Consider the following 57,671-nt stretch of genomic DNA (forward strand, 5'->3'; position numbering starts at 1 on the left):
GCCATAACTGGTATTAGATTTTAATAGCTGCAAGTTTTTGAAAATCCCTCTCAGTTCAAAACCCCTATGTCCGTTTTGGCCGCTTTTGACCGATTTGACCGGTAATGACCGCTTTTGGCCGCTGGAAAATATGGTTGAAAAGTTGACAGGTTAACAAGTTGAAAAGAAAACAGCCAAAGGCTTCTTGTTTTATCAGGAAATCCTTCGCGATTCTTTGAGCCTTTGCGGCTTTGTGGCCCTTCTCTACCTTCGTCTGCCGAAGCTTGAGCGAAGGCAGAGCTTCATCATTCAACATTCCTTGTTCATCTGTTCGATATTCCCCTCCTTCTCCCTATCTACAGTGTACCAACGCCCTGGCTGCAGTATAGCTAAGGTATAGATACTGCGTGATCACCACGCAGTATCTATACTGCAGGTAGGGAGAAGATAGGGGGCTGCTATACTCCAGGTAGGTAGTAGCCAGGTAGTTAATTGGGAGCATGCCGGGAGTAGCCTTGAGAACAAGCTATTATAAATTCAGCTTCTTCATTTCTTTCACCGCATAATCACAGGCCCGGGCAGTCAATGCCATATAGGTCAGTGAGGGATTCAGGCAGGAAGAAGAGGTCATGCAGGAGCCATCGGTAATAAACACATTGGGCACTTCGTGCATCTGGTTCCAGGCATTTAATACCGAAGTTTTGGGATCTTGACCCATTCGGGCGATGCCCATTTCATGGTTGGCATTTCCAGGGAAAGATATGCTGCCACGTACGGAGGGATTTTTAAAACCTGCGGCATTCAAAATCTCCAGCCCTGTAGCCTTAACATCTTCGTGCATGGCTTTTTCATTATCCCTGAACGCACAGTCAATAGCTATAATAGGGCGACCCCATTGGTCCTTTTTCGAATGATTCAAGCTGATGCGGTTGTCCGGATAGGGAAGGCATTCACCAAAAGCATACAGACCCATTTGCCAGGGCCCTGGATGAGTAAGGACTTCTTTTAACTCCGCGCCAACAGCTATATCGCTAAAGGCTTTTGTTCTGAAGGCACTGCCACCAAAATGGTAACCACGGATGAAACCCGGCTGCTGTTCTGCAATATTTCGAAAGCGGGGAATATAAATGCTTACCGGCCTCCGGCCATAATAATAACTGTCTTCAAATCCTTCCACTTCTGCCGAGAAGGAGAGTCCCTTGTGGTGGTCCATCAGGTTGCGGCCTACCTGGTCGCTGCCATTACCCAGGCCATTGGGAAAGCGGCTGGAGGTGGAATTTAAAAGTATAAATGCAGTAGCTACTGTTGATGCATTCAGGAAGATCAGCTTTGCATAAAATGTCTCTGTTTGTTTGCTTTCAGTATCTATGATCTCGACACCACTGGCTTTTTGTTTTTGCTCATCGTAGATCACCTGGTTTACAAGAGCGTGGGGACGTACGGTAAGGTTGCCGGTAGCATAGGCAGCAGGAATGGTACTGGCATTCGTGCTAAAATAAGCTCCATAGGGACAACCCCTGTGGCAAAGATCACGGGCCTGGCATTGACCCCTGCCTTTGACAGGTTTGGTAAGGTTGGCCGTCCTGCCCATGATCACTTTCCGGTCGTTATAGTTTTTCTCTACCTGCGTTTTAAAATGTTTCTCCACACAATTCATTTCAAAAGGTGGCTGAAATTTTCCATCAGGTATCACGGCTATTCCATCCTTATTACCACTCACTCCAATGAATGATTCCACATGATCGTACCAGGGAGCAATATCCTTATAGCGGATGGGCCAGTCAACGCCATGACCATCTTTTAGATTGGCTTCAAAATCCAGGTCGCTCCACCTGTAGCAGGCCCTTGCCCATAACAATGAGCGACCACCCACAATGTCACCCCTGATCCAGTCAAAACGTTGGGTTTCTTCATAGGGATTTTCCTGGTCATTGATATAGAAATGCTTATTGTCCTCACGGAAGGAGTAGTGGCGGCTTTGTACAAAGTTTCTTTGTTTATCCTCCAGTGATAATGAAAGACGATGGGGAAAATCCCACGGATCTTTAGTTGCAGTTGGATATTCTCCATGAACCACATTCCGTCCCCGATCAAGCAACAATACCTTTAATCCTTTTTCACATAGTTCTTTTGCAGCCCAGCCACCACTGATTCCCGATCCAACTATAATAGCATCGTAAGTTTTCTTTTGTTTGGATTTGATGTTGAGTAGGGGATCTCCAGGCATAGGAAGGGTTTCTGGTTTATTGTTTTTTGTTTCTGGTTCGTTAGGTGTAAGAAACACTATTATAGTAATATTTCTTAAGGTCAGTTGCCAACTTCACTAAGTGTAATATTTGAATCATGTAGGTCAAAGTTTGGGATCATGATTTCAAAATTTATAAAGTAACGTTAAGCAATAGGCCATTTTTACATTATATTTTTCATTATTCATAAGGACTTTCCCTCCTTGTCAACTTTTCAACCTGTTAACTTATCAACTCATAGTTTACATTTAATTCATTCCTCTTGATCAACTTGCCAACCTGTTAACTTGTCAACTAACCCCCAAAATGCCTCTTCATAGCAACCGGGTAGTCAGCAATGGCTAATTCAGGTTCCGCAATTTCCGGGTGCCAGAGCTTTTCCCATTCAAAACTATAATAACCTTTGTAACCAGCTTTTGCCAGGACATCAATGGCTTCAAAGATGGGTACATCTCCCTGGCCCAGCAATGTATAGTGAGGCTGGCCATCTATTATTTTGGCATCCTTAATATGCGTATGGTGGATATATTTCCGAAGCTTATTATACACTAATGCAGGTGGCTCTTTGGTTACCGTCCACATATTGCAAACATCCCATACCAGTCCAACTTGTTTATGGGAAGCTTCATGCATTACCTGGAGGATATCTTCTGAGCTGGTGAGATCACCATGGGTCTCCAGAAGCACCATTACTTTTTTTGTGCTGGCATAATCCCCGAGTTCCAATAATCCCTTGCTTATGCGTTTTATGACCTCCTTTTTATCCTGGTCTTTCGGCAGGTTATTGGGGAATACGCGAATATAGGGACAGTGTACCTGTGATGCGAGATCAATGAAACGCTTTGCTTCTACCATGCTCTTTTCTCTTTCAGCACCCTCAGCATGCATATTTGCAGATGAACCAAGTCCGACAAATTCCAGTCTTTTCTTTTTCATCAAGGATAGGGTATCCTTCCTGTTGGTAGGGGATTTGAATTCAGGGCATTGGGTAAGGTCCATCTGGCGTTGTAATCCTCTTATTTCTATTCCCCTGTAACCATGCTTAACTGCAAATGTTGTGATCTGATCAAAGGACCAGTCAGGACATCCAAGGGTTGAAAAGGACAACAAAACGGGCTTTTTACGGAAGTCAAAGGCAGTACCTATAATCATTGAACCCAGGAGCAGGGCAGAGGCCTGTAAAAATTCTTTACGGGTAGAAGTATTCATATCAATAAGCCAATAATGATATTATTGATTCAATATACATTAATAAAGCTAAATAGATAGGTATACGATGAATGCGCTGTCAATGCGTAAAGAGCAATTGGAGAACTTTGATTTGTACACAGTCCGGGGATTTTAAAGGCCGGGTAAAGCTTAGTTATTAACATTTCACAAAACAGTAGGGAACTTACTTGCTTGGTAACAAATCGCCCGTTACTTTAGCCTTGGTTTTTCATAGGATATTGGATTTTACACGAGGCTGGATTTCTATCCGGCCTTTTTTTTATCCTTTTTTGATCTTCATATAGCTTTTACAGGCAAAACGATACAATCTACTACGCATTTACACGAAGCCTATTCTCGTAGAATTACGAGGCTCTAAGTAATTACCATAAACAAAAAATCAGGTATTAAAGCTATTGTTCCACAACAGGTGGAGGCTTAGTTTTGCATCAGAAGTTGATTGATACATATCAATCCATCCAGTATCCAGAAAAACAACCGTCCAGTAAGTTATTATCCAATTTCCAAAAGAAAAACCAAATCCAATATCAGTCAACTTCTATCTTTTATCCTTTCGAATATCCAGATCCAGATATCCATTGAACCCATTAAATCCAAATATCCCAATCCTGTGAATGCCCAGGCGTCCAATACCGATTAACCTAAACAAAAAGTACCGGCGACCTGAAAATATTGATCCCCTCGAAAGAGGGGATTTAATTTTTTATAATAACTCGTAAGAAAGGTAAAGGATCAGTGTTTAGCGTTTAACAGGGTGGAGGTTTGATGGAGGAGGTGAAGAATATTCTTCATCTATTTGCTGTCTATTTAAATATTGATTTAAAGTATGACTGCATGTAATAGCTATGGTATACCCTGAAGAACGAGAAACAAAAAACTATAAACAAGAAACACTTACTTTTTTTCTTCTTTGATCCTGTTCAGGTTTGATAGCGTCACATTCAGTTCAAAACCCATAAGCACCGCCAAAGCATTTACATAGATCAATGACATCAGGATGAAAATGGCACTGATGGAACCATAGAGCTTATTATAATTACTAAAGTTGTTGACGTAGAATGAAAACAGTAAGGTGGTTATGATCATTAGACCCGTAGCTAAAATGGAACCCGGTGTAAGGAAGGGCCATTTTTTAGTAATGGAAGGGCCGTGCCTGTACACAAATGAAACGATATAGAATAATAATAAAACAATAAATATCCACCGGGCATTATAGATCATATTTTGCCAAAAATGGCTTTTAACTCCCAGCCAGTTCAATACCTGTCCCTGGGCAATCAGCAGGAATACAAATACCGCCACCAGTACAAAAACGATCAGGGTCAATTGCAAAGCCACCAGGCGCCTGCGAATGAATTTTCTTTTCCGGAAGCCCGGGTAATTTTTATCAAAGGCTCTGAGTATACCCATCATAGCATTACTGGAAAAATAAATGGCCAGCAATAAACCAAAAGACAATAAACCATTGCGCGGGCTATTGAGAAAATCATTCAGGAAGGCAATGATCACCGCGTTATTCTTTTCCCCGGGAATAATATCCCGAATTAATGAAAACAGTTCCTGAACAAATTCACGCGAGATAGGCAGTAAAGGCACCAGTGTAAAAACAAAGATCATGGTAGGGGGTATGGCCATCACAATATTAAAAGAAATGCCACTAGCCCTTTCCGTTAAACTGGTGCGGCGCAACTGGGCAAGGAAGGAAGGCCATACTTCGTAGATGGACAAACCTTTGAACCCGGGCAAGTACACCTTCTTGCTTTGACTTACGATCTGTTGCCCCGGGGCGGAGGCTATGATCTGTTTGGTTATCCTGGTATGTAAAGCCATTATTTGGTTTCTTCTTTGGCCTTATTGGATGAATCCCTTTTATTCAGTGCCTGTTGGTACAATTTAGCTTTTTTCAGGTGTTCCTCATATGACGTACTGAAATCATGTTCCTGTTTGAAATCAGGGCTGGCCACGAAATAGAGATATTCTGTTTGCGGTGAATTCAGGACCGCATCAATAGATCTTTTTGAAGGCGTACAGATTGGTCCCGGGGGCAATCCTTTATTCTTATAGGTGTTGTAAGGCGATTCCACCTGCAGGTATTTCTCATAGATCCTCTTCAGTCCAAAATCCCTTAAAGCGTATTTAATTGTGGGATCTGCCTGCAAAGGCATACCCTTGTTTATCCGGTTGAGGTACACACTGGCAATATTGCCTTTTTCATTGTTATTATTGGTTTCTTCTTCAATGATGGAAGCCAAAGTATAAGCCTGGACAGGAGTCAGTCCATGGGCCTGTGCCTTTTGTTTTCTTTCACTGGTCCAGAACTTCCTTGATTCATCATAGAGCTTCTGAAAAACAACAGATGGTGTGGAGTTCCAGAAATAAGTATAGCTGTCCGGTATGATTGCAGACATTACAGTAGTAGAATCCAGGTCATAGCTTTTTAAAGAATCAGCGGTTGATAAGAAACGGATCATCTGAATAGAGTCGAACTCAAACTTATTTCCCGCCAGCTTTGCCAGATCTTCACGGGTGCGCAATTTGGTGATGACCAGTTTTACCGGTGTCTGGTGTCCATTGCGAAGTGTCCGTACAAGAGAGAAAAGGCTGGTGCCTTTTTTAACCTCGTATTTGCCCGGCTTGATACTCGTCCAGTAGTTCATCCAGGAAGCCAGCCATTTGAACGTGGTAAGATTGTAAACAATATTATTCTTATCAATGGAATCGAGAACGGCCTGCTTTGTAGGTGCCTTTGTCCTGATATACAAAACCTCTTTGTCAGTTGAAAACCCCGTGGCTGGTCCCAACAGAAACCAACCTGCGCCAATTACTCCAATAAGGAGGAGGATCACTATTGCCCAAACTACTTTCTTCATAGGGTTCAAAGTAAATAAAAAACCCTGTCTTTCAGGACAGGGTTTCCAACTATAAAGAATTAATTATTTAGGGCTGTTCTGAGGTTGTGCAGGGAAAGTACCTGAGTTAGGAGCCGGCTTTGGTTGCTGTACGGGTTGTTGTGCCGGTACAGGACCATTGGTTACATTGTCAATACGATCACGAACCTGCTGACCACCAGAGATAAAAAAGGTGGAAACAATACAAAGAACACCAATAACTGCTGCAAAGATCCATGTGCCTTTTTCAAGTACATCCGTTGTTTGTTTAACACCCATGAACTGGTTGCTAAATCCGGCGATGTTACCGGCCAGTCCGCCACCCTTAGGGTTTTGAACCAAAACGATCAGACTTAAAACGATACAGGCCACAATGATCAGGATAAGAAATAACAAGGTCATATCAGGAACGCTTTAGATTTTCAATTTTCGTTGCAAAATAAGCCCTTTTAGAGGGATTGAGCAAACTTAATTTGTTATAAACTTCAATGGCTTTTGAGGCGTTACCCTGCTTGATCCAGACTTCAGCCATGGCTTCCGTCCACACGCTGGCATCATGTATGGAATTCAACGCCATATTCTGAACCCTGGTTTCAGTACCGGCATCTACCGAGGCTCCCAATTGGGTAGCCGGCAGTCTTTTCATGGTCTTTAACCACTCGGTGAAGCTTTTCACCTGTTTACCAAATTTATCCCTTGGCAGTTCCTCCTGAGATATCTTGATACCCTGGGAAGCAAAATAGTCAACCGTATGAAAGGGTTCAAAGCTGATGCCTGTGTCTGTAACAGGCGCATTTAACTTATCTTTTAATAACCCCTGTCCTGGAACCGGTAGTTCTGAAGGGATTTCCTCAACTGTTGCCAAACTGGTTTCACTTCCTGCAGTTATATTGGCATTGTTGATTTCATTTTCCTTATCAGGTTCTGTTAAGGCAGAAGATGTTTCCGGTTCAATAACTACCGGCTCCATAACTGCTTCCAATTCTTTGACAGGCTTAGGCACCTCTATTGGTACTTCAACTTGTTCCAAACCTGTAATCGGTTCAGTATCTTCTATAGCAGTATCAAACCCACGGGCATTCTGTTCTTCATCCACCACAACAGGTTCATTAAAGGGAATGTTATCTTCTCCATCACCTAAAGCTAATTCCTGATCATCAAAACTGATCTCTGTGTAATACCTGCCTGAATTAATAAAATATTGGAACTCCAGCGGGTCGGGATAATAAAGAATTGCTTTTTGTAATTGAGCGTTGTATTCTGCTGATCCTTCCTGTTTTAATTTTTCGAGCAGGAGAAATTGAGCGGGTGCAAAATAGGGATAGCGCTGTGCCAGTCCTTTAACTTCAGACAGGTCACATTCTTCAATAGTCGCTTTGCCAAACAAATGTTGAGCCAGTGCATGGATTCTTTCGCTCATGTCGGCAATTTACTACCAATTGGAAAATATACGGTTGAAAATTTCGTCTGTCAGATTGCGGATCATTTCATCGAGCAGGCCAGCTTCAGCTTGCTGCAGGCTTTTGTTGGAATCAAAATCAAAACTGCGGCTGATATCAAATTCCTGCACATGACTGGAGAGCTGGTTATTCAATATAATATGGACAGAAACTGTCAGCCTGTTCAGTGAAGACTGCGCACGACCATTGGTATTGGTAACACCCGATGTGCTCACTGAATAATCAGTGATACTTCCACTGATATCCCAGTTGGCATTATCGTTTGTAGTGCTGGAAAGTCTTGTCTGGCTGGTGATCTTTTGTTTTAACCTATCGGTAAGTGTGGGGCTCAATTGAGGGTTCACGTAAGGCGCCCTGTTTTCAATAAAATTTACTCGTACGGTTTTGATACTGTCGGGAATTGTGCCCACATCATTAAAACTATAAACCCCGCAGGAGGAAAATGTAGTATTCAAAAAGATCAATAAGAAACCCGCGAAAAGGAAAAATGCTATTGAAGATCTTACACGCATAATTGTTTTTTATTCTGGAGGCAGTTACTACGAATACAATCCTTTACTGGTCTATATCATACTCCTTTAACTTACGGTACAAGGTTCTTTCGCTGATGCCCAGGTCCATGGCTGCATCCTTTCTTTTTCCCCTGTGTTTTTTCAAGGCCTTTATAATCAGTTCCTTTTCCTTATCCATAATATTCAGGCTTTCTTCCACTTCTTCATGTTCATGAATATCACCCGCATGCATCACTACAGGTTGGGAGGGTGAAGGAACATTTGAAGATACTAAAACGGGTGCACCTGCCTCTGAAGTTTGCAATTCTTTAACCTCGTTTAAAAAGCTGGGGCTTTGATGGGCCAAAGAAGGATTCTGCATAACTTCAAAGAATAACCTTTTCAATTCCGTCACATCTCTTTTCATATCAAAAAAGAGCTTGTACAAAATATCTCTCTCATTATTGAACTCATGAGATTCCTGCCCGTTCACATGTGCCAAAATGGGCAAACGGTTGGTATTTGTTTCCGGAAGAAAACGGCCCAATTCTTTTCCATTGATCTGCCTGTCCACAGCCAACACGGATATCTGCTCAGCGATGTTTTTCAATTCCCTGATATTACCGGCAAAAGGATAATTCATCAGTGATTGCCTGGCTTCATCATCCAGTTGCACCGGAGAGGTCTTATAGCGTTCTGCAAAGTCTACAGCGAATTTTCTGAATAGGAGCGGAATATCCTCTTTACGATCACGAAGGGAGGGTACCCTGATAGGGACAGTATTCAACCTGTAATACAGGTCTTCCCTGAATTTATTTTGTTGTACGAGTTGCAGCAGATCTTTATTGGTAGCTGCTATCACCCTCACGTCTGTTTTCTGCACTTTGGAAGAACCTACACGGATAAATTCACCGCTTTCCAAAACACGTAGCAGGCGGGCCTGGGTGCCCAATGGCATTTCACCTATTTCGTCAAGGAAAATGGTACCGCTGTTGACAGTTTCAAAATATCCTTTACGGCTATCCGCAGCGCCGGTAAAGGAACCTTTTTCATGACCAAACAATTCCGAATCAATAGTGCCTTCTGGTATGGCGCCACAGTTCACAGCAATGAAGGGATTGTGTTTGCGTGATGAAAGAGAATGAATGATATGCGAGAAAGCTTCTTTACCTACACCACTTTCACCAGATATTAAGACCGTCAGGTCAGTATTGGCCACCTGCGTTGCTACCTGCAATGCATAATTGAGTGCCGGTGAGTTACCTATAATTCCAAACCTGTTTTTTATACTCTGTAGATCCATTCGTATGGTTTAAACTAATTCGCCTAATAATGTAGCCTGTGTACATTCACTGACCTTAACATGAACATAATCACCTGGCTTGTAACCAGAAGTTCCTTTAGGGAACACAATCACTTTATTTTCTCCTGATCGGCCCATCCAATGCTCATTGCTCTTTTTCGATTCAGCCTCTATTAATACTTTGAAGGTTTTGCCAAGGTCTTTCAGGTTGCTTTCCAGGGAAAGGCGGTTTTGAACTTCCACAATTTCCTGCAGCCTTCTTTTCTTTACATCCAGGGGAATGTCATCTGCATACCTGCGCTGTGCCAAAGTGCCCGGCCGTTCGCTGTAAAAGAACATATAGCTCATATCATACCTGGCAAATTCCATCATATCCAGAGTATCCCTGTGGTCTTCTTCCGTTTCCGTGCAAAAACCAGCAATGATGTCAGAGCTGATACCACATCCGGGCAATAATTCCCTGATCCTTTCCACCTTGGCCTTATACCATTCCCTTGAGTAACTGCGGTTCATTAACTGAAGTACCCTGGTAGAACCACTTTGCAGCGGAAGGTGGATGTATTTACATATATTCTCGTACCTGGCCATTGTATGCAGGACCTCGTCTGTAATATCCTTGGGGTGTGAAGTGGAAAAACGAACCCTTAGGTCAGGGGATACCTGTGCAACCATTTCAAGCAATCGCGCAAAATTGACCACTTCAGCTTTTGCGGCAGAACCATTAATCAAGGAGTTGTCATTAGAAGCCAGTTCCTCGGGCACAAAATAATAGCTGTCAACATTTTGACCCAGTAAGGTCACTTCTTTATAACCAGCCTCAAACAGGTCCTGGCATTCTTTCAAAATACTTTGGGCATCGCGGCTGCGTTCCCGTCCACGGGTGAAAGGGACCACGCAAAATGAGCACATGTTATTACAACCCCTCATGATACTTACAAAGGCGGTAATGCCATTGCTATTCAAACGGATGGGAGAGATATCGGCATAGGTCTCATCACGGCTTAAAAGAACATTGACCCCTTTTTGGCCTCCATCTGCTTCTGCTATCAATTGTGGCAATGTCCGGTATGCATCAGGACCCACCACCAGGTCCACTAATTTTTCTTCCTCTAAAAATTTGGATTTCAACCTCTCCGCCATGCAACCTAAAACACCAATTAAGGTAGAGGGACGGCCTTTTTTTAGCTTTTTAAATTCAGTCAAACGTTTCCTTACTGTCTGCTCAGCCTTCTCCCTGATGGAACAGGTGTTCAGTAATATAAGGTCTGCTTCCTCAAAATTCCTGGTGGCACCAAAACCTTCTGCTGATAAAATGGAAGCTACGATCTCGCTATCGCTGAAATTCATCTGGCAGCCATAGCTTTCAATATAAAAACGGCGCTGGTATAAGTTAGGATCATTATTAAAAGGAGCATACGCTTCTCCCTGCCTGGCCTCATCATGCACCTTGGTGGTTGCTATTTCAAACATAATTCCTCTAAAATTGGCTGCAAAGATAAATAATTAAGACGGTGATAGTGACAGGATGACAGATTTTAGGAAATCCATTAGAGATGTAAAACGCCATTAACAAACACAGGATCCTTTTTGATCAATGATCAATAAAGCAATATAAAACTTTCATTTTAGGACTGCACCTGTAATGGCAGTTTAGATGCCAGCCAGGATTCTTTTACCGGTACGATCCATTTTGATTCCAGGGCTGTTTTATTGAGGACCAGGTTATCAAAGAACAGGGTGTCCCCATTGATAAACCCGTTTTCAAAAGCATATAGCAACTGGTTCATGGGCAATACCTGGATCTTATCTTTTATGACAAAGGCCAGGTTGGTACGATTGAGCAGATCAACACCGAATTTTTCACCCAGTTCCTTTATAAAACGAACAGAAGAATCCGTGCTGCATCCACCAACACCCACTTGTGATTCGTCAGCCATCAAAACAATGAACTGGCCAAAGAATAAATTACAGTAGGCATTTACTTCAGCGCCGTGTGAACGCCATTCCGCGGCAAATTTGTTGAGGAGTGATTCTATCTCCAGTGCTTCCGCTAAGGTGAACAGCCGGGAACTTTGATAGATCCACACTTTGCTGTTACCAGGAAAATTATGGGGTAAAAGTTCTCTGTATTCTAAATTCATACGGCAAAGGTAGGCCTCTGAAATAAAAAGGTAGAACCGCGAGGTCCATGATGAGGCCAGGAAAACAGGTATCCAGGTATAAAATATTGCCAAAAATGTAATTGTAGCTGAAGCCTAAGGACTTAAAACTGAAATCTCTGAATGATAAACAACATATTAAAGCGGTATTCCCTTATTTTTGCGGCTCAAAATTGCAGCCTTGGCTACTAAATTTTCAAGAGAGACCTACCTGTATTGGTACGAATTAATGCAGCTCATCCGCCAGTTTGAGCTCATGGCAGAAGAAAAGTATAAGATGGAAGGAAAGATCCGCGGTTTTTTTCATGCCTATGTAGGGCAGGAAGCAATAGCTGCCGGATGTATGACTGCCACAAAACCAGAAGATATGTTCATCACTGCTTACCGCGATCACGGTTTGGCTATTGCTAAAGGGATATCTGTAAATTCCTGCATGGCTGAATTGTATGGCAAGGCCACAGGATGTGCGAAGGGTAAAGGTGGAAGCATGCACTTTTTTGGTAAGAAAGAGAATTTTTATGGGGGACATGGTATCGTGGGCGCCCAGATCGGAACAGGCGCCGGGCTGGCCTTCGCAGAACAATACCGCGGGACGGACAACGTGGTACTGACTTATTTTGGTGATGGTGCTGCCCGCCAGGGTATGTTGCATGAGACCTTCAACCTGGCTATGTTGTGGAAATTGCCGGTAATATTCATTTGCGAGAATAATAATTACGCAATGGGTACTTCTGTCAGCCGCACCTCTAACATAACCGATATCTATAAGCTGGCCGATGCTTATGAAATGCCTGCCGATGTAATTGATGGCATGAGTGCCGAAGCTGTTCATGAAGGCGTGTCAAGGGCTGTAAAAAGGGCAAGGGAAAAAGGTGGACCAACTTTGCTTGAGATCAAGACCTATCGTTATAAAGGTCACTCCATCTCCGATCCGCAGAAATACCGTACAAAAGAAGAAGTAGAAGAATACAAGAACCAGGACCCCATTACCGCATTATTGAAGACCATCTTTGAAAATAAACTGGCCACCGAAGAGGAAATCAACCAGATCAATGACCGGGTAAATAAAGCAGTAGAAGAAAGCGTGAAGTTTGCAGAAGAATCTCCATGGCCATCAGATGATGAAGTATTGAAAGATGTATATGTTGACCAGAACTATCCGTTTATTACGGATTAATTAATTATTCCACCAAATTAAACATTGAATATTCATGGCTGAAGTAAAACACCCACGTCAAAAAGCTGAAAACGAAGAAGTGGTTGAACGTGCAAAAGATTTCTGGGTTCGATACAATCGTCCCATTTTGATGGTATGTGCTGCCATCATTGTGTTGGGAGGCGGATACCTTGCCTATAAATACCTGGTTAAAGCACCCAAAGAGAAAAAAGCAGCAGAAGCTATTTTCAAAGCAGAAGAATATTACCGCGCCGATTCGCTGAACAAGGCATTAAAAGGAGATGGACAATTTCCCGGGTTTGAAAAAGTAATAAGCCAGTATGGTGGTACTGATGCAGGCAATATGGCAAAATTCTATGCCGGAACGATCTACCTGAAAAATGGAGACTATGCCAAAGCGGAAAAGTCCTTAAAAGATTTTGATACGGATGCCGAGCAGATCAAAGCCCGTTCCTACAAGCTGCTGGCCGATGCTTATGCAGGAGAGGGTAAAAATGCGGATGCTTTCAGCTATTACAAAAAAGCAGCCCATGAATTTGAAACTGACCAACAAGGTTCTTCAGAGTACTTGTTCCTGGCAGCTTATTTTGCAGACCGTGTGTTAAATGATAAGAAACAAGCCATTGACCTGTATAAAGAACTGAAAACTAAATTTCCACAGAGCACCTATACCATGGAGGCTGATAAATACCTGGCACAGGCTGGAGTTTATAACGTGGATTAATTACACCGTAATGGCAGATATTGCTAATAGTAAGCTTTTACAAGAAATTGAGGGCATCCAAGAGTTAAAGGATGCCCTTGTTGTTTTAGTCAAAACTGAATGGAACGCCACTATCATTGACGCATTGGAAACTGGTTGCAAAAAGACGTTGGAAGCTTATGGCATTCCTTCTAAAACCATTATTGTTCCCGGCGCTATTGAAATACCCTTTGCCATCAAACAATATGCTGGTTCAGGAACTCCTGCCGCAACAGCTTTTATAGCGCTTGGCTGCGTGATCAGGGGCGGAACACCTCATTTTGATTATGTATGCCAGTCCGTAACCGATGGCATTACCCAATTAAACCTTTCATTGGATGTACCGGTTATTTTTGGAGTATTGACAGTGGATAATGAACAGCAAGCTATGGAAAGGATAGGGGGTATTCATGGCCATAAGGGTGAGGAGGCTGCGATCACTGCGCTAAAAATGATGCTATTGAATAAGGAACTTAAGGAAGGAAATCAATAAGATGAATATCCAGCTTTTTATCCCCTGTTTTGTTGACCAGCTTTTTCCTGATACCGCTTTTAACATGATCCGGGTGTTGGAAAAAGCAGGTTGCCAGGTTAGTTATAATCCTTCACAAACCTGTTGCGGTCAACCTGCCTTCAATGCCGGGTTTTGGGATGATGCCCGCGAAGTATGCACCAAGTTCCTGCGCGATTTTGACCCCAATAAGATCATTGTAGCTCCAAGTGCCAGTTGCATTGGCTTTATACGGAATTACTACCCCAAATTGTTTGACAATTCATCCCTGCACAACGAAGTAAAAGCTATAGGTCAAAACAGTTATGAGTTGTCAGATTTCCTGGTCAATAAATTAGGCATTACAGATTTTGGCGCTTCACTCCCCGGGAAAGCAACTTATCATGATTCCTGTGCAGGACTCAGGGAATGCCGCATTAAAAATGAACCACGCCAATTGCTTTCGAATGTGAAAGGACTGGAAATGGTTGAGATGGAGGATGTAGAAACCTGTTGTGGTTTTGGAGGAACTTTCGCGGTAAAATTTGAAGGTATATCCATTGGGATGGCAGAGCAAAAAGTGGAACATGCTTTAGCTACCGGTGCCGAATACCTGGTTTCCACTGACCTTTCCTGCCTGATGCATTTGCAGGGCTATATTGACAATAAGAAACACCCGTTACAAACCATGCACCTGGCAGATGTGCTGGCCAGCGGTTGGTAATTAATCGCTCTTCTATTTTGTACAATAAATTATTTATTAAAAAGCCGCCGGTTCAACAACCGGCGGCTTTTATGCTATTTAAATTTCCTGATTACTACTGTGGCATCAGCACTGTGTCAATGACATGAATAACACCATTGCTTTGATTGACATCTGCTATGCTGATCTTTGCCTTATTTCCTTTTTCATCTTTTACCCATAACCCTTCATCATTTTGAATGATCCACAGTTTACCTCCCTGCACGGTTTTTAAAGTTGTCATTCCGCCGCCTTTTTTCACCCAACTCATTAACTCCTGGCTACTGAGTTTTCCCGGTACTACGTGGTAAGTAAGGATGGAAGTAAGTTGGGCTTTGTTTTCCGGCTTTACCAATGCATCAACAGTGCCAGCGGGCAATTTATCGAAAGCCGCATTGGTGGGTGCAAAGACCGTAAATGGACCTTTTCCCTGTAATGTTTCCACCAGACCGGCTGCTTTTACCGCGGCAACCAGGGTTGTATGGTCCTTTGAATTCACTGCATTTTCAATGATGTTCTTCGATGGATACATGGGTGAGCCGCCCACTTCAACAGTCATTTCTTTCATGGCCCTGTTGCCCTGGGCCATACTTTGCTGTGTTGTCATTACTGCAATAAATAATACAACAGCTGTAGAGATCTTCTTCATTTTGTTATGATTTCGTATTTGATAATAAATAAGTAACAGGAATAATTACGCTGGAAAAGAAAATCTGGATTTAGCAATTCAAAATATTTTATCCTTGCAACATAATTGCCTGTATAAGTAATTCCTGGACGGCATTTAACTTGTTCATTTTTATAAACACCATTATGGCTTATTGGTTAGTAAAATCAGAACCTTCCGCTTATAGCTGGGAGCAATTTCAAAAAGATGGGAAAACCTCCTGGGAAGGCGTACGCAATTATGCCGCCCGCAACCATTTAAGATCAATGAAGAAAGGAGATGAAGTGTTTTATTATCACAGCAATGAAGGACTTTCAATAGTGGGTATTGCGAAAGTGATAAAAGAAGCCTACCAGGACCCAACCACTTCTGAAGAAGCCTGGGTGACAGTGGACCTTAAGCCGGTTAAAAGTTTAAAGCACCCGGTGAGCATGAAACAAATAAAAAATGAAAAAAGATTACAGGATATGGCTTTATTGCGCATTAGCAGGCTATCCGTTCAGCCAGTGACAGATGCGGAATGGAAGGTAGTGCTGGAACTGTCACAGGCGGGATCATGATATGACCCTACAGAAGCCCCATCAAACAATAATGAAAAAAAGTAGCAATGTGAATTGCTACTTTTTTATTTCTAGATCCTTCCTGATGACTGCAATCTTCTTGCGATTGCCAATTCAAGATTGTCCGGGATAATACCCGCATCATCGTCTATCGATGCCAATCGTCCAAGGCTGGAATCCCAGGTAAAAATATGCTCATTGCCATTGTACTGTACTTTGTATCTTGTTTCTGTATTGAACTCGAAAGGACTTGCTGTTACAGAATAAGGTACTCCATCCAGTAATACTTCAAATCTTTGTTCTGCCATACGTATCGTTTCAATTATTCTAACAAAAAAAAGTCCAAACTATTCCTTGCCTTAGATGAGTTATCGCACTTTACCTTTGCCCCATAATTTTTCCCATGAAAAGATATGGTGTTATTGCTTTCGTATTTATTGCAGCCTGTACAACAACCAGGCAATCGGTCACATCAGTGCCTGCCCGTTCAATAGTAGCAGATGGAAAACTATTTACAAGCGTTTTCCAACAGAAGGCAGCTGAATATAAAGCCTTATGTTTCCAGGCTTATAATATGGCCAGGCTCCGGGTGGACCAGGCAACTCCCGGTAACAAACCAAAAGCGATTATTACGGATATTGACGAAACCGTTTTAGATAATAGCCCCTATGCTGTAAAGCAGGGATTGATGGGCAAAGAATATGAATCAGCATCATGGTATGAATGGACTTCTAAAGCCATAGCAGATACAGTGCCCGGTGCACCATCTTTTTTACAATATGCCGCCTCTAAAGGCATTACGATTTTTTATGTGACTAACAGGGACGAAAGAGAAAAAGCGTCGACACTCGTCAACCTGGCAAAATATCATTTACCCAACACAGACAATGAGCATTTGTTGATGCGGCAAACTGTTTCCAGTAAGGAAGAAAGAAGGCAAACAATTATGGCCAGGTATGATGTGCTGTTACTGGTAGGAGATAACCTGGCAGACTTCAGTAACCTGTTTGATAAAAAGCCTCAACAGGAAAGGGATAATAATACCCAACAAGCAGCAGCCCTGTTTGGTGACCGTTTTATCATTCTTCCCAATCCTAACTATGGTGACTGGGAACCTGCATTTTATAAGAAAAGTGGATTAAGTCTTGCACAAAAAGATTCAGTAATCCGGACTGAATTAAAATCCTATTGACAGTCTATTACCAATGATTGTTATGCAGAAGAAAAAATTAATTGTATTAACAGGTGCGGGCATCAGCGCGGAAAGTGGTTTGAAGACCTTCAGGGATTCTGATGGTTTATGGGAGGGCTATGATATTAATGAAGTGGCAACTGCCACGGCCTGGCGGAGAAACCCTGCATTGGTGCTGGAATTTTATAATGCAAGGCGCAGGAGTGTAAGAGATGCCAAACCCAATGCGGCACACTATGCATTGGCAGCATTGGAAAAAGACTTCAATGTTATAATCATAACACAGAATATTGACGACCTGCATGAACGGGCCGGATCTACATCCGTCATTCACCTGCATGGAGAAATTTTAAAAATGCGAAGTGAGAAAAATGAACATCTTATTTATCCTATTGTGGACGAAATAAAACCGGGAGATAAAGCCGAAGATGGTCATCAACTGAGGCCGCATATAGTATGGTTTGAAGAAGCAGTACCTATGATGGAGGTTGCTATGGAAATAGCTTCAACAGCAGACCTGTTTTTAATAGTGGGTACCTCGCTGGTGGTGTATCCTGCAGCAAGTCTTGTACATTATGTTCCCCTTGACATTCCCAAATTTATAGTGGATAAAAAACTTCCTGAAACCAACCAATTATATAACCTCACATCCATTGAAAAAGTAGCCAGCGAAGGCATGAAGGAAATTACGGCTTTGCTCCGCGATTATAAATAGTGCTATTATTCTATTGACTGAATCTCTTCTTTAAAGAATATTCCATGTTGATGTAATGCTTCCAAAACGGGAAGATAGATCTCCTTGTTAACTGGCATCAACAAGCCCTTTTGATCAATAGTGCCATCCACAATAAGTTTTGCAGCTATGCCTAATGAGAGGCCAACAGTTTTAGCCATTGCAGTATGGGCATCGTCTTCACCTGTCACTACCATTGAAGCCGTAGATTTAAATTTCTTGTTATCCACCGTATATTCTATTTCATGAAGCATGATGACCATGTCTTTATCTCCTGGCTGCAGGGCCAGTTTTTTCTCCAGGGCAAATTGCAATACATCCGCAGCACTGCACTGTCCTTTATTGATCAAGGTGGCATCATCATCCATTCCCAGATAAAATAGTTGTTTCAGCGTCAGGCTGGCATCATGCATTTTATCAGCCAGGGTTGCCGCTGCATTGATCTTCAGGTCATCTATATCTACCTGCTGCAGGTCGCCCTTCCCATCTACCATCATAAATTCATCCGGACTGTCAACTCCTTTATCTGCTGCTTTTTGTTCCAGTTCAACCAGGTTTACCAGTTCCGCCAGCAGGCCTTTGGTCATATCAAACTGGTCCCGGAGCTTATTTTCCAGCCATTCGCTGAACCCGTTCTTTTCCATGTGTTCCCTGAAAAACATGGAAAGGCTGCGTTGGTCAGTGTTGTACATTAGATTTTCTGAAGTAAGCTTTAAATCAATAATATTCTTCCATCCATAGATATAATCAGGATGCCTTAAGGTAGTGCGAATGAACGTGTCCGTTTCCTCTAATCCATAAGTGGAAATATAGCTTAAGGAATCACGGTTTGGATACCAGCACAGTGCTTCATTACCCGGCACGGTTACAAATCTTTTTTCAGCAAAAAGTTCTTCATAATTCAATTCAATGATCTCGCCATTTTGCTTATAGATGGCACCTGCTTTACCCGCCATCACTACATTCCTGGGATTCCAGCTTATTTTATAATGCCAGGGATTATTATCACTTTCCGGGGCCACCAATCCTCCACAATGCGAAATGAAGGAATTGATCTTTCCCTTCTTTTCATGGATATCGTCGATCATTTTTTTAGCGCTCATATGATCAATACCCGGATCAAGGCCCATTTCACATAAAAAAAGCAATCCTTTTTCTTCAATGCTGGTACGAAGACTGCGCATGGATTCATCTTCATAAGAAGCGGTCAACAGGTTTTTGGAAAAGGCTATACAATCTTTTGCCACAACTATATGAAGTGCGGGAGGCAATAAGGAAATGACAATATCAGCCGACCGTACCAGGGCCATTCTTTCAACATCGTTAGCTATGTCAACCGTTACGGCAGTACCAAAGGCTGAATCAGCTATCTTCTCCCGGCTCAAGTTGCGATTGACATCTGCCAGTGTCAGGTGCCAGTCTTCCTTCTCCGCATTCATTAACAAATAATCTATCAGGACGGTTGCTGATTTCCCTGCACCAAATAATAATACATTTTTCATACTGTATAACAAATGTAAGCCTGTAAACTATAGGAAGAAATCTTCAAATGAGCGTGACAGTAGTAGTGCCCATCATATCTGCTTTGGGATGGATCCTGGCTGGCTGGCATAAATATTCAGGATCTTATAACTCACTTTTACACCTTTGCGTGTAGGAGGAATACTTATCATTCGTGAACTTAACGGGTGTATGGATTCAACCTGGAAGTTTTTAGTGTCGACAAGGTCTCCATTCTTTTCCCTGTAACAGATCTCTATTTCCACCTGGTTTACAAAATGGCGGGAAGCATTGTTAATGGTCAGCTGGAGATCGCTGATGCCTCCAAAGAATCCTGTTTTATACTTATTGGCACTCAGGGATAATTTGTTTTTGATGTCCTGTGGTCTTGTAACCGAAGGGCGGGCTTTCCTTGTTTTAGCCTGGGGGGTTATCCATTCACGCACCAGCGCATTTTGAAACATTTTATCCGGTGCTTTATTTGTCGGGACGGGCGCAGTGGAAACTATTGAAACCTGTTCCATGGGAAAAGTGCGCTCGATCAATGCGTCAACAATTTTCTTTAACAGGATAGTACCGCAAACAAGCCCGATAAAAACAGCAGCTATGGTAAACGGATTGTTTTGCCTAAGGAACCTGATCAACCACAACAGACTGTTTTCTTCAAAATCCGTATATGGATCTTTTGGAAAAGCATTGCTTTTTTTGTGATCCATGGAAGATGAGTGTTTATCGTTGATTCCCGGAGAATTCCCGTTTGGAGAAAGAAAGTTGTCCTGAGCCATATTTTCTGTGGCGCATGTATTTGCATCCTGACATGGATAGGTTTCCGGCAGCGACTCAGAAAGCCAGTCTTGTAAAGCCTCAACTTCGAAAATAGAGTGCCAGGTTGTTCCATCCTGGTCATCCTGCAACTGGTCCGAAGACTGGAGCCCCATGGACTTCAATTCTTCCATGGAATAAGGGCCAGACACCCTGCTATTTCGCAGCAACAGAAACTTCGCCATAGATTGATCATTTTGGCACGAATACATCACTGAAAATTCTATGCCCACACTGCCATAACACGTTGCGGGAAGCCCAAACAGGGAATATGTATACAATCTTAAGAAGATGGTGGTAATATGTCCTTAAAATACCTCAGCTCATCAGGTTCTTAGGGCTAAAAACGGTACATTTGCTGACCTTAAAAATTGCACATAACAAGTCCCAAGAATGGAAGAAAATATTCAACCGCAACAAACAAATGATTTCAACCGTATCATTCCCGTAAACATCGAAGAGCAAATGAAAACCGCCTACATTGACTATTCCATGTCAGTGATCGTGGGGCGGGCCTTGCCTGATGTAAGGGATGGGTTGAAACCCGTACACCGCCGTATCCTTTTTGCCATGAATGAGCTGGGAATGGCTCATAATCGTGCCCACAAGAAATCAGCCCGTATTGTGGGTGAGGTGTTGGGTAAGTACCACCCTCACGGCGACTCCTCCGTTTATGATGCCATGGTACGTATGGCACAGGAATGGAGCATGCGATATACCCTTGTTGATGGCCAGGGTAACTTTGGAAGCCAGGATGGTGATGGTCCCGCGGCCATGCGATATACAGAGGTAAGAATGCAGCGTATGGCTGAAGCCATGTTGCAGGATATCGATAAGGAAACAGTAGACTTCCAGTTCAACTTTGATGATTCACTGGAAGAACCCACCGTTCTTCCAACCCGCATTCCACAATTATTGCTGAATGGTTCCAGCGGTATCGCTGTTGGTATGGCAACGAACATGATGCCTCACAACCTGAGCGAGGTCATTGATGGTTGTGTTACCTTTATTGACAACCGCGAGATCACTATTGATGAATTGATGCAATATGTGAAAGCCCCGGATTTTCCAACGGGTGGTACCATTTATGGAATGGAGGGCATCAAGGCTGGTTTCCATTTCGGTAGGGGAAGAGTGGTATTAAGAGGAAAATTGCATATAGATACAAAGCCAAGTGGCCGGGAGCAGATCATTATTACGGAAGTACCATACCAGGTAAACCGTGATGCACTTTGCGACCGCATTGGCCAGTTAGTCAATGAAAAGATCATTGAAGGTGTTGCGCATATCAACAATGAATCGAATAACAAAGAAGGAACCCGTATCGTGGTTGACCTGAAAAGGGATGCCGTGGCCAACCTGGTGGTGAACCAGTTATTCAAGTTCACTGAATTGCAAACCAGCTATGGTATTAACAACGTTGCCATTGTAAAGGGTCGCCCGCGCCTGCTGAACCTTAAGGAAATGATCAGCGAGTTCATTGAATTTCGCCACGAGGTTGTAGTGCGCCGTACTAAATACGAATTAAGAGAAGCCGAAAAAAGAGCACATATTTTACAGGGTTACCTGATTGCACTCGATCACCTTGACGAGGTCATTGCTTTGATCCGTGCCTCCGCTACGCCAGATGTAGCTAAGGAAAACCTGATTAATGCAGGATGGGGACTTGATGAGATACAGGCCAAGGCTATCCTTGAATTGCGTTTACAACGTTTGACAGGCATGGAAAGGGATAAGATCAAACAGGAATATGATGACCTGATGAAACTGATCACACACCTGAAGGAGATCCTGGCAAATGAAGGAATGCGTTTTGACATTATTAAAACAGAGCTTAAAGAAGTAAAAGATAAATTCGGCGATGCCCGCAAAACAGACATCACCTTCCTTGACAATGAGATGAGCATTAAAGATCTTATCAAGGAAGAAGATGTGGTCATCACAATTTCTCATTTGGGATATATCAAACGTACTTCGGCCACTGAGTTCAGATCACAGAGAAGAGGTGGCAGGGGAGCTGTTGGTGGTAAGACCAGGGAAGAAGATTATATAGAGCACCTGTTTGTAGCGTCCACCCACCATACCATGATCTTCTTTACTGAAAAAGGAAGATGTTACTGGTTGAATGTATACCAGATCCCGGAAGGAGAAAAGAACAGCAAGGGCAGGGCCATTCAGAATTTATTGCAAATAGCCCCTGATGACAAGATCAGGGCTATCATAGATATTGCAGACCTGCAGGATGTGGACTTTGTCAACAACCATTATATTGTTCTTTGCACCAAGAAAGGGGTGATCAAGAAAACCGCACTGGCAGATTTCAGCCGTCCAAGGCAGACTGGTGTCAATGCCATCACCATTGTGGAAGGCGACCAATTACTGGAAGCCAAACTAACCGATGGTAATTGTGAGATCATGCTGGCCGTTGCTTCTGGTCGTGCCATTCGTTTCCCTGAAACAAAGGTTCGTCCAACAGGCAGGGGAGCTATAGGTGTTGCGGGTATCGAGGTGGATGATGCATCGGATGAAGTAGTTGGTATGATTTGTGTAAATCCAAGCACGCCTGACAGGACAGTAATGGTGGTGAGTGAAAAAGGATTTGGCAAAAGATCACCTGTGGAAGAATACCGCATCACCAACCGTGGTGGTAAAGGTGTAAAAACCATCAGTGTTACAGATAAGACAGGCAGGCTGGTAGGGATCGTTGACGTGAGTGAAAAAGAAGACATGATGATCACTTGTAAAAGCGGTGTAACGATCAGGATGAAAGTCTCCGATATCAGGGAACAGGGACGCGCCACACAGGGTGTGAAACTGATCCGGATAAATGAAGGAGATGAGATAGCAGCCATTACAAAGGTTGACGAACAGGAAGAAGTGGAAGCAGTTGTTGAGGAAAATGAAGCCATTACGGAAATAACCTCAACTGATGAAACAACCAATTCCGGGGAAAATCCATCTGAAGAAGAGAATCCCGTTCAATCATAAATATTAAAAACAAGAAACAATGCGAAAACTGTTATTATCAGTATTGCTTGCTTCATCCATCGGCAGTGTATTTGCACAAAAGCTGGATGATGTCCAGGAAAAGATCAGCAAGGGAAAATATGACGAAGCAAAAGAAAAGATTGACAAGGTATTAGCGGACCCCAAGAACCAGACAAATGCCAATGCCTGGTACTACAAGGGCAAAGTGTATGCTGAACTGGCCCGCCAGGACAGCGCCGGTACCCTGACCTATGATGCTAAAAAAGAAGCTTATGAAGCTTTCAAAAAGTACCAGGAACTGGAGCCTAAGAATACCATGATGGTCCTTGACCAGAATGTTGGTTTATTCAGCCTGTACGACCTCTATTATAATAAAGGCGTGAAAAGCTATAACAGCAAGGATTATGTGACAGCGTACGACCAGATGAAAAATGCGCTAGACATTGAAACATACATAGCCAAAAAAGGGTATTCCTATAATGGGTTTTCCTTCCCGGCGCTTGATACACAACTGGTGAACCTGACAGCATCTTCTGCCTACCTGGCAAAAAAAGAAGATGAAGCCGTTCCTTATTTTGAACAACTGGCAAATGCTAAGATCAAGGACAAGGAATACAAGGAAGTATATGGTTTGCTGGCAGAATATTATGCCAAGAAGAACGATGCTGCCAAGGCAGATAAATACCTGGCTCTAGGTCGTGAGTTATTTCCGGATGAGGGATATTGGACAGCACTGGAATATGGTAACATACCTTCCACCGATACTACGAAAAGGCTGACCCGCTATGAGCAAATGCTACAGAAGTATCCCAACAACTTCCCACTGGCACTGGATTATGCAACGGAACTTTTCAACTATACCTATACGTATGATAAGAAACCCGCAGACTATAGTGCCCGCCAGCAAAAGCTGCAATCGGCATTGGAAAAAGCTATCAGTCTCCAATCATCAGCCTTCGCCAACTACATCATGGCACAGCATATTTACAACCAGATCTACGATCTTGATGATGCATTGAGAGCTGTACGTGGAACTACCCCGGCAGACAAGGCAAAGAAGGCTGACCTGATAGCCAAAACGGATAAGAAGTACGATGAGTTTTATACCTACGCTCAAAAAGCATTTGACCTGTACACGCAGGATAATGCCCATACAAAAGCACAGGATAAAGCCAACTACCGCAAGATCATTAACCAGTTGATCGATTATCATCAAAGGAAAAAACAGGCAGATAAAGTAACCTTCTACCAGGAGAAATTGAAGACCTTATAATATTCAGTTATTCACTTTATGTAAGCAAAGCCTCCAGTCGGAGGCTTTGCTTTTTTATTGATCAAATTAATTTATTCCTCTTCCTATGTAATTGTTCAGGTTTTATTTAGTTTCAATACAGCTAAGTAAGCTTGTATATGAACCAGGTAAAAAAGTTTGATCTTATTGACCGGGAAAGAATTTTGAATAAGCTTGCTGATGTATCTATCCTTTGGGATGTTTTGGTTATTGGCGGCGGAGCCACAGGGCTTGGTGCTGCCCTGGATGCTGTAGCCAGGGGATACAATACTTTATTGGTGGAACAATCTGACTTTGCCAAAGGTACTTCCAGCCGGAGCACCAAGCTGGTTCATGGCGGTGTACGATACCTGGCCCAGGGAAATTTTAGTTTGGTAAGGGAAGCCACTATTGAGCGGGGGCGCTTGTACAGGAATGCACCACACCTGGTAAGAAATTTAAGCTTTATCATTCCTGTATATAATTATTGGGACAAGATCAAGTACACCTTAGGACTAAAGTTCTATGACTGGATTTCCGGCTTTCTCTCTCTCGGACCCTCTGTTTTTGTTTCCCGGAAAAAGACCATAGAATACCTGCCTGGAATAAAACAGGAAGGATTGTTAGGAGGAGTATTATACCATGATGGACAATTTGATGATTCAAGGCTTGCCATCAACCTGATGCAAACCATTATAGAAAATGGCGGATCGGCCATGAATTATGCAAGGGTGGAAGGTCTTCTTAAAGATAAGAATGGAAGGTTAGATGGAGTTTTGGTAAGAGATACTGAAACAGGCAAAAGCTACCGGGTAAAGTCAAAAGCAGTGATAAATGCCACTGGCGTTTTTGTTGATGACATCCTTCAAATGGACGATCCTCAAAGCTCCAAAATCATATGTGTAAGCCAGGGCGTTCATCTTGTATTGGACAGATCTTTTTATCCATCAGCACATGCTTTAATGATCCCTGAAACCAGCGACGGCCGGGTACTGTTTGCCGTACCCTGGCATGGAAAAGTTGTAGTTGGAACCACCGATACTCCGGTAGAAGAAGTCAACCTTGAACCGCAGGCATTGGAAAAAGAGATCAATTTTATACTGGAGACCGCTGCCGGATATTTCATTAAGAAACCTGAACGAAGCGATGTACTCAGTGTATTTGCAGGTTTGCGACCTTTAGCCGCCCCAATAGGCAATCAGAAAAAAACAAAAGAGATTTCAAGGAGTCATAAGATTATAGTATCACCATCAGGACTGTTTACAATAATCGGCGGGAAGTGGACCACCTATCGCAAAATGGGTGAGGAGTTGATAGATCATATTGAAAAAGAGTTGATGTGGAAACATCGGAAATCACTTACCTCAGTGATGCACATTCATGGATACACAGAGGTAACGAATTGGAATGATCCATTGTATTTCTATGGAAGTGAAGCACAGGTAATGTATCAACAAATGGATGGGAACCCGGTACATTGGCTAAGTGAAAAACTACAGATCCATGAAATGCAGGTGCGTTGGGCGGTATTACACGAGATGGCAAGAACAGTTGAAGATGTATTGGCCCGGAGAACACGGGCCCTGTTGCTGGACGTGCGGGAAAGTATTCGCATAGCACCGGCTGTGGCCAGGATCATAGCGAATCTATTGTATAAGGATGAAAATTGGATCCATGAGCAGGTCACAAGCTATACAGATCTCGCGAATCGCTATATGTTGAAAGAAAATAATTGCAATGCAGTATAATAATATAATACCAGCAATGAAACTTACAGGATATGGTATGGCCGCAGCCTTGCTGGCTTTATCCTGTTCTGCTTCAAGGCATGCTTCAAATAGTAAAACTTCAATAGCTTTTCCAGCCTTCGATAAAGAAGCACACCGAGGGGGCAGGGGATTGATGCCTGAGAATACCATTCCTGCCATGCTCAATGCAATTGACCTGGATGTGACCACACTGGAAATGGATACGCATATTACCAAAGACAATAAGGTAGTGGTATCTCACGATCCTTATTTCAATGAAAACATAACCACAACACCAGAAGGAAGAACATTGACCAAGGCAGAAGCAGTAGAAAGATTATTGTATAGCATGTCCTACGATAGCATCCGGAAATATGATGTGGGTATAAAGCCGTTTGCTGCTTTTCCCAGGCAAAAGAAAATGGAAGTGCACAAGCCATTGTTGTCAGACCTCCTCGATGAGACAGAGAAGTATAGTGATGAAAAGGGTAAGGCCATGTTCTATAATATCGAGATCAAGTCTAAGCCGGAAAATGATGGGATAAAACATCCACCGGTAGAATCATTTGTTGACCTGGTCATGCAGGTGATCTTGCAAAAAGGGACAGAAGCAAGGACAGTCATTCAATCCTTTGATCCCAGGGCTTTACAGGTGATGCACCGCAAATACCCTTCCGTTGCCACTTCTTTATTGATTGAAGATTATGATAAACGTACACTGGAAGAACAGTTACAGCAATTGGGCTTTACCCCATTTGTATATAGCCCACATTTCTCATTGGTCACTCCGCAACTGGTGCAGGAATGTCGTTCCAAGCATATGAAACTGGTGCCATGGACGATCAATAGCCTGGAGCAAATACAACTGTTAAAAAACATGGGTGTAGACGGAATTATAACTGATTACCCCGACCTGTTTCAGCAATTAAAATAATTCATGCTAATAATTGTTTTTACATTTTCATGTTTCCGGAAATCAAGGTATTGAATTCAATATGTTGAAATAAGAACGTACTATTATAAATTTATAAGCAAGGCCATGTCGAAATTCATCTTATCATTTGACCAGGGAACTACCAGTTCAAGAGCCATCGTATTTAACAAACAGGGAGAAGTAGTGTCTGTTGCACAAAAAGAGTTCACCCAGTTTTTCCCTGAGCCGGGTTGGGTGGAGCATGATGCCAACGAGATCTGGTATACACAATTAGGTGTAGCAGCTGAAGCGGTGGTGAAAGCCGGACTCTCTACGCAGGATATCGCCGCTATTGGCATTACCAACCAACGGGAAACAACGGTAGTTTGGGACCGTGCCTCACATCAGCCAATACATAAAGCCATCGTATGGCAGGACAGGAGAACGGCATCTTATTGCGATGAGCTGAAAAGGCAGGGCCATGCAGAAGATATTCAAAAAAGAACAGGCCTGATCCCGGATGCATATTTTTCTGCCACAAAGGTCAAGTGGATACTGGATAATGTGGAAGGTGCAAGAGCAAAAGCAAACAGGGGAGAACTCTGTTTTGGTACTGTAGACGCATGGTTATTATTCAAGCTTACAAATGGAAAAGTACATGCAACGGATGTTACCAATGCATCCCGTACCATGTTGTATAATATCAATTCACTGCAGTGGGATGAAGAGATGCTGAAACTCTTTGATATTCCTGCTGCCATTCTTCCCGAGGTACGCTCCAGCAGTGAGATCTACGGTTATACTGACCAGGTACTAACGGGTACCAACATTCGCATTAGTGGCATAGCAGGCGATCAGCAGGCAGCCTTGTTTGGACAAATGTGCACGCAGGCCGGTATGGTGAAAAACACTTATGGCACCGGTTGTTTCATGTTAATGAATACAGGTACACAGCCCATCTTATCCAAAAATAACCTGCTTACTACCATAGCCTGGAAAATAGGAGACACAACCACCTATGCATTGGAAGGAGGAGTATTCATTGCCGGTGCAGTGGTGCAATGGTTGCGTGATGGTCTCGGAATTATCAAAACATCCGCTGAAGTGGAAAAACTGGCCGCTTCCGTTGAAGACAATGGAGGCGTTTATTTTGTGCCTTCATTTGCCGGCCTGGGTGCTCCTTACTGGAACCAGCATGCGCGGGGTACGATGATGGGCATTACACGAGGTACAACAGCTGCACATATTGCCCGTGCCTCCATAGAAAGCATTGCCTTTCAAACCATGGATGTGCTCCAGGCAATGAATGCCGATGCGGCTATTCCTATCAGGCAGATACGGGTAGATGGCGGGGCTACAGTGAATGACCTGTTGATGCAGTTTCAAAGCGATATGCTGGGCTGCTCCGTGGTTCGTCCAAAGATCACGGAGACCACGGCAGCAGGTGCCGCGTACCTGGCCGGCCTTGCCATCGGGCTTTGGGAAGACCTTTCGGAAATAGAACAGTACTGGAAGGAAGAAAAAACTTTTGAGCCAGCCATTGAAACAGGCAAGCGTCAAAAACAAATTCTGAAATGGCACACCGCCGTAAAGGCAGCACAGGTCTGGGGCGAACTGGAACAATAATCAACAAACATTCGTATGTCTATATTTATATCTGAACTCATTGGAACTGCACTGCTCATTATTTTAGGTAATGGAGTGGTAGCGAACGTAGTACTTAACAAGACCAAAGGGAATAATGGCGGCTGGATCGTGATAACATTTGGCTGGGCCATAGCAGTATTTGTAGGTGTTTTTGTTGCCGCTAAAACAAGTGGCGCCCATTTGAATCCTGCCATCACTTTGGCATTTGCTTACCTGGGTAAGATCAATATTGATAAAATTCCTCTTTACCTGGGAGGTCAATTTGCAGGTGCCATGTCAGGAGCTTTTATCGTATGGCTTACCTACCAGTTACACTTTAATGCAACGGAAGACAAGGCATCAAAGCTGGCATGCTTTGCAACCATACCGGCCATCAGGAATACTACACATAATTTGATCAGCGAGATCGTTGGAACATTCATCCTGGTGATCAGTGTACTGTATATGGCTTCGCCTGACAATAGCCTTGGTGCTTTAGATGCATTGCCTGTAGCGCTATTGGTATTGGGAATAGGGTTGAGCCTGGGCGGAACAACCGGTTATGCCATCAATCCAGCCAGGGATCTCGGTCCGCGCATCATGCATGCCATTTTGCCTATGAAAAATAAAGGAACAAGTGATTGGGGCTATAGCTGGATTCCCATTGTTGGTCCCATCATAGGAGCTTTCCTGGGAGCTGTTGTTTTTCATGTGATCAGTAAGCTTTGATTTCTATAATCTAAGGATGACTATAAATTAGTGCCGTAATTTGCTTCAATGATTATTATAATCGCTCTGATCATACTTGTATTAGCAATTTGGGGATTTAGTCCACGCAAAACAATCCAATATTATAAGATTGCTAAAAACAGTATTGAGATTGATGACAGAAAGGATGCTAATAGAAAGTTTGCCCTCAATCTTGTTGTCTCCATAACCTTGCTTACAATTATTGTTGCTATTGGCCTTTACCTATGTGCGATAATCTTAATGATGGCATCAGGGGTTCAATGTTAAATTAGAGTCCTCACCGATAGGTGTATAATCCAGCCATAAGTGGGAAGGTGGTAGGGCTGCCATTGTCTCCCATTTTCTCTGAATGATGAAGCTGTGCTGAAAAACACAGATTAATCAATGAGTGAAGAAGCCTCTTATTTCTTTCGAACAGTATCAATTTTTTTGGGCAAATCTTGGGAATGTTTGTTTTGGTTTGATAATTGGGTATCTTTTGGCTCTGTGGCTACACGGATAATAAAGCCAAGCAAAGCAGCAAGCACTATTTTTACAATATCATAGATAATTGTTTTCTTACTTGGGGCACTTCCGGCCTTTTCTTTTTGCTTTTTAGCCTGCAATAAATTAAACCATATTTCTCCCGCAGTGGTAATTCGGGCACCAATAGCATTAGCGTAACCTCTGTTTTGTAGATTCACCAATATGGCATGGGTTCCAGCTCCTAAAACGGCTTCTAATCTTTCTTCCGCATCCTCTCTTGTTCTATTCTTTATTAATATTTCTAAAATAAGTAAATCTTGTTCTTCTTCAGGTGTCATAGCAATCAAGATACTAAAGGAGCGGGCATAAAAAAAGCGGCAATGCCGCTTTGAATTGTTTAAATCAAAAATTGATTGGGAGTTAGTTGGATACAAATCAAATATTATTGCTTTAGCAACTATAGGTATTACGGCAGGATGGTTGTTAGCCGAATACCTTTTTTAATATATAACCAATTGTAGCTGTAAGTAAAATAATCCAAAGCCAATTTCTTTTTGGCCATTCTTTCCAATGCTCTTTTGTGTAAGAAGTAGTAGCTGCAAATGATCTTCCCTTATCATTGAAGTAAACGGCAAAATATCCATCTTCTTCTTCAATTCTGCAAACATTGCCAAAGAAGCCATCATTATCAAGTTTAGATAACACTGAATCGAAAGTTTGTTTATCCATTTTTAACGCCTCTTGTATAGGCTTACATTTTTGTATAGCGTCTGGCATTGAATCAAAATAGAAAAGAACTTTATCTAGTTTCTTAGGAGAAACTTTCATAACAATGTTTTGGTTAAGCAATGAATTTACTAATCATAGCACGATTCAGGGAAGCATAGCCAAAAAAATAAAAAAACGGGAAGTCTCTGTGTGGTACGCCTATTTAACATAAAATCAAGTTATCGGTGTAGCGTGCGTGCGCCAATTATAAGGATTTTTTGAACACGCAAAAGAGCGGATTTATAGGTTCAAAAAATCCTTTTAATTGGCGCACGCCATCACGCAATAATACTTTAGTTCTCGTAAGCGAAAACGATAACTCTATATTATGTTATTTGCGTTTGGTTTTGTGTGGAAGGCAGCTTAAAAAATTATTTCATAACGGCGGAGCATCAACCCGATAGGGTTGAATAATCACTCCAAAGGAGTGAAGGAGTTTAGGGGCTTTTGCTTCCCACCGCAAAAGCGCAGCCCCGGCTTAAAAATATTTAGTAAACCACAAAAGAAGTAAACCGCCCGCTACGGTTACGAATAATCCAATGAGTATAGCGGTAATTATCTTTTGCGCTTTAGTTGGCGGTTTTGTTACATTTAAAAGATTGATGCGGGATTTGTAATACATATCCCCAATGTCAGTAATAGCCCACAATGCCGAATCTAAATACTTGACATAATTTTTCTTCTCTAAAGCAGTTACAATTTCTAAAATTTCTTCACGGGGGCTATTATCAAACTTTTCTTCAAGCTGATAAATATTTAATACTTCACCGTGTTCATAGAAATATTGCAATACCGATTCTTCGTTAGCGAACATAATGCAATGAATATACATATCGTAGCACGATTCAGGGAAGCATAGCGAAATATTTTTTTATAGCATAGCCATTGTGCCGTAGGGCGCATTTAACATAATATAAATTATAGGCAAATATAGATACATGAAATTATAAGGGTCGTTTATGCCGCCTTCGAATTTAAACGATTTTCGAGAACACAGTTTGGAACAAATTTGTAGTGTGTCGAAAATCGTTTAAATTCGAAGGCGGCTTGCCTATAATTAGTCGTTATGCTAAACAGGCGCACAAAAAGCCAAAGCTGCCCATCCACACAATGAACCTAATAAACGAGTTAGACAATGCCCTGTTATCTGCAACCTATGATTTAAGATTTTTTTCGCCTCAAATAGATAAGCCAACCGAACAAGTATTAGCAGAATACACCAAACTATATTACAAGTGCTTTTATGAGTTTATAGAATCGGCTAAAAAAATCTTAGCTGAATACATTGCAAAAAACCCAAGTAAAGTAGATTTCGCCTTAGATGACTATAATAATTGCTTGAGAAACCTTATTGATTTGTACCGTCCAAAAGGTATTGATGTAGTTTAGGCAGGTCAATACGAAATCTACAATCAACGCTCACCCCTTTATTGTCTAATCGTTTTGCCGTGTCTGCAAGTGTAGATACCTCATTGCAATATTCATCTAAACGATTAGCAACAGGCTTAGTTAGTTCATCAAACTTTACAAGCCATGCTTCTTGCTCGCACTCCTGCGACACGGGTTTTCGTTTTGAGATAACATACGAAAACCTGCTAACCTGTATAAAATAACGCTTAATTATAGGCAAAAAGTAAAACCAGAAAACACAGGCGTAGCCTGGATCTCAAAGAATTTCCAAAATCAAACAAACATGATTGGTTTGATGATTACCCTAATCAGACTTGATATTTTCCAACCTGGAAGAATTGACAAGATCTGCAGAAGCTACGGGCAGATCAATTATGAATTTGGCACCTACGCCAATATTGCTGGCCGCAGAAATTTGACCATTATGTCTTTCCACGATCTTTTTACAAATGGATAAACCAACACCACTGCCTTCAAATTCGTGGTAACTGTGCAGACGCTTAAAAACCGTAAAAATATCCTCGGCGAATTTCGGGTCAAAACCAATTCCATTATCCTGGATGACAATGCGGCCAAAATCCATTTCCTGGCCATTTAACGATATATGGGGCTCTGAATAAATATGAATGACCGGCGGCAATTCCTTTTTCCGGAACTTGAGAGAATTACTGACTAGGTTTTGAAACAATTGACGCATCTGGCTGGAAATTCCCCATATCTCTGGCAAATGATCGATTTTCACCTGGGCCTCATTGCGCTCAATATCCACCTCCATATCATTTAAAACCTCGGATATCAATTGCTCCAGGTTAATTGAGGAGAAATCCTCGCTATTGGAACTATTCCTCGAAAACCGCAACAGGTCATTGATCAACAATTGCATACGCTCAGATGCCTTAACGATCTTGGCCAGGTTCCTGTCCATTTCCTGGTCAATCACATTATGGTACTTTGTCTGAATCTTATCGCTGAATACCAATATCTTACGCAATGGCTCCTGTAGATCATGTGAAGCTACATAGGCAAACCGGTCAAGTTCTTCGATCGTATTCTTCAGTTGCTGGTTATTTAGAACCAGTTGCTGGTTGAGCAATTTTACTTTTTCCTCCGAAACCCTGCGTTCTTCGATCTCTTTTTCCAGTTTTTTGTTTGCCGCTACCAGGTTTTGTTCATGATTGATCAGTTGATGCGTTTTCTGGTATAACTCCACGAACACACTCACTTTATAACGGAGCAGCTCAGGGTTTATGGGTTTGTATATGAAATCCACACCACCCATTTTATAACCTTCATACATCCTTTCCTCGCCCTGGTTGTGGGCGGTAATGAAAATGATGGGAATGTGCCGCAGTTTTTCCCTTTCGTATATGAGGGAGGCTGTTTCAAAACCATTCATATCCGGCATCTGCACATCCATCAGTATCAGGGTAAAATCCTGCTGCGTCAGTAGGATCTTCAGGGCAGCCCTGCCTGAAGTGGCTTTAACCACAGTATAATCTTCCTGCTCCAGTATGGTTTCTATTGACAACAAGTTGTCCTCCCTGTCATCAACAGCCAGTATCTTCACAGGCCGCTTATATTCTGTCTCTTCAGATCTCTGTATTTCCATTAAGCCCTCCGTTAATATGAATTGCCGGTTTTATTAATTAAAGTCATACCTTATTTATAGAGCCAAACCCTCATCAGGGAAAGCAACTGGTCTATTTTCACAGGCTTGGTGATATAGTCCGATGCACCTGCTTCGATACATTTCTCCCTGTCACCCTTCATAGCCTTTGCAGTTACTGCAATAATCGGGAGATTGTTATTTTTATGTTCCCTGCGGATCTTCTGGGTGGTCTCATAACCATCCATTTCCGGCATCATGATGTCCATCAGAACCATATCCACGGATGGATTCTCCATTAATATGTTGATCGCTTCCTGCCCGCTTTCAGCAGTTATTGTATTGATATTGTAACGTTCAAAAGCTGTAGTCAGCGCAAACAGGTTTCTTACGTCGTCATCAACTACAAGAATTGTCTTATTGGTGAGGACATCTTCTTTAGATCGAAGGTTCTCAATGATCATTTGCTTCTCCGGCAACATATCCTTATGGTCGATATGCATATGCAGGATGGCTTCTTCCAGCAAGAGTTCCATGGAATTGAAATCTTTTAACAGTATCCTGTTGGCATACTGTTTCAATTGCGTTTTTTCTTTCGGTGAAAAGTCTTTTGCCGAATAGATCAACACAGGCGTCATCTGGAATCGCTTGATATTATTGATCTCTTTTACAAAATCAAGACCATTGATATCAGGAAGCATATAGTCTACAATGATGCAATCGTACAGGTTGTTTGCTATCAGGTCAATACCTTGTTTTCCCGTATCCGCAATGGTAATATCTATCAGTTCGCCATTGTCCATGATCTTCGCGATCTGTGAAGAATCCATATGGTTGTCCTCCACAATCAACAGGCGCCGGGGTTTGTGCAACTGGTACTGTACTATGTCCTTAAACAGGATATCCAGGTCTTCGTTTTTCAGTGGTTTCAGGTTAAAACTCCTGGCACCTCGTTGCATGGCCAGTAACCGGTTTTCTTCTCCTGAAATCAAATGAACCGGTATATGCCTGAAATTGATGTCATTTTTAAACAGGTCCAACACCCTCCAGCCACTGGCATCCGGTAGTTTTACATCAAGGGTAACCGCAATTGGATTGTATTTATTGGTTAGCTCGAATACTTCTCCAAAACTGCCGGCCACAACCACCTTCAATTGCATTTCATGAGCCTTATCAATCATGATCTTGGCAAAACGCAGATCATCTTCCACAACCAGTACTGCCCGGTCATTTCCAAAAATATTATTACGATCATCACCGGTTTCGTTGATGATCTCGTTCAGACCCTCCAGGTCTTTTGCCTCCACCTTAATGGTAGGAACAGACTGTAGTGCCATGTCCTCGGAAGTTTCAGCCAATTTATACTCACTGATGGTTAAACTGGATTGTTTTTCCTTCTTAATAATAGAGGGATTATAGCTGATCGGCAGGAATAAGGTGAATGTACTTCCCGTTCCTGATTCACTTTCCAATTCTATAGAACCTCCCAAAAGGTCGGCTAGTCCACGGCTGATGGATAATCCAAGGCCTGTTCCGCCATATTTCCGGCTGGTAGAACCCTCTGCCTGCTGGAAAGCTTCAAATATGATGTTCTGTTTATCTTTTGAAATTCCTATTCCGCTGTCTTTGATCTCGAAGGCCACCACGCGGCGGGCATTGTCAAGACTGGCATTTCCAGGCTTCCAGTTCTTTTTGGCATCATAGATCCTTAATTGAACACCTCCTTTTTCCGTAAACTTAAAGGCATTGGATAAGAGGTTTTTGAGGATCTGGTTGAGCCTTTGAACGTCAGTTTCCATAGCATCCGGAAGCTGGTTGTCTACCTCGATACCAAATTTCAGGTTCTTGCTTTCCGAAACGTGCTTGAACGTGGTTTCCACAAATGAAGTGATCTCGTTGAACCGGACATTGATAAAGTCTGTTGAAATATAGCCGGATTCGATCTTAGAAAGATCCAGGATATCATTGATCAGCTGGATTAAGTCATCACCGCAACTATGGATGGTCTTGGCATATCGAACCTGTTTTTCAGACAGGTTTCCTTCCCTGTTCTCGTATAATTGTTGCGCCAGGATCAGCAATGAGTTCAGCGGCGTCCGCAACTCATGCGACATGTTGGCAAGGAATTCAGATTTATATTTAGATGTAAGCTGAAGCTGCTCTGCCTTCTCTTCCAATGACTTACGAGCTTCTTCCACCTCCTTGTTCTTGGCTTCCACCTCTTCTTTCTGTTTCACCAACAAATGTGCTTTATCCTGCAATTCTTCGTTGGTCCTTCTCAGCTCTTCCGTCAATGATTGTGATTGCTCCAGCAATTCCTCTGTCCTTGAGTTGGCTTCGATGGTATTTAAAACGATACCAATAGACTCTGTCAACTGTCCAAGGAAGTCAAGGTGCGTTTCGCTGAACTCATCAAATGAAGCCAGTTCAATGACCGCCTTGATCTGGGTTTCAAACAAAACGGGTAACACGATCACGCTCGCTGGTGAAGATTCACCTAAACCAGAACTGATCCTTATATAATCTTTGGGAACATTATTCAGCAGTATCCTCTCTTTTTGAACTGCCACCTGTCCCACCAGGCCCTGGCCTAAAGAAAATTCTTTATTAATACTTAACTCATCATTAAAGGCATAAGCTGAGAAAAGCTTTAATTTCTTGTTTTGCTCATTTTCATCCTGCTCCAGGATATAGAACATACCCTGCTGGGCATTTACAACCTGCGCCAACTCGGAAAGGATCCGGCGGGTCACCGTATTCAGGTCTTTCTGACCCTGTAACATTTGGGTAAATTTCGCCAGGTTGGACTTTAACCAGTCCTGTTCCTGGTTCAATAATGTTGTTTCCTTCAGGTTAGCGATCATCTGGTTGATGGTATCTTTCAGCTCTTCCACCTCTCCTTTTGCTTCCACGCGGATCATCCTGGTAAGGTCTCCCTTGGTCACAGCTGAGGCAACTTCAGAAATCGCACGTACCTGAGTAGTAAGGTTTTCTGCAAGTTGATTCACATTTTCCGTTAGGTTCTTCCAGATACCGGATGCACCTGGCACGGATGCCTGTCCACCCAGCCTTCCTTCCACTCCCACTTCACGTGCCACTGTAGTTACCTGGTCAGCAAACACCGCCAGCGTATCGATCATCTCGTTGATAGTCTCTGTTAATTGAGCCACCTCTCCTCTCGATACAATCGATAGTTTTTGTTTCAAATTACCGGTCGCCACAGCGGTAACCACCTTGGCAATTCCCCGCACCTGGTTGGTCAGGTTGGAGGCCATCATGTTCACTGAGTCGGTAAGATCTTTCCAGGTTCCGGCCACACCCTGTACCTCTGCCTGTCCTCCTAGCTTTCCTTCCGTTCCCACTTCTCTCGCCACACGCGTTACCTCGAAGGCGAATGAGTTCAACTGGTCCACCATGGTATTGATGGTATTTTTTAAATCAAGGATCTCGCCTTTTACGTCAATCGTTACTTTTTTAGAAAGGTCACCAGAAGCCACCGCCTTGGTCACCTCGGCAATGTTACGTACCTGGAGTGTCAGGTTACCCGTCATCTGGTTTACCGAGTCGGTAAGGTCTTTCCAGGTTCCTGCTACACCCGGCACAAAGGCCTGGCCTCCCAGTTTACCTTCAGAACCTACCTCACGGGCCACCCTGGTTACCTCCGATGCGAAGGCACGCAGCTGGTCAACCATCGTATTCAGGGTTTCCTTCAGCTGCAGTATCTCTCCACGCACGTCCACCGTGATCTTTTTACTCATATCTCCATTGGCTACCGCAATTGCCACATCGGCGATATTACGCACCTGAGCTGTCAGGTTACCGGCCATACCATTCACCGAATCAGTAAGGTCTTTCCAGGTTCCACCTACTCCAGGCACATTGGCCTGTCCTCCCAGCTTTCCTTCCGTTCCTACTTCTCTTGCCACACGCGTTACCTCGGAGGCAAAGGCGCGGAGCTGTTCCACCATGGTATTGATGGTATTCTTTAATTCAAGGATCTCTCCTTTTACATCCACTTCAATTTTGCGCGACAGGTCACCGTTAGCCACAGCCGTAGTAACCTCCGCGATATTACGCACCTGGCCTGTAAGGTTAGAGGCCATTTTATTCACTGAGTCTGTCAAATCTTTCCAGAGTCCTTCCACACCCGGCACATCCGCCTGTCCTCCCAGCATTCCTTCAGATCCCACCTCACGGGCCACACGTGTTACCTCTGAACCAAATGAGTTCAGCTGGTCCACCATCGTGTTGATGGTATTTTTCAACTCCAGGATCTCTCCTTTTACGTCCACCGTGATCTTACGGGAAAGGTCACCCTTGGCCACCGCCGTTGTTACTTCTGCGATGTTACGCACTTGGGCCGTCAGGTTAGAGGCCATCTGATTCACCGATTCGGTAAGATCTTTCCAGGTACCGCCCACACCCTGCACTTTGGCTTGTCCGCCAAGTTTTCCTTCTGTACCAACCTCGAGGGCCACACGGGTCACCTCGGAGGCAAATGAGTTCAACTGGTCCACCATCGTATTGATGGTCTTTTTTAATTCGAGGATCTCACCAGCCACATCCACCGTGATCTTTTTAGAAAGGTCACCATTAGCCACAGCCGTAGTTACCTCGGCGATATTACGTACCTGCGCCGTAAGGTTAGAGGCCATCTGATTTACAGAATCGGTAAGGTCTTTCCAGGTACCACCCACACCCTGCACCTTGGCTTGTCCGCCAAGTTTTCCTTCTGTACCAACCTCAAGGGCCACACGGGTCACCTCTGAGGCGAAAGAGTTTAGCTGGTCCACCATCCTATTGATCACATCCTTGATCTGGAGGATCTCACCTTTTACATCCACGGTGATCTTCTGGGTAAGGTCACCATTCGCAATAGCTGTAGCCACCTTAGAAACGTCACGAAGCTGCACCGTTAGATTACCGGCCAGCTGGTTCACGTTATCTGTAAGATCTTTCCAAACACCACCTACACCTTTTACAGTTGCCTGGCCACCCAGCTTTCCTTCGGATCCCACCTCGCGTGCCACACGGGTCACCTCTGCGGAGAAGGAGTTCAGCTGGTCCACCATCGTATTGATCGTATTCTTTAGTTCAAGTATCTCTCCTTTTACGTCCACCGTGATCTTACGGGAAAGGTCACCTCGTGCCACCGCTGTTGTTACTTCGGCAATGTTACGCACCTGGCCTGTAAGGTTGGAGGCCATCTGGTTCACCGAGTCGGTCAGATCCTTCCAGGTACCAGCCACACCCGGCACTTCCGCCTGGCCACCAAGCTTTCCTTCGGTTCCCACTTCACGGGCCACCCTCGTTACCTCCGAAGAGAAAGAGTTTAGCTGGTCCACCATGGTATTGATCGTATTCTTCAACTCAAGGATCTCTCCCTGCACGTCCACCGTGATCTTTTTACTCAGGTCACCTTTCGCTACCGCCGTTGTTACCTCGGCAATGTTTCGCACCTGTGCTGTAAGATTACCTGCCATCTGGTTCACCGAATCGGTAAGATCCTTCCACACACCTGCCACGCCTTTTACCTTCGCCTGGCCACCCAACTTACCTTCAGAGCCTACCTCCCTGGCCACACGGGTCACCTCCATGGAGAAAAGATTCAATTGTTTCACCATGTCATTCACCTCTGAAGCAATACGGGCAAATTCACCCTGCAACAGGTGGTCACCAATTTTCAATGGCATTTCCTGGGATAGATTTCCCTTGGCCACCGAAGAAATAACGTGGGCTATCTCAATGGTTGGATGCACAAGATCTGAGATCAGGCTATTGATGGAATCAACAGCCGTACTCCACGAACCACCGGCAAGTCTTGGCAATTCCACCCTATGATTCAATTTACCCTGCTTGCCAATGATCTTACGGGCCTGGTTTAATTCCTGGACCAATATTTCATTGAGGGCTATAATATCATTTAAAGTATCATAAATTTTCCCGGTTACACCTATCTGGTCGTTGGGCACCCTGATGGCAAAGTTTCCGTTCTTAACTTGTGACAAAACAGCCAGCAACTGACGCTGGTCGATCATACCATCAAATTCCGAAGGAATGATTTTAGGAACTTTGGCTGCGCGGGAGCCATTTGATGTTTTTTCTTTTGGTGTTACCTCTTCTAATATAACGGGGACTGGTGCAGATGTTACACCATTGGTTTTCGATTTTCTGGTACCCATAGTTAAGTGGTGAAATTAGATTCAAACCTAATAAAAAATTAGTACACTAATTGTTTCGTTATAAATAATTTACGTCTTCTTTACAAGTAGATTATGCTGTGAAAACTAAGATATAATGTAAAACCCTTAGCAGGTATTATTAGTCATTTTTCCCTGATCCATTTCCAGTACTTTATAAGTAAACAATTAGGATGCCTCCTTGTAAAATATCTATTCATATTACTGACCCTTTAACATTTTACATTTTCTCAATCACTATTTAATTAAATTAGTCCTCAAAATAGAGGATGAGAAATAAAATTTTGATTGGCATTATTGTCTTATTGGTCCTGGTACAATTTATACAGCCTTCACATAATAATGGTACTGCTGAGTCTGCTACAGATATCACTCATACAATTCCTGTGCCCGACACAGTAATGAGCCTTTTGAAGGTCTCTTGCTACGATTGCCATTCCAACCATACTGAATATCCATGGTACAGTAAGATCACCCCTGTAAACTGGTGGTTGAATAACCATATTAATGACGGAAAAACAGAACTGAATTTTTCCACTTTCTCTGCCGGCAGCTTTAAGAGAAAGGATAAGAAAATGAAAGAAATTGATGAACAAATAGACAAGCACGAAATGCCCTTGGACTCCTACCTGTGGATACATACAGATGCTAAACTGAATGACGCACAGCGTAAATTGATCATTGACTGGACAAAAACAGCCAGGCAAAAAATTATGCAGGATTCGCTGGCCAATAAAACGATGTAACCTTTAGTTACACTAAACCTGGAGGTGAAACATCCTGCTAATACAACAAGCGCACCTTGATAGTATGTGGCACTTCCTTCAGTAGCTGTGTAGCCTTTCTGGATAATTGCTTATCAACATCGACTACCACATAACCAATTGCGTCATTGGTCTTCAGGTACTGGCCTACGATATTGATCTTATTCCTGGACAGCGCACTGTTGATCTCCGATAATACCCCCGGCACATTCTGGTGAATATGCAGGATCCGGTGACTTCCTTCCTGGGGAGGCAATGACAAGGCAGGTACGGTATGAGAACCAAGTGATACACCTTTTTCCAGGTAGTTCAATAATTTGTTGCTTACGTCCTCCCCAATATTTTGCTGAGCTTCTTCAGTGGATCCTCCAATATGTGGCGTTAACAATACATTGGGTAAATTTTGAAGCGGGGATTCAAAATGGTCGCCATTCTTTTCAGGTTCTACGGGAAAAACATCTATCGCAGCACCTGATATTTGCCCGCTTTCAATGAATTTGCGCAGGTCGTTCAACTCGATCACCTCTCCCCTTGCATAGTTCAGGATGATAGAACCTTTTTTACAGTATTTCAGGTTACTCTTATTGAGAAGATTTTTCGTTTGCGAAGTTTCAGGCACATGCAGGGTAACGATATCCGCCTTGCTCAGCACTTCCTTCAAGCTACGCATATCTTCCGCGTTACCAAGGGGCATCTTCGTCTCAATATCATAAAAGATCACACGCATACCCAGCGACTCTGCCAACACACTTACCTGTGTTCCAATATTACCATAACCGATGATCCCAAGGGTCTTGCCTCTAAGTTCATAGCTTCCGCTGGACTCTTTCATCCAGGAACCCTTATGTGCAGCTATATTTTTATCGGGTATTCTCCTTATAAGCATTATAGAAGCCCCGATCACAAGCTCAGCAACAGAGCGGGTATTAGAATAAGGTGCATTAAAAACTGCTACGCCATTTTCAGTGGCTACGTCCAGGTTCACCTGGTTCACCCCAATACAGAAGCACCCTATGGCCTGTAATTTTTCTGCGGCATCCAATACGGCCTTTGTGATTTGGGATTTGGAACGAATACCCAATAAGTGGACATTTTTGATTGCCTGGATCAACTCAGCCTCTGGCAAGGCTTTGGTAAGCTTTTCAACATGTGAATAACCCTGCCTGGCGAAATTTTTTACGGCTACGTCACTTACATTTTCAAGTAATAAAATTTTAATCTTTTCTTTGGGGTAACTCGTTTGCGCGGCATCCATCTTGCAAATATGAGGAATAATAAAAAAAGAAGCCTGCAGGAATTAACAAATTGGATTTGTTTTTGCGGACTTAAATTATAATTTTATAAGATATCCTGTTCATTAAAATAATTATCTTTTGAAAAACTTTCTTCTATCCGGAGCAATTATATGCCTGCTATGGGGCTGCCAGTCTTCATCACAAAGCAGTCAACCGGTAGCTATACAGGAACCTGCTACCCCCGAGCCCTTATTTCCTGCTCTTACTGTACAGGAAAAACAACACTACCATGATGCAGTGGAGGATATGCTCAGGCATACGTTATACAGGAGTTCGTTTAATGGTGGCGTTTTAGTTGCCAAGAACGGGGAGATAGTTTACGAAAACTATGTTGGTTTTCATGATCTAAGACAAAAGGATTCTCTGAATGCTGATATTCCTTTCCAGATCGCATCTACCAGCAAAACCATGACAGCAGCAGCCATATTAAAACTGGTGCAGGAAGGCAAATTGGGATTAAATGATTCTGTGAACAAATTCTTTCCACAATTCCCTTATGAAGGTATAACTGTAAAAATGCTGCTGAATCACAGAAGCGGACTTCCCAATTACCTGAATTATATGGAAGCAGGTAAATGGCCCCGCACCCAACAGGCCAGTAATAATGAAGTGCTGGGTACCCTGATCAACTGGCATCCGCCTCATGCTTACCAGCCTGACCGTCATTTTAATTATTGCAATACCAACTACGTTTTATTGGCGCTGATCATTGAGAAAGCCAGTGGTCTTTCTTATCCGCAATACATGAAACAAAATTTCTTCGTTCCCCTGGGTATGACCAATACATTTGTTCATACTATGGGTGATTCCACTATTACTCAATCTTACCAGCGTAATAGTGCCCCATGGACTTTGGACTTTTCGGATGGCCCTTACGGTGATAAAAATATCTTTTCCACTCCCAGGGATCTGTTGAAATGGGACCAGGCTTTATATGCCCAAACTATTATCAAACAACCTTTACTTGACTCGGCATTTACTCCTTATAGCAATGAAAAGCCAGGCATTCATAATTACGGCCTGGGATGGAGAATGCTTTTATTACCCAATAAAAAGAAAGTGATCTACCACAATGGTCACTGGCATGGATTTAATTCCGCTTTTGCCCGCCTGCCTGAAGAGAATGCCACTATTATCATTCTGTCCAACAAGTACAACACCAATGTGTACACTACAGCGAAAAAAATGTATAACTTGTTTGGTAATTATGATGGCAAGCAGGATGATGGTGAAGAATAGATGATCCAAAGCTAACAAGACCATGCAGATCTTATCAAGGGAGCAAATACAGGCATGGGACCAGTATACCATTCAAAACGAACCTATACGCTCTGTTGACCTCATGGAACGGGCTGCCACCCGCTGCTTTGAATGGATCAGGCAACAACACTGGCATGGACATTCCTTTAAAGTTTTCTGCGGAAAGGGAAATAATGGCGGCGATGGACTGGCCATAGCCAGGATGCTTTTGCAATCGGGTTTCAGTGCCATTACTTACATTCTTGAAAATGGCAAACCTGGATCTCCTGATTTCCAGGAAAACCTTCAACGCCTTCATGATACTACCACTGACATTCATTTTTTACAATCAGAAGATATCATTCCTGGCCTGCATGAAACTGATATCCTGATCGATGCGCTCTTTGGGTCCGGATTAAACAAACCTGTTTCAGACCTGGCAGCAAGGCTGGTTGAACATATCAATGCTTCAAAAGCTACTATTGTTGCTATAGATGTTCCCAGTGGTCTTTTTATGGATCAATCATCTATTGGTCATCCCATTGTGATTGCGCAGTATACCCTCACTTTCCAGGTATATAAATTGGGTTTACTGGTGCAGGAAAATGCGCCTTATATCGGTAACGTACATGTGCTGGATATAGGTTTACATCCCGCATATTTAATCAACAATATATTTCATAAGGAATTAACTGAACTTTCCCTGGCCAGGTCTATATTCAAACCAAGAAATGCATTCGCACACAAGGGCAATTTTGGCCATGCCCTGATGATCGCTGGCAGTTATGGCAAGATCGGGGCTGCTGTTTTAGCAACCAGGGCCTGCATGCGTTCTGGTGCAGGACTCACCACCGTATTTATTCCCAGGTGTGGTTATAGCATCCTTCAAACGGCTGCACCGGAAGCCATGGTAATGACGGATGAAAAAGAAGAACATCTATCCTCCCTGCCTGGAGAATTAGACAAGTATGCATCCATAGGCATCGGTCCGGGAATTGGCACTGAAGACGACACGCAAAAGATCGTTTCCTTTATCACCAGGAGATATTCTAAACCCCTGGTCATTGATGCAGATGCTTTGAATATTTTATCGTTGCATAAAGAGTTATTGACGCATATCCCTGCCGATAGTATAATAACGCCTCACCCCAAAGAATTTGACAGGCTGTTTGGAGAACATGCCAATGATTTTGACAGGATCAACACCGCCACAATAAAAGCTGCTGAACTGAAATGCATTATTGTATTAAAAGGTCATCATACAGTTATTGCCACACCTGGTGGGCAGCTATTCTTTAACAATACTGGTAATGCAGGGATGGCCAAAGGCGGAAGTGGCGATGTATTGACTGGTATACTTACAGCCCTCAAAGCACAGGGATATGAATCAGAACAGGCAGCTATCCTCGGCGTTTATATTCATGGAATGGCAGGAGACCTGGCCGCAACTACATTTTCCATGGAAGCCATGCTGGCATCAGATATCATTGATTCTCTAAGCAATGCTTTTCCACAATTGTATTGAGGTCATGATTGCTGGATATAATATTCCTATTTTTACCCCATGGGGCAATATTCTGTTGGCGAAGTTTTGAAACAATACCTGGCGCAAAGTCGCATCAGGGGTGATATTCATGCTTTACAAATTGACCAGGTTTGGGAAAATGTCATGGGAAAAACTATTGCCCGGTATACAGAGAATTTAAAAGTGATCAATAAAACTCTTTTCATTACCACTAATGTAGCCCCTTTAAAACAGGAGCTTAATTTTCAAAAGGAAAAAATAAAGCTTCGCGTGAACGAAGCTTTGGGTGAAAAAGTGATCGAGAATATTGTCATTCAATAATTCCAGGGATATCCTTGCCGAATAGCCCCTTCTTCTTCAAATATTGATTTACGTTTACTCAATGCCTCCTGTATCAGGTCGTAAGAAGAAAGCACACCTTTAAATAAAAAGTTATCATAGATAGCAAGGTGCCGGGCACTAAAACGTTCCATTAATTGCATGCAGTGTTCCAGCGAATCCTGCGATGTGGCAACTGGCAGTGTACGGGTCATGAACTCTTTTACCCTAATGTTTTTTAATGGCCGCTCATCAAACAGTACCTTACTGGCAATGTCATGATCTGTGAGCACCCCCATAAATTTATCATTTTCCAACACGATCAAATGATCCACGTTTTCACACGCCATTTGATACAATGCATCGCTAACAAAACAGTCAGGGGAAACAGTGTTGAATTGGGGATACTTGCGGTCCAATACCTCAGCAACTTTTTCCATAGAAATAGTTTTTAAAAGGATGATAAAATGGGTGGTAAGCTATTGCTGGTTCGTAATAAAGTTAAGCTTTTACCCGTGTGAAACTGCCAAACCCTTCAACAAAATTTGTACCTATTTAATTCGTACCCTTGGGTCTACGATGCCGTAGAGAATGTCAGCCAGGATATTGATGAGGATAAAAAAACTGGCCGAGATCAGCACTGATCCCATAACCACGGGGAAATCGAGTTTTTCAAGGGCATCTACGGTTACCTTTCCTATACCCTTCCATCCGAAAATATATTCAATAAAAAAAGCACCTGCCAGCAACTCTGCGAACCAGCCTGTAATAGCTGTAATTACCGGGTTAAGGGCGTTACGCAAGGCATGTTTCCAGATCACCTTTGTTTTACTAAGTCCCTTTGCATAGGCTGTGCGGATATAGTCCTGGTCCAGTACATCCAGCATGGCACTCCTGGTTAATTGAGTAATGATGGCTAATGGACGAATACCAAGCGTAATGGCTGGCAACACCAGGTTTTGCAGTGTAAGCCTTTTAGCACCCGTTTCATCAATGTCGAACCAACTTCCGGTGATATGCAACCCTGTCCAGTCGGTCCAGACAAATCCAAAAAGATAGGCAATGATAATACCCATGAAAAAAGAAGGTGCAGAAATACCTATGATGCTGGAGAATACTGCTGTTGTATCCATCCAGGTATTTTGCTTTACTGCCGCCAGCATACCCAATGGAATACCGATAAGCACCGCAATGGCCATGGCCGCAATGGCCAACAGCAAGGTGCCGGGCAAGGCCTCCAGTAAAATGGCACTGACAGATTTCTTTGTTTGGTAAGACTTTCTGAGATAAGGAAGCTTAAAGGCCAGTTTGGTTTCCCCGCCAATGAATATTCCTTTCAATTCCTTTATTTGTATTTCATCTTTGGAATGAAAACCTATAGGCGAAACGTCATTCAGGTAATAAATAAATTGCTTCCATTTTGGCTGGTCCAAATAAAGTTCCTTGCGGATATTGGCCTGTGTGGCAGCATCCCCTGTCTGGCCCATGACCAGGCGTGCAGGGTCACCAAATCCCTGGAATAAAACAAATACCAGCACAACCACCCCTACCAGCACCAGCAGGCCATACATGATCTTTCTAAGTATAAAGGGTAACACTCGTTTTTCCTGGTTATGGTTGAAGTGAAATAAGGTCCTTGCCGGCTTTACCTAATTCCTGGGAACTATATTTATTCCATATCACCCCTTTTTTCAGAATATATACTGCAGGCTCCGTGCGTGCAGCGATGCGCACTACGGTAAAATCACAGCTAAAAAATTGCAATCCTGGTTGGGCTTTCAATAAATTCATCGCATCAGGCACTGATGGTGATACTATATAAAGAGGAATACCTTTCCCCTTCGCTGCAGTTACCAGCGCATCAAGATCCCCGTTGATCCATTTACCTGAATGAACATCCTGGAAAAATAATAAAACACTCAACGGCTGCATAAGAATTGCCTCAGTTGAATCCTGTCCACTTACTCCTGTCAGCGAAAATCCCTTTAAAGCAGGTTCGGCATTTCCTTTACGAATCAATTGGTCCTTCCTGTCAATAAATTTATAGGTATTAAAATCTGCAGGCAAACTCTCAGGGGCAAACTCAAATCGTTTCCCTCCTTTTTCATAAATGAAACGGATAGCAAAGCTATCAGGTACTGAACCCGGTGGAGGTTTCATCTGCACCGCAATATTGTTTCCTTTTTTTAGGGAGAGACAATCTACCAGGGGAAGGTAATTCAGCACATACCATTGCAGTAGTAATGTTAGGCCTAAAGATGCAGCTACAACAAACCCCCTTGCTGTACTGGTATAAACCGGGATTATATATTTTTTACCAAGGAGCAAGGCAATGATCAATACCAGTAGCACTAGGTCTTTGGTAAATGATGTCAGGGGCGTAATAGGTAAACAATCACCAAAGCATCCGCAGTTGGTAAACTTGCCCGATAAATAGGCATAGCCGGTTAAAAAAGTAAAGAATACAATGAGTGATAACAACAGCCAGAGAATAAAATTCTTTTTCCATCCCAACAACAGGGCCACGCCGGCAATGATCTCCAGCGTGATCATAAATATGGATAGCGGCAGCGATTGCTGATGTAGGAAATCAAAAAAACCGATCATCCCTCCTTTCAGAAAAAAATGGCCTGTCGATAATTCACCGCTCCAGAGTTCAAAAAACTCCTGCATTTTATAACTCAAACCAAGAGGATCATTGGCCTTTACCAACCCTGAAACAATAAATAAGATACCTACTGCTGCCTGGATGATACGAATAAGAATTCGCATTACTGTTGTTTTACTTCTTCCATTAATATTAAGGCAAAAACCGCATAATTGATCATATCATAGTAATTGGCATCCAATCCTTCACTGATTATAGTTTTGCCTTTGTTGGAGATGATCTGCCGCATGCGTTGCAGTTTCATCAGGATCAGGTCAACAAAACTTTCCTGTGTCATATTTCTCCAGGCTTCTCCATAATCATGATTCTTGCTTTGCATCAGCATCTTTGCCGCAGTAAAATACCTGTAGTATAAAGTTTCAACAACACCTACTTCCAGTTCTTCGGGATCGTTTTCCGACAATTCCATCTGTATCAACCCAATGATGGAATAATTAATAATACCTATGAATTCAGAAGCAATATCATCCCCGGTATTACCAACCTTCTGCTCGCCTTTTTCCTGGATGGTCCTGATACGTTGCGCTTTGATATAGATCTGGTCAACGATGGAAATGTTTCTTAATACTCTCCAGGCAGTGCCATAATCTTTTGTTTTATGGATAAAAATCTCCTGGCATTTATGCTCTATTGCTTCGTATTGTTGGTTGGTATCGGACATGAAATGATTTATTATCTACATTAGCTCCAAAAGTAATAAACGGCGCTTAATGTTTACACTTAATTGTAAAGGACGATTGATGGTCATTGATAAGCCTATCGTCATGGGCATCATTAATACAACTCCTGATTCGTTTTATTCAGGAAGTCGCTCAGCCAATGAAAAAGATGTATTGATGCGGGCAGAAAAAATGATCCGGGATGGAGCCACCATACTTGACATTGGCGGGCAAAGTACAAGGCCAGGCAGCGAGCAGGTAGGCGCAGAAGAAGAACTGAAAAGAGTATTGCCCGCCATAGAATCCATTGCCAAAAGATTTCCTGAAACATTTATTTCCATTGACAGCTTTTACGCTAAAGTGGTGCAGGAAGCATTTTATGCAGGAGCTCATATTATTAATGATGTCAGTGCGGGTGCCATTGACGAAGCCTTATTACCAACAGTTGCTGCATTGAAAGCCCCTTATATTTTAATGCACATGAAGGGGCATCCACAAACCATGCAATTAAACCCCTGTTATGTTAATTTGGTTACAGAGGTTTTTGACTCACTCAATTTCAAAATGGCTGCACTCATAAAAAGCGGTATCAATGATATTATTATTGACCCTGGGTTTGGATTTGGAAAAACAGCAACCCACAATTTTACCTTGCTAAAAGAATTACAATATTTCAGGCAACTGAATAAGCCACTGATGGTTGGCCTGTCACGCAAAGCAACAGTCTATAAAACATTAGGTATAATGGCAGAAGAAGCCCTGAACGGCACTACTGTATTACATACAATGGCATTATTAAATGGAGCGCATATATTAAGGGTGCATGATGTGAAAGAAGCTGTAGAAGCTATCAAACTGGTGGAGAAATATGCAGCAGCGTGAGTAATTAAAAGACACAAAAAAAGAGCAGTGTTCGCACTGCCCTTCCGCCTCAATAACGCAAGTATAGAATTTACAAAATGGTGTTGTTTTCAACAGGTTTGTGGACGGTAGCTCAATAAAAGTACGGGTGGGTACAGTGTTAAAACAGGTTGCTGGATTAAATGGAAATTTGGACTAAAAACGGGACATTAGCAATTTTCATTCAATAGAAAAAGCCCATCTTGCGATGGGCTTCAAAGTTCGGTATTTTTTCAATACTATTAGTGTTTTTGCGCACCGGTCGTATCAATATTTCCCTGTGGATTTTGTGCGGGCGGTGTATCTGAGATATTCAACAACTCCATTTCAAATACAAGGATCTCGTTGGGTCCTATCTTGGGTCCGCTTCCGTTTGGTCCATAAGCAAGTGTGGAAGGAATGTAAATATTTGCTTTGCCACCCTTTGCCAGTTCTCTTGCACCCATATCAAAGCCGGGGATAGATCCACCCATTCCTGCCTGGATTGGATATACACCAGAATCGAAAACTTCGCCGGATAATTTATGCCCTTTGTAACGTACGGTACCATACTGACCTACTTTTAACTTTGGTCCTTGTCCCGGGTTAATTGTTTGTACATACACACCCCAACTTGTTTTTTGAGCCTGGATGTTATTTTTAGCCAGGTAATCTTCAATGGTCTTTGTGTCCTTGCTTACCATTGCCTGGGCTGCTGTATCTTTCTTAAACTTTTCAAGGCTTTCTTTTTCCATTTTATCTGCGTTGGCTATCCTGTCTTTATTTACAGCAGCCTGTGCTTCTTCAGGAGTCTTGAAAACTTCAAGCACCTTGATGGTAGTAATGAATTCCTGTCCTTTTTTGATCTTCGCCTGCTCAGCCATTTGAGGGTTCTGCTTGATCAATGAATCAGTAGCCTGCACTATATAAATACTGTCACCATTTTTTGCATTGGTGAAAATTTCCATGATATTAGAGCCGATATCATTGTAACTGAAACTAGCTGGTATTGGCTGTATCTGGATAAATTGTGGCTGACCCATTTTGTAAGAACTATACAACACAGAATCCTTGGTTTTCTGTATCACTTCGAACTTTACAATATTGTTTTGCTTAATGGAATCACCTTTTCCATTACCAAAAACCTTATACGGAACACCTGCCTTGGTTTTTTTAAAATCAACGCTATTGCATGCTGCAAATAGCATAGCTACAGACAAAACACTTAGAATAGTTTTTGAGAATTGCATTTGGATTGTTTAATTATTGTAAAAGAGAACTATTTTCTTTAATTGCATTTTTAAATTTCTGAACAGTTTCCTGCAAGGAAGCTGAATCATTTCCGCCGGAGGCATTGTAATGCCCACCGCCATTAAAATATTTGCGGGCAAATGTATTACAGTCAAACTGACCTTTGCTCCTGAATGACCATTTTCTTTCTTCATCCCTGTCAATGACGCAGCCCACCAGTTTGATACCCTGGATGGATAATGGATAATTCACAAGTCCTTCCGTATCCCCTGTTTTAATCTCATATTTAAGCAACTCGATCTTCGATATGTAGATCAGGGCTGTATTTAGTTCATAGAATATCTCCATCCTGTTGGTCAGAACATGTCCAAGGAAACGCAACCTGTTCTCCAGGAAATTGTCATACAGTGCTTCATGAACCTTTGTATGCTCCAGGCCATGTTCCTTTAATGCAGCTACCATATGATGAACATTTGCGGTGGTAGAAGAAAACCGGAAAGAACCAGTATCGGCAACCACACCGGCATAGAGGCATTCAGAAATGACTTTATTGATCTTATCCCGGTGACCAGAGTTCACGATCAAATCGTAGATCATTTCGCAGGTAGAGCTTTTTCCTGTATTGGAAATACCATAGTTGAAAGAGGCTGCATCAGGTTCCTGGTGGTGATCGATCAGTATTTTGACACAATCTATGGCAGCCAGTTTGGGAGCCATGGACTTGGCCCTGCTGAAATGATTGTGATCCAGGCAAAATAACCATTCTGTTTTATCAAGTATATGATTGGCTTCCACCTTATTCAGCTCATAATCCAGTACTTCGCTAACGCCATCCATCCAGTTCAGCCACCGCGCCCAGTTGGTCGGCGAGATAACAACGACCTCATGGCCAAACTCTTTTAAAAAATGAAACAATGCCAATGCTGAGCCCATAGCATCTGCATCCGGTTTTTGATGCATAGTGATCACGACGCGCTTTGGGTCCTTTAATTGACCATATATTTCCTGTATTGCCTGCATAAAGAGCGGCAAAAGTAGGGCAAAGTTTGTTGTTTCGCTTTTACTGTGGCAGGATTAGGCTTTTTATTAGGTTTCCCGCTACCTATGCTGGTCAAAAGCTCCTTCCAGCCTTCTTCAGAAGCTAATTGACGCTAAATCCCGGAAACAGAAAGTAAGTGTATATTATAAATGTTTGTATCTTTTTGCTATGGACCAGGGTCTTATAACCACCATAGCAATGGGGATTGCCCTTAGCGCCACGGCAGGCTTCAGGGTCTTTGTACCTATGCTGGCAGCCGCGGTTGCGGGTCATTTCAATATAATGCACTTGCCCGCTGATATGGCCTGGTTAAGCAGCTGGACCTCCATTATCTGTTTCGCTACCGCGTCAATAGCTGAAATTGCAGCCTATTACATACCATTTATAGATAACCTGCTGGATACGATAGCTACTCCCCTTTCTGTAGCCGCCGGAACTTTGCTGGCGTTTTCCATATTGCCCATTTCCGGCCAGGAACCATTGGTGCGGTGGGGCCTTGCTTTTCTTGCAGGTGGGTCAACAGCCGGCACCATCCAGTTGGGAACCGGCCTGCTGCGCTTGTTAAGCAGCAAGACAACTATTGGCACCGGCAATGTAGTTGTAGCTACAACCGAGAATGCCGCTGCTGTTACCAGCTCCCTTTTAAGTTTCATTATTCCTGTCATGGTGGCATTGCTTCTGTTGTTGTTATGTGGGTGGGTTGTTTTCAGAGTCTTTAAAAAAATTACCCGCAGGCGACTTCTCTGATCTCAGTTTCCGCAATTCACATATTTCTTATATAAGAACTATTGTAAGCAGCTGATCATACAACATTGAAAACCAATATTAAATCAATGTAAGTATAAGATTTCTTATCTTCTATTCACCTTTAATGCTACCATATAGCTACTGGCTACCTACTCCTTATCTACGGTATAGCAACGGTATGGATACTCCGTGTTCGCACGGAGTATCCATACTGTTAATAGCGAGTTGATAGGTAGTAGCCCGGGCGTAGCTATAGGGGAAGTAATATTTTAAATTGTATGTTAAGACAAGCTGTCAGCTCTGCAATAATCAAACAATAGATGTTAAGTTTTGAAAAACACTTGTGAATACTAACTCGCACAAGGGTAGCTTATCGGTAAGTTCTCCCTATTTTTGCGGCCAAATTTGAAAAATAAGAGTAATGACTAACAGAACATTTACAATGATTAAGCCTGATGCCATGAAGAATGGTCATGCAGGAGCCATATTGGATAAGATCATTAAAGCGGGCTTTCGTATCGTGGCATTGAAGCAAACCAAATTGACAGAGGAGAAAGCCGGTGAGTTCTACGCGGTACATAAAGCAAGGCCTTTTTACGGTGAACTAGTGGAATTCATGAGCAGTGGCGTGATCATCGCGGCTATCCTTGAAAAAGATAATGCTGTTGCCGATTTCAGAACCCTTATAGGTGCTACAGACCCTGCCAAAGCAGATGAAGGTACCATCAGGAAACTATTCGCTGCTTCCGTAGGCGAAAATGCCGTTCATGGTAGTGACAGTGATGAAAATGCAAAGATCGAAGGAGATTTCTTCTTCTCCGGGCTGGAGCAGTTCTAATATTTCCGGTTAATACATTGAAAAAGGTTGAACAAGTAACCCCTTGTCAACCTTTTTTATTTTATTGTTCTATTGTCAAATAAATAACCAGGAATAAACTTCACATTATTTTTCAGATCTCTTTTGTTTTCTTCCTGATCATATTATTAGCTACAGGTTCCACTTTATAACCAGCTTTTCGCAAAAGATTGATCACCCCCCTATCGCCGGGTAAATGACCTGCACCTACAGCAATGACCAATGACTTTCCAGGTAACAAACCATCGAGCTTCCTGGCCCAGTTGGCATTGCGGTTGTACAAAAGCATATCAGCAAAATTCTTGATGCCCATATCCTCATTTTTAGTGAGTTCTTCCATTTTATCCAGTTGCTGCTCCCGGTAAGCATTGGTCAATGTCTGCATTTCATTGTCTTCATTTTTATTGCCTTCCTCTACCATTTTTACCAGTTGCCTTGCCTGGAAACCATAGGGAATGCTATCGAAAATGCTCATTTGATATTCCATAGTTTCCATCCCTTTGATGCCCACATCATTCTTTTTCGCTTCTTTCATGATCAGTTGCTCCATAGAGATCATGTTCCCACATTCACCTGCCTGCTGCTCCATGATCATTGATGCAGCCAGTAGTGGCTTATAGGTTTCCAACATCGAAAAGGGGATCAAGGTGCTGTTCCTTTTGAAATAATTTTTTACCGTATCATATTCAGCTTTTGTCAGCAGGTCTGCTAATGTTGTATCATTCCTCATTTTCATTTTGGTCATGGCGGCCATCATTTCAAAGAGGTTATCCATGTCCAGCTCCAGGTACACATTATCTGCTTTACGAATGGCGCTGACCAGGCTATCACTTAAATCTATATCATCGGCACAAAGCATGTGCATGGTTCCAAAGAGATAGGATGGCTGCACAATGTTCTTACCTGAAATGCGCCATAACAGTGTATTGTTTGGGGATGTTTTCTTTACAGGTTGGCTATTGGCTACAAAGGCTATGACAGCAAATAAACTGAGCCAAAGAGTTCTTTTCATGCCAGCAATTTACGGTTTCAATTACATAACAAGTAGGGAAGAGCCAGAGTTTAACAAGGACTAATAAAATACTTCTGTCCAGTAACGGGAAAATTTTGTTCCCCATTTTACATTCAACTCAGATGGATCAATTGCCAGCCCCATTTCCTGTTTGATAGCTAATAAAGGAAGGTTTACACCAGCCCCCAGTGCAGCTACAATGGTACCCTGTACCCGCGGGTTTACCTCTACCAACAAAGGTTTGCCTGAAGCTGATCTTTTTAACTGGATGCCAATATTGCCATGAAGACCTACCAGGGATATAAGCTTGGTGCAATAATCAATGATGTCCTGGTCATTTACAAACTGGCCCTGCACGCTAATGCCGTTGATCATTTTTGTGCGCAGCCTTGGTACGATCAATTTTGCTTCTCCATTGTGTGCCAGGCAGTCTATGGAATATTCTTCTGCCGGCAAATACTCTGTAACCAGCAACTCCGGGAATAACTGCGATGAGAGTATTTTTAAGGCGTGTGCATAAGTGATGAAGACGGTGAATGGTTTATTCTTAAATAATTCGTCCGATTCATTGATGGAATCAGATACTACTCTGAAGCCCCTGCTCCCGTTGGAAAGGGAAGGCTTAAAACAAAATGATCGTTGCGGATGGCCCAATTCGTAGGCGGCATGTATAAATTCTTCTGTAGTCCTGGCAATATGAAATCCCGGGAGTTCCAATCCTTTTGTTTGCAGGAAACGGTAACAGGCTGATTTATCATTAGAGATCCTGATGGCCTCTGCTGATGATACAAGGACCTTCGTACCCTGTTGTTCAAAAGCCTGTTTATGGGCAGAAAGAGGGAACAATTCTTTGGTGACCAGGGGTAATAAAATGTCAATCTTTTGATCCCTGCATATCTCCAATAATTTGTCCGAATACCCGGGATCATCTGCCAACGGTACCTGTATAAATTTGTCGTGCAAATACCTGCCAATGGCACCGGGATCTGCATCGGCAACAAGGAGGTTAATAGAAGGATCACTTAGCAGGCATTTAATGATGCCAGGGCCACCGGGAGCACCTGCACCTGTCATTAATACATTTAATGCTTTTCCTGGCATCTGCATGTTTATATTACGCCTGGACCACGGCTTCCAATCCATACACCTGGTCCTGGAATTTGAGTGATGGTGAAGGTAAGAATTCTCCCAATCCAAGTTTATCCCATTTGGCGTCCACCGATTTGATGGTAGCTTCATCCGAGACAATGATATTTGGCCAGTCCCGCTGGAAGTTGTCCATTTCTTTACTTTTAATGGTTCCATCAAGACCCATGCAGGAGTAAGTTTTGGTAGCATCAACATGTGAAGGCCGTTGCACCAGGGTGCTGTCCCTCTTTGGATCGAGGTTATTGCAAAAACGCCATAAGGCGACTGTCAGGTCGTTTGCATTCACCGTATGTTCTACATACAATACCATCTTCACCCCTTCCATTTCCGCCGCATCACATAATTTATTGTGCAAGTCGCGCACCTGGCCTTTCCTTGATTTTTTTACGGAAATAACTAATACAGGAATATCTTTTCCCAATAAAGAACTGTTTACAGCCTGCACCTCTTCAAATTGTTCAGTAATTGTTTTCAGCCATTTATTATTAATGGTCTTCCAGGAACTATTGTCATCTTTTTCTTCTTCATACTTTGCCGTTCCGTCTATGCACATTTTACCACCAAATCCCAGCTTGCTGCAACTATGATCAAGGACATCCATTGGTCCCTGGGAAAAATAAATATCTGCTGCCGGGTCAAGGTTTTTACATGCATATTGGGCTAATTTCTCATAGTCCTGGATCTGTACGCCTGTATCTGCCACCACCAGTATCTTATTGAACATCATCTGTCCTGCTCCCCACATGGCATTCATTACTTTCTGTCCCTGCCCTGCATATTCCTTTTTGATCTGGGCTATGACAAGGTTATGAAATACACCTTCCACCGGCATATCCATATCAACGATCTCGGGCACCATGGTCATTTTCATAGGTGCAAGAAATATACGTTCAGTTGCCTTACCCAGCCAGGCATCTTCCTGTGGAGGTATTCCAACGATGGTGGCGGGATAAATGGCACCTTGTTTATGAGTTATGCAGGTAATATGAAAACGTGGGTACCAGTCAGGCAAAGAATAATACCCTGTATGGTCTCCAAAAGGACCTTCCCAGATCAGATCATCTGCAGGATCAACATAACCTTCAATAACAAAATCAGCATCTGCCGGTACTTCAATTTCAGGTTGTGTTATACATTTCACCAGCTCCACTTTCTTTTTACGAAGAAACCCCGCCAACATGTATTCATCTACATTTTCAGGCAAAGGAGCGGTAGCAGAATACGCATAAGCAGGATCTCCACCCAATGCAACTGCAACTGGCATTTTCCTGCCCAGCTTTTTATATTCATTGAAATGTTTGGCAGAGACCTTGTGTTTGTGCCAGTGCATGCCGGTAAGTTGGGGACCAAATACCTGCATACGGTACATGCCTACATTACGGGTAGAGGTAGAAGGATCTTTAGTATGTATTACAGGTAGTGTTACAAATGGACCACCATCCTTTGGCCAGCAGGTGATAACGGGAAGCCTGGTAATATCAGCGTCCTTTCCCTCCCACACAATTTGCTGGCATTCGCCTCTTCCTGACCGGACCTTAGGCATCCAGCTCGCAAACTGCCCAAGTTTGGGCAGCAGCTTTAATTTATCTACAATGCTTTCTTTGGGAGAAGCCAGCATTTTAAAAAGAGCTTCAATATCATGGGCTACATCATCCAGGTGATTGACACCCAATGCCAGGCACATTCTTTTTTCACTGCCATAGGCATTCATCAATACAGGAAAATCGTAACCGGTATTTTCGAAAAGCAAGGCCTTGCCACCGCCGGGAGTTTTGCTTATGCGGTCTGTGATCTCCGCTATTTCCAATTTAGGATCGACGTATTCTTTTATGCGAACCAATTCGCCTTTACGTTCCAGTATATCTATAAACTGCTGTTGATTTTTATATGCCATGAGAACCCAAAAGTAGGAACCGATGACTTATAAAATCATGACAAATGTTAATTAGAAAACTTTAGGGCATCCATAACCTCCCCGTCCACTGCTTTTACCCTCTCCACCGCCCAGCGCGAAAGTGAGGTGCAGCCCCGAAAAGTAGTAATAATCCTTAGCCTTTGGATTGCCCCTTGTAAAGCCTTTGGTAGGATAAGTGGGATTACCAACTTCATCACCCCTGTAGGAAAGGTCAACAGATTGCTGTCCTT

51 protein-coding genes (1 of these 51 running past the window's edge) are annotated in these 57,671 nt (G+C 42.8%); 21 read left to right on the top strand and 30 right to left on the bottom strand.

All coding sequences use genetic code 11. From position 1 onward, the window contains the following. Positions 1-508: 508 nt before the first annotated feature. From BP74_RS00005 to BP74_RS00050, 10 genes are all read right to left on the bottom strand, one after another. Entirely contained in the window at positions 509-2,206 is a 1,698-nt protein-coding gene (locus tag BP74_RS00005) for a GMC oxidoreductase (RefSeq protein ID WP_496369761.1), read from the bottom strand. A 313-nt stretch (positions 2,207-2,519) separates the two neighbouring features. Next, a complete protein-coding gene (locus BP74_RS00010; RefSeq protein ID WP_496369763.1) occupies positions 2,520-3,434 on the bottom strand; it encodes a sugar phosphate isomerase/epimerase family protein in 915 nt (304 codons plus the stop codon). A 915-nt stretch (positions 3,435-4,349) separates the two neighbouring features. Further along, positions 4,350-5,285 carry a YihY/virulence factor BrkB family protein gene (locus BP74_RS00015; RefSeq protein WP_496369765.1) on the bottom strand — a complete coding sequence of 312 codons (936 nt, stop codon included), beginning with the start codon at positions 5,283-5,285 and terminating at the stop codon, positions 4,350-4,352. Next, on the bottom strand, positions 5,285-6,325 hold the full coding sequence (gene mltG, locus BP74_RS00020; protein WP_496369767.1) for an endolytic transglycosylase MltG: 1,041 nt from the start codon (positions 6,323-6,325) through the stop codon (positions 5,285-5,287). The genes BP74_RS00015 and mltG overlap by 1 nt, the downstream gene beginning before the upstream one ends. A 63-nt stretch (positions 6,326-6,388) precedes the next feature. Beyond that, complete coding sequence (gene secG, locus BP74_RS00025; RefSeq protein WP_496369769.1) at positions 6,389-6,745, bottom strand: preprotein translocase subunit SecG; 357 nt, start codon at positions 6,743-6,745, stop codon at positions 6,389-6,391. Position 6,746: 1 nt separating this feature from the next. Then, entirely contained in the window at positions 6,747-7,763 is a 1,017-nt protein-coding gene (locus BP74_RS00030) for a DUF8458 domain-containing protein (RefSeq protein WP_496369771.1), read from the bottom strand. A gap of 12 nt (positions 7,764-7,775) precedes the next feature. Continuing rightward, positions 7,776-8,315, bottom strand: a complete 540-nt coding sequence (gene lptE, locus BP74_RS00035) for an LPS assembly lipoprotein LptE (RefSeq protein WP_496369773.1) — start codon at positions 8,313-8,315, stop codon at positions 7,776-7,778. A gap of 43 nt (positions 8,316-8,358) precedes the next feature. Beyond that, complete coding sequence (locus tag BP74_RS00040; RefSeq protein ID WP_496369775.1) at positions 8,359-9,597, bottom strand: sigma-54 interaction domain-containing protein; 1,239 nt, start codon at positions 9,595-9,597, stop codon at positions 8,359-8,361. A gap of 9 nt (positions 9,598-9,606) precedes the next feature. Continuing rightward, positions 9,607-11,067, bottom strand: a complete 1,461-nt coding sequence (miaB, locus tag BP74_RS00045; protein WP_496369777.1) for a tRNA (N6-isopentenyl adenosine(37)-C2)-methylthiotransferase MiaB — start codon at positions 11,065-11,067, stop codon at positions 9,607-9,609. Positions 11,068-11,222: 155 nt separating this feature from the next. Next, positions 11,223-11,738 (bottom strand): hypothetical protein, encoded by a 516-nt coding sequence (locus tag BP74_RS00050; RefSeq protein ID WP_496369779.1) that lies wholly within the window; start codon positions 11,736-11,738, stop codon positions 11,223-11,225. Between the two features lie 199 nt (positions 11,739-11,937). Here BP74_RS00050 and pdhA point away from each other — a divergent pair, with 199 nt between their 5' ends. The 4 genes from pdhA to BP74_RS00070 are packed head-to-tail and all read left to right on the top strand — an operon-like array spanning position 11,938 to position 14,889. Further along, complete coding sequence (pdhA, locus tag BP74_RS00055) at positions 11,938-12,933, top strand: pyruvate dehydrogenase (acetyl-transferring) E1 component subunit alpha (protein ID WP_496369781.1); 996 nt, start codon at positions 11,938-11,940, stop codon at positions 12,931-12,933. Between the two features lie 34 nt (positions 12,934-12,967). Then, entirely contained in the window at positions 12,968-13,657 is a 690-nt protein-coding gene (locus BP74_RS00060) for a tetratricopeptide repeat protein (protein WP_496369783.1), read from the top strand. Positions 13,658-13,667: 10 nt separating this feature from the next. Next, entirely contained in the window at positions 13,668-14,168 is a 501-nt protein-coding gene (gene ribH, locus BP74_RS00065; protein ID WP_496369785.1) for a 6,7-dimethyl-8-ribityllumazine synthase, read from the top strand. A 1-nt stretch (position 14,169) separates the two neighbouring features. Next, complete coding sequence (locus BP74_RS00070) at positions 14,170-14,889, top strand: (Fe-S)-binding protein (protein ID WP_496369787.1); 720 nt, start codon at positions 14,170-14,172, stop codon at positions 14,887-14,889. Positions 14,890-14,983: 94 nt separating this feature from the next. On the opposite strand, the gene BP74_RS00075 is transcribed toward BP74_RS00070, so the two are convergent. Then, positions 14,984-15,556, bottom strand: coding sequence for a fasciclin domain-containing protein (locus BP74_RS00075; RefSeq protein WP_496369789.1), 573 nt, complete (start codon positions 15,554-15,556; stop codon positions 14,984-14,986). Between the two features lie 164 nt (positions 15,557-15,720). Between BP74_RS00075 and BP74_RS00080 the strand changes: the two genes are divergently transcribed. Further along, on the top strand, positions 15,721-16,134 hold the full coding sequence (locus BP74_RS00080) for an EVE domain-containing protein (protein WP_496369791.1): 414 nt from the start codon (positions 15,721-15,723) through the stop codon (positions 16,132-16,134). A gap of 71 nt (positions 16,135-16,205) precedes the next feature. Here the strand turns inward: BP74_RS00080 and BP74_RS00085 are convergent, their stop codons facing one another. Further along, the gene (locus BP74_RS00085) at positions 16,206-16,442 is read right to left on the bottom strand and encodes a hypothetical protein (protein ID WP_496369793.1); all 237 of its coding nucleotides are present in this window, start codon (positions 16,440-16,442) and stop codon (positions 16,206-16,208) included. Positions 16,443-16,537: 95 nt separating this feature from the next. On the opposite strand from BP74_RS00085, the gene BP74_RS00090 reads away from it, so the two are divergent. Together BP74_RS00090 and BP74_RS00095 are read left to right on the top strand one after the other, a co-directional pair. Then, the gene (locus BP74_RS00090) at positions 16,538-17,326 is read left to right on the top strand and encodes a 5'-nucleotidase, lipoprotein e(P4) family (protein WP_496369795.1); all 789 of its coding nucleotides are present in this window, start codon (positions 16,538-16,540) and stop codon (positions 17,324-17,326) included. 22 nt (positions 17,327-17,348) lie between these two features. Then, positions 17,349-18,041 (top strand): SIR2 family NAD-dependent protein deacylase, encoded by a 693-nt coding sequence (locus tag BP74_RS00095; RefSeq protein WP_496369797.1) that lies wholly within the window; start codon positions 17,349-17,351, stop codon positions 18,039-18,041. 5 nt (positions 18,042-18,046) lie between these two features. On the opposite strand, the gene BP74_RS00100 is transcribed toward BP74_RS00095, so the two are convergent. Both BP74_RS00100 and BP74_RS00105 read right to left on the bottom strand, forming a co-directional pair. Further along, the gene (locus BP74_RS00100; protein WP_496369799.1) at positions 18,047-19,561 is read right to left on the bottom strand and encodes a saccharopine dehydrogenase C-terminal domain-containing protein; all 1,515 of its coding nucleotides are present in this window, start codon (positions 19,559-19,561) and stop codon (positions 18,047-18,049) included. Between the two features lie 72 nt (positions 19,562-19,633). Then, positions 19,634-20,566, bottom strand: coding sequence for a hypothetical protein (locus BP74_RS00105; RefSeq protein WP_496369801.1), 933 nt, complete (start codon positions 20,564-20,566; stop codon positions 19,634-19,636). 208 nt (positions 20,567-20,774) lie between these two features. Between BP74_RS00105 and gyrA the strand changes: the two genes are divergently transcribed. From gyrA to BP74_RS00135, 6 genes are all read left to right on the top strand, one after another. Then, positions 20,775-23,369, top strand: a complete 2,595-nt coding sequence (gyrA, locus tag BP74_RS00110; RefSeq protein WP_496369802.1) for a DNA gyrase subunit A — start codon at positions 20,775-20,777, stop codon at positions 23,367-23,369. 19 nt (positions 23,370-23,388) lie between these two features. Continuing rightward, positions 23,389-24,642: a hypothetical protein gene (locus tag BP74_RS00115; RefSeq protein ID WP_496369804.1), complete on the top strand. Its 1,254-nt coding sequence runs from the start codon at positions 23,389-23,391 to the stop codon at positions 24,640-24,642. A 137-nt stretch (positions 24,643-24,779) separates the two neighbouring features. Next, the gene (locus BP74_RS00120; RefSeq protein ID WP_496369806.1) at positions 24,780-26,387 is read left to right on the top strand and encodes a glycerol-3-phosphate dehydrogenase/oxidase; all 1,608 of its coding nucleotides are present in this window, start codon (positions 24,780-24,782) and stop codon (positions 26,385-26,387) included. A gap of 16 nt (positions 26,388-26,403) precedes the next feature. After that, the gene (locus BP74_RS00125; protein ID WP_496369807.1) at positions 26,404-27,321 is read left to right on the top strand and encodes a glycerophosphodiester phosphodiesterase family protein; all 918 of its coding nucleotides are present in this window, start codon (positions 26,404-26,406) and stop codon (positions 27,319-27,321) included. 105 nt (positions 27,322-27,426) lie between these two features. Then, positions 27,427-28,926: a glycerol kinase GlpK gene (gene glpK / locus BP74_RS00130; RefSeq protein ID WP_496369808.1), complete on the top strand. Its 1,500-nt coding sequence runs from the start codon at positions 27,427-27,429 to the stop codon at positions 28,924-28,926. A 15-nt stretch (positions 28,927-28,941) separates the two neighbouring features. Beyond that, positions 28,942-29,655, top strand: a complete 714-nt coding sequence (locus BP74_RS00135; RefSeq protein ID WP_496369809.1) for an MIP/aquaporin family protein — start codon at positions 28,942-28,944, stop codon at positions 29,653-29,655. 422 nt (positions 29,656-30,077) lie between these two features. Here BP74_RS00135 and BP74_RS00140 read toward each other — a convergent pair whose 3' ends face one another. From BP74_RS00140 to BP74_RS00150, 3 genes are all read right to left on the bottom strand, one after another. Next, positions 30,078-30,479, bottom strand: a complete 402-nt coding sequence (locus BP74_RS00140; RefSeq protein ID WP_496369810.1) for a hypothetical protein — start codon at positions 30,477-30,479, stop codon at positions 30,078-30,080. Between the two features lie 145 nt (positions 30,480-30,624). Continuing rightward, positions 30,625-30,969: a hypothetical protein gene (locus BP74_RS00145; RefSeq protein WP_496369811.1), complete on the bottom strand. Its 345-nt coding sequence runs from the start codon at positions 30,967-30,969 to the stop codon at positions 30,625-30,627. 418 nt (positions 30,970-31,387) lie between these two features. Further along, positions 31,388-31,723, bottom strand: a complete 336-nt coding sequence (locus tag BP74_RS00150; protein ID WP_496369812.1) for a hypothetical protein — start codon at positions 31,721-31,723, stop codon at positions 31,388-31,390. 233 nt (positions 31,724-31,956) lie between these two features. Here BP74_RS00150 and BP74_RS00155 point away from each other — a divergent pair, with 233 nt between their 5' ends. Further along, the gene (locus tag BP74_RS00155) at positions 31,957-32,298 is read left to right on the top strand and encodes a hypothetical protein (RefSeq protein ID WP_496369813.1); all 342 of its coding nucleotides are present in this window, start codon (positions 31,957-31,959) and stop codon (positions 32,296-32,298) included. Positions 32,299-32,623: 325 nt separating this feature from the next. On the opposite strand, the gene BP74_RS00160 is transcribed toward BP74_RS00155, so the two are convergent. Next, on the bottom strand, positions 32,624-33,928 hold the full coding sequence (locus tag BP74_RS00160) for a sensor histidine kinase (protein ID WP_496369815.1): 1,305 nt from the start codon (positions 33,926-33,928) through the stop codon (positions 32,624-32,626). A gap of 50 nt (positions 33,929-33,978) precedes the next feature. Next, a complete protein-coding gene (locus BP74_RS00165) occupies positions 33,979-40,107 on the bottom strand; it encodes a HAMP domain-containing protein (RefSeq protein WP_496369817.1) in 6,129 nt (2,042 codons plus the stop codon). Between the two features lie 287 nt (positions 40,108-40,394). Here BP74_RS00165 and BP74_RS00170 point away from each other — a divergent pair, with 287 nt between their 5' ends. Then, complete coding sequence (locus tag BP74_RS00170; protein ID WP_496369819.1) at positions 40,395-40,871, top strand: heme-binding domain-containing protein; 477 nt, start codon at positions 40,395-40,397, stop codon at positions 40,869-40,871. 37 nt (positions 40,872-40,908) lie between these two features. On the opposite strand, the gene serA is transcribed toward BP74_RS00170, so the two are convergent. After that, complete coding sequence (gene serA, locus BP74_RS00175; RefSeq protein ID WP_496369821.1) at positions 40,909-42,144, bottom strand: phosphoglycerate dehydrogenase; 1,236 nt, start codon at positions 42,142-42,144, stop codon at positions 40,909-40,911. A 118-nt stretch (positions 42,145-42,262) separates the two neighbouring features. Between serA and BP74_RS00180 the strand changes: the two genes are divergently transcribed. From BP74_RS00180 to BP74_RS00190, 3 genes are read left to right on the top strand one after another with little or no spacing between them, the layout of a single operon-like run. After that, positions 42,263-43,423: a serine hydrolase domain-containing protein gene (locus BP74_RS00180; RefSeq protein ID WP_496369823.1), complete on the top strand. Its 1,161-nt coding sequence runs from the start codon at positions 42,263-42,265 to the stop codon at positions 43,421-43,423. 22 nt (positions 43,424-43,445) lie between these two features. Then, positions 43,446-44,948, top strand: coding sequence for an NAD(P)H-hydrate dehydratase (locus tag BP74_RS00185; protein WP_496369826.1), 1,503 nt, complete (start codon positions 43,446-43,448; stop codon positions 44,946-44,948). Between the two features lie 39 nt (positions 44,949-44,987). Continuing rightward, positions 44,988-45,269 carry a DciA family protein gene (locus tag BP74_RS00190; RefSeq protein WP_496369828.1) on the top strand — a complete coding sequence of 94 codons (282 nt, stop codon included), beginning with the start codon at positions 44,988-44,990 and terminating at the stop codon, positions 45,267-45,269. Here the strand turns inward: BP74_RS00190 and BP74_RS00195 are convergent. From BP74_RS00195 to BP74_RS00210, 4 genes are all read right to left on the bottom strand, one after another. Beyond that, positions 45,263-45,706: a CBS domain-containing protein gene (locus BP74_RS00195; protein ID WP_496369830.1), complete on the bottom strand. Its 444-nt coding sequence runs from the start codon at positions 45,704-45,706 to the stop codon at positions 45,263-45,265. The genes BP74_RS00190 and BP74_RS00195 overlap by 7 nt on opposite strands. Before the next feature lie 111 nt (positions 45,707-45,817). Beyond that, on the bottom strand, positions 45,818-46,864 hold the full coding sequence (locus tag BP74_RS00200; protein WP_496369832.1) for an ABC transporter permease: 1,047 nt from the start codon (positions 46,862-46,864) through the stop codon (positions 45,818-45,820). A 13-nt stretch (positions 46,865-46,877) separates the two neighbouring features. Next, the gene (locus BP74_RS00205; protein WP_496369834.1) at positions 46,878-48,038 is read right to left on the bottom strand and encodes a BT_3928 family protein; all 1,161 of its coding nucleotides are present in this window, start codon (positions 48,036-48,038) and stop codon (positions 46,878-46,880) included. After that, entirely contained in the window at positions 48,038-48,595 is a 558-nt protein-coding gene (locus tag BP74_RS00210; protein ID WP_496369836.1) for a DUF1599 domain-containing protein, read from the bottom strand. The genes BP74_RS00205 and BP74_RS00210 overlap by 1 nt, the downstream gene beginning before the upstream one ends. Positions 48,596-48,644: 49 nt before the next feature. On the opposite strand from BP74_RS00210, the gene folP reads away from it, so the two are divergent. Next, a complete protein-coding gene (gene folP, locus BP74_RS00215) occupies positions 48,645-49,475 on the top strand; it encodes a dihydropteroate synthase (RefSeq protein WP_496369838.1) in 831 nt (276 codons plus the stop codon). Positions 49,476-49,735: 260 nt separating this feature from the next. On the opposite strand, the gene BP74_RS00220 is transcribed toward folP, so the two are convergent. Beyond that, the gene (locus BP74_RS00220) at positions 49,736-50,722 is read right to left on the bottom strand and encodes an FKBP-type peptidyl-prolyl cis-trans isomerase (protein WP_496369840.1); all 987 of its coding nucleotides are present in this window, start codon (positions 50,720-50,722) and stop codon (positions 49,736-49,738) included. 13 nt (positions 50,723-50,735) lie between these two features. After that, positions 50,736-51,743 carry a DHH family phosphoesterase gene (locus BP74_RS00225; protein WP_496369842.1) on the bottom strand — a complete coding sequence of 336 codons (1,008 nt, stop codon included), beginning with the start codon at positions 51,741-51,743 and terminating at the stop codon, positions 50,736-50,738. 187 nt (positions 51,744-51,930) lie between these two features. Between BP74_RS00225 and BP74_RS00230 the strand changes: the two genes are divergently transcribed. Then, positions 51,931-52,509: a DUF4126 domain-containing protein gene (locus BP74_RS00230; protein WP_496369844.1), complete on the top strand. Its 579-nt coding sequence runs from the start codon at positions 51,931-51,933 to the stop codon at positions 52,507-52,509. A gap of 421 nt (positions 52,510-52,930) precedes the next feature. After that, positions 52,931-53,347 (top strand): nucleoside-diphosphate kinase, encoded by a 417-nt coding sequence (locus BP74_RS00235; protein ID WP_496369846.1) that lies wholly within the window; start codon positions 52,931-52,933, stop codon positions 53,345-53,347. A 112-nt stretch (positions 53,348-53,459) separates the two neighbouring features. Here the strand turns inward: BP74_RS00235 and BP74_RS00240 are convergent, their stop codons facing one another. The 4 genes in view from BP74_RS00240 to porG are tightly spaced (at most 60 nt apart) and all read right to left on the bottom strand, a layout consistent with a single transcriptional unit that may run on beyond the window. Continuing rightward, positions 53,460-54,377, bottom strand: coding sequence for a TraB/GumN family protein (locus BP74_RS00240; protein ID WP_496369848.1), 918 nt, complete (start codon positions 54,375-54,377; stop codon positions 53,460-53,462). Positions 54,378-54,437: 60 nt separating this feature from the next. Then, positions 54,438-55,520 carry an ATP-grasp domain-containing protein gene (locus BP74_RS00245; RefSeq protein WP_496369850.1) on the bottom strand — a complete coding sequence of 361 codons (1,083 nt, stop codon included), beginning with the start codon at positions 55,518-55,520 and terminating at the stop codon, positions 54,438-54,440. Then, positions 55,492-57,420, bottom strand: a complete 1,929-nt coding sequence (locus BP74_RS00250) for a menaquinone biosynthesis decarboxylase (RefSeq protein WP_496369852.1) — start codon at positions 57,418-57,420, stop codon at positions 55,492-55,494. The genes BP74_RS00245 and BP74_RS00250 overlap by 29 nt, the downstream gene beginning before the upstream one ends. Before the next feature lie 51 nt (positions 57,421-57,471). Continuing rightward, positions 57,472-57,671, bottom strand: partial view of a type IX secretion system protein PorG gene (gene porG / locus BP74_RS00255; RefSeq protein WP_496369854.1) — the 3' portion only. Its footprint extends 634 nt past the window's final position; 200 of the gene's 834 nt are visible here — the last part of the coding sequence; the start codon falls outside the window, past its right edge — the gene reads right to left on this strand; it ends in the stop codon at positions 57,472-57,474.

It is taken from the genome of Flavisolibacter ginsengiterrae DSM 18136 (genome assembly GCF_059568575.1).

Coding starts and splice junctions, on each gene's coding strand:
- BP74_RS00165 (WP_496369817.1), bottom strand. CDS start 40,107: ATGGGTACCAGAAAATCGAAAACCAATGGTGTAACATCTGCACCAGTC.
- gyrA (WP_496369802.1), top strand. CDS start 20,775: ATGGAAGAAAATATTCAACCGCAACAAACAAATGATTTCAACCGTATC.
- BP74_RS00095 (WP_496369797.1), top strand. CDS start 17,349: ATGCAGAAGAAAAAATTAATTGTATTAACAGGTGCGGGCATCAGCGCG.
- BP74_RS00220 (WP_496369840.1), bottom strand. CDS start 50,722: ATGCAATTCTCAAAAACTATTCTAAGTGTTTTGTCTGTAGCTATGCTA.
- BP74_RS00235 (WP_496369846.1), top strand. CDS start 52,931: ATGACTAACAGAACATTTACAATGATTAAGCCTGATGCCATGAAGAAT.
- BP74_RS00030 (WP_496369771.1), bottom strand. CDS start 7,763: ATGAGCGAAAGAATCCATGCACTGGCTCAACATTTGTTTGGCAAAGCG.
- secG (WP_496369769.1), bottom strand. CDS start 6,745: ATGACCTTGTTATTTCTTATCCTGATCATTGTGGCCTGTATCGTTTTA.
- BP74_RS00015 (WP_496369765.1), bottom strand. CDS start 5,285: ATGGCTTTACATACCAGGATAACCAAACAGATCATAGCCTCCGCCCCG.
- lptE (WP_496369773.1), bottom strand. CDS start 8,315: ATGCGTGTAAGATCTTCAATAGCATTTTTCCTTTTCGCGGGTTTCTTA.
- BP74_RS00190 (WP_496369828.1), top strand. CDS start 44,988: ATGGGGCAATATTCTGTTGGCGAAGTTTTGAAACAATACCTGGCGCAA.
- miaB (WP_496369777.1), bottom strand. CDS start 11,067: ATGTTTGAAATAGCAACCACCAAGGTGCATGATGAGGCCAGGCAGGGA.
- BP74_RS00160 (WP_496369815.1), bottom strand. CDS start 33,928: ATGGAAATACAGAGATCTGAAGAGACAGAATATAAGCGGCCTGTGAAG.
- glpK (WP_496369808.1), top strand. CDS start 27,427: ATGTCGAAATTCATCTTATCATTTGACCAGGGAACTACCAGTTCAAGA.
- BP74_RS00140 (WP_496369810.1), bottom strand. CDS start 30,479: ATGACACCTGAAGAAGAACAAGATTTACTTATTTTAGAAATATTAATA.
- BP74_RS00230 (WP_496369844.1), top strand. CDS start 51,931: ATGGACCAGGGTCTTATAACCACCATAGCAATGGGGATTGCCCTTAGC.
- BP74_RS00250 (WP_496369852.1), bottom strand. CDS start 57,420: ATGGCATATAAAAATCAACAGCAGTTTATAGATATACTGGAACGTAAA.
- BP74_RS00240 (WP_496369848.1), bottom strand. CDS start 54,377: ATGAAAAGAACTCTTTGGCTCAGTTTATTTGCTGTCATAGCCTTTGTA.
- BP74_RS00010 (WP_496369763.1), bottom strand. CDS start 3,434: ATGAATACTTCTACCCGTAAAGAATTTTTACAGGCCTCTGCCCTGCTC.
- BP74_RS00070 (WP_496369787.1), top strand. CDS start 14,170: ATGAATATCCAGCTTTTTATCCCCTGTTTTGTTGACCAGCTTTTTCCT.
- BP74_RS00120 (WP_496369806.1), top strand. CDS start 24,780: ATGAACCAGGTAAAAAAGTTTGATCTTATTGACCGGGAAAGAATTTTG.
- BP74_RS00060 (WP_496369783.1), top strand. CDS start 12,968: ATGGCTGAAGTAAAACACCCACGTCAAAAAGCTGAAAACGAAGAAGTG.
- ribH (WP_496369785.1), top strand. CDS start 13,668: ATGGCAGATATTGCTAATAGTAAGCTTTTACAAGAAATTGAGGGCATC.
- serA (WP_496369821.1), bottom strand. CDS start 42,144: ATGGATGCCGCGCAAACGAGTTACCCCAAAGAAAAGATTAAAATTTTA.
- BP74_RS00050 (WP_496369779.1), bottom strand. CDS start 11,738: ATGAATTTAGAATACAGAGAACTTTTACCCCATAATTTTCCTGGTAAC.
- BP74_RS00105 (WP_496369801.1), bottom strand. CDS start 20,566: ATGGCGAAGTTTCTGTTGCTGCGAAATAGCAGGGTGTCTGGCCCTTAT.
- BP74_RS00185 (WP_496369826.1), top strand. CDS start 43,446: ATGCAGATCTTATCAAGGGAGCAAATACAGGCATGGGACCAGTATACC.
- BP74_RS00005 (WP_496369761.1), bottom strand. CDS start 2,206: ATGCCTGGAGATCCCCTACTCAACATCAAATCCAAACAAAAGAAAACT.
- BP74_RS00150 (WP_496369812.1), bottom strand. CDS start 31,723: ATGTTCGCTAACGAAGAATCGGTATTGCAATATTTCTATGAACACGGT.
- BP74_RS00100 (WP_496369799.1), bottom strand. CDS start 19,561: ATGAAAAATGTATTATTATTTGGTGCAGGGAAATCAGCAACCGTCCTG.
- BP74_RS00205 (WP_496369834.1), bottom strand. CDS start 48,038: ATGCGAATTCTTATTCGTATCATCCAGGCAGCAGTAGGTATCTTATTT.
- BP74_RS00080 (WP_496369791.1), top strand. CDS start 15,721: ATGGCTTATTGGTTAGTAAAATCAGAACCTTCCGCTTATAGCTGGGAG.
- BP74_RS00195 (WP_496369830.1), bottom strand. CDS start 45,706: ATGGAAAAAGTTGCTGAGGTATTGGACCGCAAGTATCCCCAATTCAAC.
- BP74_RS00115 (WP_496369804.1), top strand. CDS start 23,389: ATGCGAAAACTGTTATTATCAGTATTGCTTGCTTCATCCATCGGCAGT.
- BP74_RS00145 (WP_496369811.1), bottom strand. CDS start 30,969: ATGAAAGTTTCTCCTAAGAAACTAGATAAAGTTCTTTTCTATTTTGAT.
- BP74_RS00245 (WP_496369850.1), bottom strand. CDS start 55,520: ATGGATTGGAAGCCGTGGTCCAGGCGTAATATAAACATGCAGATGCCA.
- BP74_RS00170 (WP_496369819.1), top strand. CDS start 40,395: ATGAGAAATAAAATTTTGATTGGCATTATTGTCTTATTGGTCCTGGTA.
- BP74_RS00125 (WP_496369807.1), top strand. CDS start 26,404: ATGAAACTTACAGGATATGGTATGGCCGCAGCCTTGCTGGCTTTATCC.
- folP (WP_496369838.1), top strand. CDS start 48,645: ATGTTTACACTTAATTGTAAAGGACGATTGATGGTCATTGATAAGCCT.
- BP74_RS00085 (WP_496369793.1), bottom strand. CDS start 16,442: ATGGCAGAACAAAGATTTGAAGTATTACTGGATGGAGTACCTTATTCT.
- BP74_RS00075 (WP_496369789.1), bottom strand. CDS start 15,556: ATGAAGAAGATCTCTACAGCTGTTGTATTATTTATTGCAGTAATGACA.
- mltG (WP_496369767.1), bottom strand. CDS start 6,325: ATGAAGAAAGTAGTTTGGGCAATAGTGATCCTCCTCCTTATTGGAGTA.
- BP74_RS00090 (WP_496369795.1), top strand. CDS start 16,538: ATGAAAAGATATGGTGTTATTGCTTTCGTATTTATTGCAGCCTGTACA.
- BP74_RS00040 (WP_496369775.1), bottom strand. CDS start 9,597: ATGGATCTACAGAGTATAAAAAACAGGTTTGGAATTATAGGTAACTCA.
- BP74_RS00210 (WP_496369836.1), bottom strand. CDS start 48,595: ATGTCCGATACCAACCAACAATACGAAGCAATAGAGCATAAATGCCAG.
- BP74_RS00225 (WP_496369842.1), bottom strand. CDS start 51,743: ATGCAGGCAATACAGGAAATATATGGTCAATTAAAGGACCCAAAGCGC.
- BP74_RS00135 (WP_496369809.1), top strand. CDS start 28,942: ATGTCTATATTTATATCTGAACTCATTGGAACTGCACTGCTCATTATT.